At 32.4% G+C, this 57,671-nt stretch carries 55 protein-coding genes and 3 tRNA genes (2 of these 58 cut by a window edge); 25 read left to right on the forward strand and 33 right to left on the reverse strand.

The window, feature by feature from the left end; genetic code table 11:
• On the forward strand, positions 1 to 605 hold the 3' portion of the coding sequence (locus G7034_RS05000) for a M42 family metallopeptidase (protein WP_166399868.1). The gene continues 469 nt to the left of window position 1, outside the view; the window shows 605 of its 1,074 coding nt (coding positions 470-1,074); its start codon lies off the left edge, out of view; its stop codon occupies positions 603 to 605.
• Positions 606 to 795: 190 nt separating this feature from the next.
• Here G7034_RS05000 and G7034_RS05005 read toward each other — a convergent pair whose 3' ends face one another.
• The 9 genes from G7034_RS05005 to G7034_RS05045 all read right to left on the reverse strand — a co-directional run bounded on the left by G7034_RS05005 (position 796) and on the right by G7034_RS05045 (position 10,099).
• Positions 796 to 2,322, reverse strand: coding sequence for a SulP family inorganic anion transporter (locus tag G7034_RS05005; protein WP_166399869.1), 1,527 nt, complete (start codon positions 2,320 to 2,322; stop codon positions 796 to 798).
• A gap of 210 nt (positions 2,323 to 2,532) precedes the next feature.
• Positions 2,533 to 3,201, reverse strand: coding sequence for an alpha/beta hydrolase (locus tag G7034_RS05010; RefSeq protein WP_166399870.1), 669 nt, complete (start codon positions 3,199 to 3,201; stop codon positions 2,533 to 2,535).
• Entirely contained in the window at positions 3,182 to 3,559 is a 378-nt protein-coding gene (locus G7034_RS05015) for a hypothetical protein (protein ID WP_166399871.1), read from the reverse strand. Before G7034_RS05015 ends, G7034_RS05010 begins: the two co-directional genes overlap by 20 nt.
• Positions 3,559 to 4,791, reverse strand: coding sequence for a dihydroorotase (locus G7034_RS05020; protein ID WP_166399872.1), 1,233 nt, complete (start codon positions 4,789 to 4,791; stop codon positions 3,559 to 3,561). Before G7034_RS05020 ends, G7034_RS05015 begins: the two co-directional genes overlap by 1 nt.
• A gap of 3 nt (positions 4,792 to 4,794) precedes the next feature.
• Positions 4,795 to 6,726: a BatA domain-containing protein gene (locus G7034_RS05025; RefSeq protein WP_166399873.1), complete on the reverse strand. Its 1,932-nt coding sequence runs from the start codon at positions 6,724 to 6,726 to the stop codon at positions 4,795 to 4,797.
• 15 nt (positions 6,727 to 6,741) lie between these two features.
• The gene (locus tag G7034_RS05030; protein ID WP_166399874.1) at positions 6,742 to 7,950 is read right to left on the reverse strand and encodes a sensor histidine kinase; all 1,209 of its coding nucleotides are present in this window, start codon (positions 7,948 to 7,950) and stop codon (positions 6,742 to 6,744) included.
• A 194-nt stretch (positions 7,951 to 8,144) separates the two neighbouring features.
• Entirely contained in the window at positions 8,145 to 8,909 is a 765-nt protein-coding gene (locus tag G7034_RS05035) for a TIGR02757 family protein (protein WP_166399875.1), read from the reverse strand.
• Positions 8,910 to 9,572, reverse strand: a complete 663-nt coding sequence (locus tag G7034_RS05040) for an ABC transporter ATP-binding protein (RefSeq protein WP_166399876.1) — start codon at positions 9,570 to 9,572, stop codon at positions 8,910 to 8,912.
• A 134-nt stretch (positions 9,573 to 9,706) separates the two neighbouring features.
• Positions 9,707 to 10,099 carry an arsenate reductase family protein gene (locus G7034_RS05045; protein WP_166399877.1) on the reverse strand — a complete coding sequence of 131 codons (393 nt, stop codon included), beginning with the start codon at positions 10,097 to 10,099 and terminating at the stop codon, positions 9,707 to 9,709.
• Between the two features lie 190 nt (positions 10,100 to 10,289).
• On the opposite strand from G7034_RS05045, the gene G7034_RS05050 reads away from it, so the two are divergent.
• A complete protein-coding gene (locus G7034_RS05050; RefSeq protein ID WP_166399878.1) occupies positions 10,290 to 11,540 on the forward strand; it encodes an NAD(P)/FAD-dependent oxidoreductase in 1,251 nt (416 codons plus the stop codon).
• A gap of 64 nt (positions 11,541 to 11,604) precedes the next feature.
• Here the strand turns inward: G7034_RS05050 and G7034_RS05055 are convergent, their stop codons facing one another.
• On the reverse strand, positions 11,605 to 12,237 hold the full coding sequence (locus tag G7034_RS05055; protein WP_166399879.1) for an NAD(P)H-dependent oxidoreductase: 633 nt from the start codon (positions 12,235 to 12,237) through the stop codon (positions 11,605 to 11,607).
• A gap of 158 nt (positions 12,238 to 12,395) precedes the next feature.
• Between G7034_RS05055 and G7034_RS05060 the strand changes: the two genes are divergently transcribed.
• Both G7034_RS05060 and G7034_RS05065 read left to right on the forward strand, forming a co-directional pair.
• Complete coding sequence (locus G7034_RS05060; protein ID WP_166399880.1) at positions 12,396 to 12,950, forward strand: hypothetical protein; 555 nt, start codon at positions 12,396 to 12,398, stop codon at positions 12,948 to 12,950.
• 184 nt (positions 12,951 to 13,134) lie between these two features.
• Complete coding sequence (locus tag G7034_RS05065) at positions 13,135 to 13,764, forward strand: response regulator transcription factor (protein ID WP_166399881.1); 630 nt, start codon at positions 13,135 to 13,137, stop codon at positions 13,762 to 13,764.
• Between the two features lie 5 nt (positions 13,765 to 13,769).
• Here G7034_RS05065 and G7034_RS05070 read toward each other — a convergent pair whose 3' ends face one another.
• On the reverse strand, positions 13,770 to 16,730 hold the full coding sequence (locus G7034_RS05070; RefSeq protein ID WP_166399882.1) for a sensor histidine kinase: 2,961 nt from the start codon (positions 16,728 to 16,730) through the stop codon (positions 13,770 to 13,772).
• Between the two features lie 5 nt (positions 16,731 to 16,735).
• Positions 16,736 to 18,139, reverse strand: coding sequence for a S41 family peptidase (locus G7034_RS05075; protein WP_166399883.1), 1,404 nt, complete (start codon positions 18,137 to 18,139; stop codon positions 16,736 to 16,738).
• Positions 18,140 to 18,241: 102 nt separating this feature from the next.
• On the opposite strand from G7034_RS05075, the gene G7034_RS05080 reads away from it, so the two are divergent.
• From G7034_RS05080 to G7034_RS05095, 4 genes are read left to right on the forward strand one after another with little or no spacing between them, the layout of a single operon-like run.
• The gene (locus G7034_RS05080; RefSeq protein WP_166399884.1) at positions 18,242 to 18,772 is read left to right on the forward strand and encodes an RNA polymerase sigma factor; all 531 of its coding nucleotides are present in this window, start codon (positions 18,242 to 18,244) and stop codon (positions 18,770 to 18,772) included.
• Positions 18,753 to 19,238: a hypothetical protein gene (locus tag G7034_RS05085; protein ID WP_166399885.1), complete on the forward strand. Its 486-nt coding sequence runs from the start codon at positions 18,753 to 18,755 to the stop codon at positions 19,236 to 19,238. Before G7034_RS05080 ends, G7034_RS05085 begins: the two co-directional genes overlap by 20 nt.
• A 1-nt stretch (position 19,239) precedes the next feature.
• Positions 19,240 to 19,758, forward strand: a complete 519-nt coding sequence (locus G7034_RS05090; RefSeq protein WP_166399886.1) for a DUF4252 domain-containing protein — start codon at positions 19,240 to 19,242, stop codon at positions 19,756 to 19,758.
• 6 nt (positions 19,759 to 19,764) lie between these two features.
• Positions 19,765 to 20,292, forward strand: a complete 528-nt coding sequence (locus G7034_RS05095; protein WP_166399887.1) for a DUF4252 domain-containing protein — start codon at positions 19,765 to 19,767, stop codon at positions 20,290 to 20,292.
• A gap of 542 nt (positions 20,293 to 20,834) precedes the next feature.
• On the opposite strand, the gene G7034_RS05100 is transcribed toward G7034_RS05095, so the two are convergent.
• On the reverse strand, positions 20,835 to 22,352 hold the full coding sequence (locus tag G7034_RS05100; RefSeq protein ID WP_187349863.1) for a DEAD/DEAH box helicase: 1,518 nt from the start codon (positions 22,350 to 22,352) through the stop codon (positions 20,835 to 20,837).
• Positions 22,353 to 22,532: 180 nt separating this feature from the next.
• On the opposite strand from G7034_RS05100, the gene G7034_RS05105 reads away from it, so the two are divergent.
• Entirely contained in the window at positions 22,533 to 22,895 is a 363-nt protein-coding gene (locus tag G7034_RS05105) for a hypothetical protein (RefSeq protein ID WP_166399888.1), read from the forward strand.
• 9 nt (positions 22,896 to 22,904) lie between these two features.
• Positions 22,905 to 23,630, forward strand: coding sequence for a YebC/PmpR family DNA-binding transcriptional regulator (locus tag G7034_RS05110; RefSeq protein WP_166399889.1), 726 nt, complete (start codon positions 22,905 to 22,907; stop codon positions 23,628 to 23,630).
• Positions 23,631 to 23,697: 67 nt separating this feature from the next.
• Here the strand turns inward: G7034_RS05110 and G7034_RS05115 are convergent, their stop codons facing one another.
• Together G7034_RS05115 and G7034_RS05120 are read right to left on the reverse strand one after the other, a co-directional pair.
• The gene (locus G7034_RS05115; RefSeq protein ID WP_166399890.1) at positions 23,698 to 24,183 is read right to left on the reverse strand and encodes an Lrp/AsnC family transcriptional regulator; all 486 of its coding nucleotides are present in this window, start codon (positions 24,181 to 24,183) and stop codon (positions 23,698 to 23,700) included.
• Between the two features lie 75 nt (positions 24,184 to 24,258).
• Complete coding sequence (locus G7034_RS05120) at positions 24,259 to 25,410, reverse strand: M14 family zinc carboxypeptidase (RefSeq protein ID WP_166399891.1); 1,152 nt, start codon at positions 25,408 to 25,410, stop codon at positions 24,259 to 24,261.
• Between the two features lie 302 nt (positions 25,411 to 25,712).
• Between G7034_RS05120 and G7034_RS05125 the strand changes: the two genes are divergently transcribed.
• The 4 genes from G7034_RS05125 (at position 25,713) to uvrB (ending at position 31,028) form a co-directional block, all read left to right on the forward strand.
• The gene (locus G7034_RS05125; protein ID WP_166399892.1) at positions 25,713 to 26,153 is read left to right on the forward strand and encodes a helix-turn-helix transcriptional regulator; all 441 of its coding nucleotides are present in this window, start codon (positions 25,713 to 25,715) and stop codon (positions 26,151 to 26,153) included.
• A 75-nt stretch (positions 26,154 to 26,228) separates the two neighbouring features.
• Positions 26,229 to 26,603 carry a DNA topoisomerase IV gene (locus G7034_RS05130; protein ID WP_166399893.1) on the forward strand — a complete coding sequence of 125 codons (375 nt, stop codon included), beginning with the start codon at positions 26,229 to 26,231 and terminating at the stop codon, positions 26,601 to 26,603.
• Between the two features lie 96 nt (positions 26,604 to 26,699).
• Entirely contained in the window at positions 26,700 to 29,015 is a 2,316-nt protein-coding gene (locus G7034_RS05135) for a T9SS type B sorting domain-containing protein (protein ID WP_166399894.1), read from the forward strand.
• A 3-nt stretch (positions 29,016 to 29,018) separates the two neighbouring features.
• A complete protein-coding gene (uvrB, locus tag G7034_RS05140; RefSeq protein WP_166399895.1) occupies positions 29,019 to 31,028 on the forward strand; it encodes an excinuclease ABC subunit UvrB in 2,010 nt (669 codons plus the stop codon).
• A gap of 69 nt (positions 31,029 to 31,097) precedes the next feature.
• On the opposite strand, the gene rdgB is transcribed toward uvrB, so the two are convergent.
• Entirely contained in the window at positions 31,098 to 31,688 is a 591-nt protein-coding gene (gene rdgB / locus G7034_RS05145; RefSeq protein ID WP_166399896.1) for an RdgB/HAM1 family non-canonical purine NTP pyrophosphatase, read from the reverse strand.
• Positions 31,689 to 32,002: 314 nt separating this feature from the next.
• On the opposite strand from rdgB, the gene G7034_RS05150 reads away from it, so the two are divergent.
• Positions 32,003 to 32,086 (forward strand) — tRNA-Ser (locus G7034_RS05150).
• Positions 32,087 to 32,124: 38 nt separating this feature from the next.
• Positions 32,125 to 32,199 (forward strand) — tRNA-Pro (locus G7034_RS05155).
• A gap of 348 nt (positions 32,200 to 32,547) precedes the next feature.
• On the opposite strand, the gene G7034_RS05160 is transcribed toward G7034_RS05155, so the two are convergent.
• On the reverse strand, positions 32,548 to 33,363 hold the full coding sequence (locus G7034_RS05160; protein ID WP_166399897.1) for an ABC transporter permease: 816 nt from the start codon (positions 33,361 to 33,363) through the stop codon (positions 32,548 to 32,550).
• The gene (locus G7034_RS05165) at positions 33,356 to 34,264 is read right to left on the reverse strand and encodes an ABC transporter ATP-binding protein (protein WP_166399898.1); all 909 of its coding nucleotides are present in this window, start codon (positions 34,262 to 34,264) and stop codon (positions 33,356 to 33,358) included. The genes G7034_RS05160 and G7034_RS05165 overlap by 8 nt, the downstream gene beginning before the upstream one ends.
• Positions 34,265 to 34,404: 140 nt before the next feature.
• On the opposite strand from G7034_RS05165, the gene G7034_RS05170 reads away from it, so the two are divergent.
• Genes G7034_RS05170 through hemL form a run of 3 tightly spaced genes read left to right on the forward strand, consistent with a single transcriptional unit; the run spans position 34,405 to position 37,496 of the window.
• Positions 34,405 to 35,340, forward strand: coding sequence for a 1-aminocyclopropane-1-carboxylate deaminase/D-cysteine desulfhydrase (locus G7034_RS05170; RefSeq protein ID WP_246166751.1), 936 nt, complete (start codon positions 34,405 to 34,407; stop codon positions 35,338 to 35,340).
• A 6-nt stretch (positions 35,341 to 35,346) separates the two neighbouring features.
• The gene (locus tag G7034_RS05175) at positions 35,347 to 36,198 is read left to right on the forward strand and encodes a glucosaminidase domain-containing protein (RefSeq protein ID WP_166399899.1); all 852 of its coding nucleotides are present in this window, start codon (positions 35,347 to 35,349) and stop codon (positions 36,196 to 36,198) included.
• Between the two features lie 5 nt (positions 36,199 to 36,203).
• Positions 36,204 to 37,496: a glutamate-1-semialdehyde 2,1-aminomutase gene (hemL, locus tag G7034_RS05180; protein ID WP_166399900.1), complete on the forward strand. Its 1,293-nt coding sequence runs from the start codon at positions 36,204 to 36,206 to the stop codon at positions 37,494 to 37,496.
• 300 nt (positions 37,497 to 37,796) lie between these two features.
• Here hemL and G7034_RS05185 read toward each other — a convergent pair whose 3' ends face one another.
• The 3 genes from G7034_RS05185 to G7034_RS05195 form a co-directional block, all read right to left on the reverse strand.
• Positions 37,797 to 38,048: a GIY-YIG nuclease family protein gene (locus G7034_RS05185; protein WP_166399901.1), complete on the reverse strand. Its 252-nt coding sequence runs from the start codon at positions 38,046 to 38,048 to the stop codon at positions 37,797 to 37,799.
• Positions 38,049 to 38,085: 37 nt separating this feature from the next.
• Positions 38,086 to 38,159, reverse strand: a tRNA-Arg gene (locus G7034_RS05190).
• Between the two features lie 215 nt (positions 38,160 to 38,374).
• A complete protein-coding gene (locus tag G7034_RS05195; RefSeq protein WP_166399902.1) occupies positions 38,375 to 39,220 on the reverse strand; it encodes an OmpA/MotB family protein in 846 nt (281 codons plus the stop codon).
• A 338-nt stretch (positions 39,221 to 39,558) separates the two neighbouring features.
• On the opposite strand from G7034_RS05195, the gene katG reads away from it, so the two are divergent.
• Positions 39,559 to 41,841 carry a catalase/peroxidase HPI gene (gene katG / locus G7034_RS05200; RefSeq protein ID WP_166399903.1) on the forward strand — a complete coding sequence of 761 codons (2,283 nt, stop codon included), beginning with the start codon at positions 39,559 to 39,561 and terminating at the stop codon, positions 41,839 to 41,841.
• Between the two features lie 50 nt (positions 41,842 to 41,891).
• On the opposite strand, the gene otsB is transcribed toward katG, so the two are convergent.
• A complete protein-coding gene (otsB, locus tag G7034_RS05205; RefSeq protein ID WP_317163738.1) occupies positions 41,892 to 42,407 on the reverse strand; it encodes a trehalose-phosphatase in 516 nt (171 codons plus the stop codon).
• 246 nt (positions 42,408 to 42,653) lie between these two features.
• Here otsB and G7034_RS05210 point away from each other — a divergent pair, with 246 nt between their 5' ends.
• On the forward strand, positions 42,654 to 43,760 hold the full coding sequence (locus G7034_RS05210; RefSeq protein ID WP_166399905.1) for a DUF2891 domain-containing protein: 1,107 nt from the start codon (positions 42,654 to 42,656) through the stop codon (positions 43,758 to 43,760).
• Positions 43,761 to 43,806: 46 nt separating this feature from the next.
• Here the strand turns inward: G7034_RS05210 and G7034_RS05215 are convergent, their stop codons facing one another.
• The 5 genes from G7034_RS05215 to G7034_RS05235 form a co-directional block, all read right to left on the reverse strand.
• Entirely contained in the window at positions 43,807 to 44,973 is a 1,167-nt protein-coding gene (locus tag G7034_RS05215; protein WP_166399906.1) for a GlmU family protein, read from the reverse strand.
• Positions 44,974 to 45,057: 84 nt separating this feature from the next.
• On the reverse strand, positions 45,058 to 46,521 hold the full coding sequence (locus G7034_RS05220) for an oligosaccharide flippase family protein (RefSeq protein WP_166399907.1): 1,464 nt from the start codon (positions 46,519 to 46,521) through the stop codon (positions 45,058 to 45,060).
• Positions 46,522 to 46,622: 101 nt separating this feature from the next.
• Positions 46,623 to 47,231 (reverse strand): uridine kinase, encoded by a 609-nt coding sequence (gene udk, locus G7034_RS05225; protein ID WP_166399908.1) that lies wholly within the window; start codon positions 47,229 to 47,231, stop codon positions 46,623 to 46,625.
• Positions 47,232 to 47,680: 449 nt separating this feature from the next.
• Positions 47,681 to 48,229 carry a Smr/MutS family protein gene (locus tag G7034_RS05230; RefSeq protein WP_166399909.1) on the reverse strand — a complete coding sequence of 183 codons (549 nt, stop codon included), beginning with the start codon at positions 48,227 to 48,229 and terminating at the stop codon, positions 47,681 to 47,683.
• A 17-nt stretch (positions 48,230 to 48,246) separates the two neighbouring features.
• Positions 48,247 to 48,501: a hypothetical protein gene (locus G7034_RS05235; protein WP_166399758.1), complete on the reverse strand. Its 255-nt coding sequence runs from the start codon at positions 48,499 to 48,501 to the stop codon at positions 48,247 to 48,249.
• Positions 48,502 to 48,708: 207 nt separating this feature from the next.
• Here G7034_RS05235 and G7034_RS05240 point away from each other — a divergent pair, with 207 nt between their 5' ends.
• Genes G7034_RS05240 through G7034_RS05255 form a run of 4 tightly spaced genes read left to right on the forward strand, consistent with a single transcriptional unit; the run spans position 48,709 to position 50,812 of the window.
• Entirely contained in the window at positions 48,709 to 49,050 is a 342-nt protein-coding gene (locus tag G7034_RS05240) for a TM2 domain-containing protein (protein ID WP_166399910.1), read from the forward strand.
• Positions 49,050 to 49,490, forward strand: a complete 441-nt coding sequence (locus G7034_RS05245) for a hypothetical protein (RefSeq protein WP_166399911.1) — start codon at positions 49,050 to 49,052, stop codon at positions 49,488 to 49,490. The genes G7034_RS05240 and G7034_RS05245 overlap by 1 nt, the downstream gene beginning before the upstream one ends.
• Entirely contained in the window at positions 49,474 to 49,839 is a 366-nt protein-coding gene (locus G7034_RS12075; protein WP_166399912.1) for a DUF2752 domain-containing protein, read from the forward strand. Before G7034_RS05245 ends, G7034_RS12075 begins: the two co-directional genes overlap by 17 nt.
• 40 nt (positions 49,840 to 49,879) lie before the next feature.
• Entirely contained in the window at positions 49,880 to 50,812 is a 933-nt protein-coding gene (locus tag G7034_RS05255) for a peptidylprolyl isomerase (RefSeq protein WP_166399913.1), read from the forward strand.
• Positions 50,813 to 50,960: 148 nt separating this feature from the next.
• Here the strand turns inward: G7034_RS05255 and G7034_RS05260 are convergent, their stop codons facing one another.
• The 6 genes from G7034_RS05260 to uvrA form a co-directional block, all read right to left on the reverse strand.
• Positions 50,961 to 51,911 (reverse strand): T9SS type A sorting domain-containing protein, encoded by a 951-nt coding sequence (locus tag G7034_RS05260; RefSeq protein WP_166399914.1) that lies wholly within the window; start codon positions 51,909 to 51,911, stop codon positions 50,961 to 50,963.
• A 626-nt stretch (positions 51,912 to 52,537) separates the two neighbouring features.
• Positions 52,538 to 53,293 carry a LytR/AlgR family response regulator transcription factor gene (locus G7034_RS05265; RefSeq protein WP_166399915.1) on the reverse strand — a complete coding sequence of 252 codons (756 nt, stop codon included), beginning with the start codon at positions 53,291 to 53,293 and terminating at the stop codon, positions 52,538 to 52,540.
• Positions 53,286 to 54,314, reverse strand: coding sequence for a sensor histidine kinase (locus G7034_RS05270; RefSeq protein ID WP_166399916.1), 1,029 nt, complete (start codon positions 54,312 to 54,314; stop codon positions 53,286 to 53,288). Before G7034_RS05270 ends, G7034_RS05265 begins: the two co-directional genes overlap by 8 nt.
• A 153-nt stretch (positions 54,315 to 54,467) precedes the next feature.
• A complete protein-coding gene (locus tag G7034_RS05275) occupies positions 54,468 to 55,337 on the reverse strand; it encodes an OmpA/MotB family protein (RefSeq protein WP_166399917.1) in 870 nt (289 codons plus the stop codon).
• 23 nt (positions 55,338 to 55,360) lie between these two features.
• Positions 55,361 to 56,011: a uracil phosphoribosyltransferase gene (upp, locus tag G7034_RS05280; RefSeq protein ID WP_166399918.1), complete on the reverse strand. Its 651-nt coding sequence runs from the start codon at positions 56,009 to 56,011 to the stop codon at positions 55,361 to 55,363.
• Positions 56,012 to 56,113: 102 nt separating this feature from the next.
• A protein-coding gene (gene uvrA, locus G7034_RS05285) for an excinuclease ABC subunit UvrA (RefSeq protein ID WP_166399919.1) crosses the window boundary here: on the reverse strand, positions 56,114 to 57,671 show its 3' portion. Its footprint extends 1,235 nt past the window's final position; the window shows 1,558 of its 2,793 coding nt (coding positions 1,236-2,793); the start codon falls outside the window, past its right edge — the gene reads right to left on this strand; it ends in the stop codon at positions 56,114 to 56,116.

A 57,671-nucleotide genomic window follows, 5' to 3' on the forward strand; every position in this document is an offset into this window, starting at 1 on the left:
TAATTACTTATCCTGACGAATTTTTTATTTTAAATAAAGATAAATTTGTTTGCCGTGGTTTAGATAACCGAATGGGGGGTTTTATGATTGCTGAAGTTGCTCGTCTTCTTAAGGAAAATAATGCAAATTTACCTTTTGGTCTATACATTACCAACTCGGTACAAGAGGAAATTGGTTTGCGAGGTGCTGAAATGATTACCCAACGTATTCAACCTAATGTGGCTATAGTAACAGATGTTTGTCACGATACAACTACGCCCATGATTGATCAGAAAAAAGAAGGCTTAACTAAAATAGGTGCAGGCCCTGTAATTTCGTACGCTCCAGCTGTTCAAAATAGATTACGCGATCAAATTATAGCTACCGCAGAAACCAATAAAATTCCTTTTCAGCGATTGGCTGCAAGTAGAATGACGGGAACCGATACAGATGCTTTTGCATACAGCAATGGAGGAGTAGCTTCAGCATTAATTTCATTACCTTTACGATACATGCATACAACTGTTGAAATGGTTCATCAAAACGATGTTGAAAATGTAATTAAATTGATTTACAATTCCTTGTTAAGTATAAAAGAAGGTGATACTTTTAGTTATTTTGAATAGATTGTCATTTGGAATTAGCGCAATACAATGCCTTTTCCCTTTTTAGTTTACAAAATCAAAAAACCTTGTAAAACATTATTTACAAGGTTTTTTAAATCTTGAATATTCAATTTTAAAAGACCATTTAAAAGTGTTTAGCCTAGAGAATAATCAAACTCAGTATTCATGGTATTGATTATTTCATACCAATTTAGTGGTCCATGGCCACTTTATAAGTGGGGTCTTCCATGACATTTACATCTATAATTTCTTCAGCGTTTTTAAGTAAACGCTTACAATCTTCACTTAAATATCTCAATTTAATTTTCTTTCCTTCGTTGTGGTATTTTTCTGTGATTTTATTGAGTGCTTCAATAGCCGACATATCTACTACACGACTTTCTTTAAAATCGATAATCACTTCATCAGGATCATTAGCTACATCAAATTTATCAAGAAAAACAGAAGTAGAACCAAAGAATAGTGGTCCGTAGATTTGATAGTTTTTTATTCCTTCCTCATCAATAATTTTTCTAGCTCTAATTCGAATGGCGTTATCCCAAGCAAATACCAAGGCAGCTATAATAACACCAACCAAAACCGCTAAAGCTAGGTTGTGAAGAAAGATTGTTACTAAAGTTACTAAAACCATAACTAAAATATCAGATTTAGGCATTCTTTTTACAGTTTTAAAACTAGCCCATTCAAAAGTTCCAATGGCTACCATAATCATAAGTCCTGTTAGTGCAGCCATGGGCATTAATTCAATAATGGGAGCACCATACATGACAAATGCTAGTAATCCTAAAGAAGCAATAATTCCAGATAGTCGTGCTTTTGCTCCGTTTGATACATTGATTAAACTTTGACCTAACATAGCACAGCCACCCATTCCAGAGAAAAAACCTGAAAGAAGGTTTGCAGCACCTTGAGCAACAGCTTCTTTGTTTCCATTTCCTCTTGAATTGGTTATTTCGTCAACAATATTTAAGGTAAGTAAACTTTCTATTAAACCAACTCCTGCCATAATTCCTGCATAGGGAAGAATTATCATAAAAGTTTCCCAGTTAATAGGGATTTCAGGAATATGAAAAGGAGGAAAGCCACCTTGAACTGAAGCAACATCTCCAATTGTTTTGGTATCTATTCCAAAGAAAAAAGCAACTGCAAATACTACTAAAATAGCTACTAATGAAGCAGGAACCGCACGTGTAAGCTTAGGCAACAACCAAATAATTAAAATAGTTACTATCACTAATCCTAAGAAAATATAAAGCATTGAACCCGTTAACCAATTTCCTGCATCATCTTTAAATTGGTCTAATTGCGACATAAATATAATGATGGCTAAACCGTTAACAAAGCCAAATATTGCCGGGTGAGGGACCAATCGCATGAGTTTTCCTAGTTTTAAAAACCCTGCTAACATTTGGATTACACCCGATAAAACTACAGCGGCAAAGACGTATTCAACGCCAAAATCTTTGGCTAAAGAAACAATAACCACTGCAATAGCTCCTGTTGCTCCAGAAATCATACCTGGTCGCCCACCAAAAATGGAAGTTACAAAAGCCATTACAAAAGCAGCATAAAGACCAGTTAAGGGACTTAACCCAGCAATCATTGCAAAAGCAATAGCTTCAGGTACAAGTGCAATCGCAACCGTTAAACCAGATAAAATTTCGGTTTTGTAATCTACTTTTTGTTTAAAATCAAAGAGTTTGATGTATTTTTTCATCAATAAAAAATTTATAGAAATTAATTAAAATAAGCTTAGGGAGTTTTGAAGCTAAGTGCTAGAAACAAAATAGTAAAGTTCAAAGCAATTGCTTACTTGTGAGGTAAATTGAACTAAAAAACTATGGCGGGGTTAATTTGAACATTAACTTGTTTTTAAGCCTGCAAAACTAAACATTAAATTAAATACAGCAATCTTTAAGAGTGATTTTTAAAAAGAGTTTTCTCTTTTTATGAGCCAATTTTTAAAAGAATGGAAGTTTTGGGGACTAACGCCATGTCCTACAGGAAATTCTTCGTAAAGAAAATCAATGTTCAGGTCTTTGAGTATAGTTTGATTTTTTCTAGCCCAATCAACGGGAATGACTTGGTCTGCACTTCCATGAGAATTATACACGCCTAAATGATTAAATTTTCTAGATGGATAGTCGCCTTCAACTAAACTTAAGTCGATGTAGCCACTTAAACCTATCACATTTTTAAATTTTTGAGGTTCAGACAAAGCTAAAGCAAAACTCAAAATACAACCTTGTGAAAATCCGAGTAGGTTAATGTTTTGTTCGTCTATAGGATAATGAGCTACAGCTTCATCAATAAATTGACTGATTTTGTTTCTTGAGTCAATGCCTTCTTCAGTGTTACTAAATTTATCTCCCGCAGCATTAAAATCAATAGAATACCATGCATTGCCACCAAAACCTAAAGATAGAGGAGCTTCAGCAGAAATAACAATGTATTCTTTAGGGAGCTCACTGGCAAAAGAAAATAAATCTTCTTTGTTGCTTCCATATCCGTGAAGCATTAAAATTAAAGGTGATGTTACAGCATCAGTTTGTGCAGGTCTTATTAAATGGTCTAAGCTAAGGTTTTTTGTTGTCATTAGTGAAAGCTAATTTTTGAAAAAATTTTTGAAAAAAGTTACCGACAAGAGGAATTAAAGTTTTTTTACCACTCACAGCACCAATAAACGCGTAAATCCAAAGTATGAAATAACACAAATAAAAAGCTGAACCTACCATAAAATTCATGCTATCAGAGAAGTATTCTCCAAATCCATTGACTAAAATTCCAAAAAGAATAAGCGTTAAATTAATTCCTAGGGCTTGTCTTATGTGAAAATTAGCAAATTTGCTCTTGGTTTCAGAATTTAGAAACATGGCTAAAATAGTTCCAAAAATGGTTAAGTAAGCAACAATTGCTGGTGTTTTACCAGCTTTTTCGGGTTCGGGCATTTTCATTAATAAAAGTTTTGAATTACTTTACCAAGTAAATTTTCATTTAAGAAAATTGAATTTTTTGATTTCGAGGTAATTTCGTTTTTAGTAAAACACCACTCTAGCTTTGGATTAATAAGGTTCATGGCTATTTCATTTCCTTCCTTAATTACAGGTTTATTCAAATTATAAACATCTCTAGAACGCTGAATAATTTCAAGTGATTTTTCGGTTCCAAATAAAGTATTCATGGCTCCAAAATAACTTTCTAAACCAATGCTTCCGCTAGTAGCATGTTCAAATTCAAGAAATTTGTGCTCAATGTTAATCGGTCTGTGGTGTGAAGTTACAAAATCAATAGTACCATCTAAAACTCCAGAAATTAGGGCTTCTTGATCAACTTTTTCGCGCAATGGCGGAAAAAGTTTGAAGTTGGTATCAAATTCGTTCAAGCGTTCATCGGTAAAAAATAATTGATTAATAGATACACTACACGAAACATTTAGCCCATCTTCTTTAGCATTGTTGATTAATTTTACAGCTTCTTTTGTTGAAATCAATGGAATATGTAATCTTCCTCCGGTATATTTCAAGATGGCTAAATCTCTTGAAATTTGAAGTGTTTCAGCTAAGCTTGGAGCAGCCTTTAAGCCTAATAGAGTAGATGTAGGACTTTCATGAACTTGGGCTTTACCTAGAATGTTTTTTTCAGCAGGAAAAGAATGTACCAACCCATTAAACGATTGAGTGTATTGTAATGCCAGTTTCATTAAGTTGGCATTTTGAATAGGGGAATCATCATCGCTAAAACCAATTGCCCCATAGTTATGCATTTCGAATAATTCAGCTAAATCTTCACCTTTTAAACCTTGGGTTAATGCTGAAACAAGATGAATTTTTACTTTTGAATTCCTAGTTTTTTGTTGCAGATTTTCAATTAAATAAGCTTGGTCTATAACAGGTTGCGTAGAAGCTACAAGTGCAATTTCAGAAAATCCTGATTCAGCAGCTACTTTTAAACCATTAGTAATTGTTTCGCGTTCTTCAAAACCTGGTTCTCCAAAATGTACATTAGGATCAAAAAAAGCGGGGCTTAAAACTAAATCATTAGCTTCATAAATTTCATAGGTTTCTTTCTTAGAAAGGTCTTTATCAATTTTTAAAATCTTGTTGCCTTCTAGTAATACATCCCTAATTTGCTTATGGAATGGACTTGAAACATCAAGAATTTGAACAGCTTTTAGTAGCGTTTTCATCAATTAAGGTTTAAAATAATTTAAAAGTAATACTTCTACTAGTAAAAATATAAGCGCAAAAATAAGAAACCAATGCCAAAAACTTTTTGTTTCTTGTTGCTTTCTTAATTCTTCAAACAATCCTTCTATAGATTCGAAAACAGAAGCTTCATTTGAAAATGAATAATAATTTAGTTGACTTTGATTTCTTTCGTAATTAAAACTTAAGTACTGAAGCGTATCTTGTTGAGCAACAACCGCATAATTACCGGCTATTTCAGGTACTTCGGAAGTACTTATTTCTACGTACTTTAAATATTTTTGCTGTTGTGGAATTACACGTGTTTTATTGGTGTGTACTAATTCCAAAACTTCGTCAGTTTTAGATGCCCAATCAATTTTAATGGAATTGGGTTGTTTCACCGTAAATTGCAATTCGTTTGCTGAACGATTGAGGTTTGCTAAGTTGTAAAAAGTGGGCACAATTAAGGGCGAATTTTGAAAATTTGAATTGTTTAAGTTTAAAGCTGCCGTAAAAAGGCTAATCTTGTTTTTACTAATTAGCGCAGGCATTTGATTTGAAAAACTTAAGGCCGAAGCTGTAGAAAGATTTAATTGGAAGGTTTTTTTGAAATTGGGATAATCAAAATTTGAAATCTCATCAATAAAGGTATTTTTATAAATAGGATGTTGAAAATTTATTTTCGTTAACTGAATTTCATCATCAATTGTTTTTTCCAACTTTGGTAGGTTGTATTTAAGCAAAAACTGATTCAGCGAAGCATTGGTTTCTGTTGAAGGAATAACAATTAAATTTCCGCCTTCATCAAGAAATTTTGAAAGTGCGTTAGTGAAATTATTTGAATAAGTTTTTAGCTCATTCAAAATAACTACATCCGATTGATTGATTGAAGAATAGGGTAGGTTACTTAAACTATAAGATGAATAGTTGAAATTAGTTTTATTGTAAATACGTTTTAAAAAATCGTCCTCTGTTTGATTAATGCTAAGTACATTTAGCTTTGAAGGTTGATTGATACTAAAGTAGTAAGTATCATCATAAGTTAAGCCAGCAGATTTTATTTCAATTTTTGATTTTGGATAGGCTTTCTTACTAATTTTAAAATTTGTAGTAAGCTTGTTTTGGTCTTCAAATTCAACCTGTTTTCTAGCAATAAGTTGGTCTTCATCATAATAAATAGAAATGTCTATGGGGTTTGAATTAGAGCCTTCAGCAGAAAGCTCTACGTCTAATTCAATTTGGTTTTCTTCCTCTTGATAAAGTGCCTTTTCAATACTAATATTTTTAGGTTGTTCAGGTTTTAGTTGAACAAATTCAAGATGTTGGTTCCTGGACAAGTACTCATCAAAGTTCAGCTTTTCAATAGATTGACTTTGAAAATCTGAAATTAGTAATAGTTTTTTATTTAGGTCATCGGTTTTTGAGAATAAAGTGTTGGATTTTAAAAGCACCTGTTCTAAACTAAGATGCTCGGGAGCTAGTTTTAAAGAAAGTAATTCGTTAGCTAAGTTTTGATTATTTTTAAGTGTTTCATTATTTGTGAATACGCTTACTTTGGAATCCTCTGGAAGGTATTTTACCAGTTCTTGCTGAGCATGTTCAAAAATTGTTTTTGTACCTAATTTTTGTTCCATACTAAAAGAATTATCAAGATAAATTACGTATTCCGTTTCTTGATTTTCTTCTGTATTTTGATTTGGAAGATAAGGTTGTGCAAAGGCAAAAACTAAAGCGGTTATTGCCAATAGTCTTGACAAGAGAACTAAATATTTTTTAACAATAGAACTCTTTCTACTCTGAATACTAATTTTTTGGAGCAGAGCAACATTAGTAAATTCAGTTTTTTTAAATTTTCTAAGTTGAAATAAATGAATTAAAATAGGAATAATCAGTAAAAATAATGCGTAAAGAAACTGAGGGTACTGAAAAGCCATATAGATTAATTTATGCTAAGGTCTTTCAACTTGAAATTTAAATTTGGTATAATCTCCCAACTTTGATTCTAATTCGATGTGACCACCTAAATTATGAATAATCTTTTTTACCGTAGATAAACCAATACCATTTCCTTTGTTCCCTTTTCTATCGGCTTCTGTTATTGTGGTAAAAAGATTAAAAACTTCATTTTGTTTATTTTCAGGAATGCCTATACCATTGTCTTTTACATAAAAATGATAGTAAAAATCGTCAAAACTGCAACCGATATCAATTTTTATTTTTTCTTTGTCGTTATACTTAATGGAGTTACCAATTAGATTTAAGAAAATTTGTTCTAAAGCTACACGATTAGATTCAATTTGGAGATTTTTCTTTGGTAAATTAATTTCACAATCTTCATTTATATCTAACATCTCAACAATGTCTTCAAGCAATTCATTTAAATCAAATTCTTCAAGAGCATTTTCTTCAGTAATAGAATCTGATTCGTAATGGGTAAGTATGTTTGAAATATAATCGCTTAATTTAAAAGCAGATTGCTTAAGATTATTGATGTAATTAAGTCCAGATTCATCAAAATGCTTACTGTATTTTGCTTTAATAATGTCTATGGTAACAATCATATTAGCAAGTGGCATTTTCATATCGTGAGAAACAACTCCGGCAAAATTTTTAAGTTGAGTGTTTTTTTCTTTGAGTAATTTTTGCGATTCTCGTAAGGTGTTATTTTTAATCCTAATTTCAAATAAATTAATCACTTGATTCGCTAGATATAAAAGCGATTTTCTTTGTTTTTCAGTTAAACTTCTTGCTTCATGGTCAATCACACAAAGAGAGCCTAAAGTTAATCCTTCTTTATTTCTAAGCGGTACACCCGCATAGAAAACCACAGGATCATCACCAAATGTAAAGGCTTTATTTCTAAAGCGTTCATCGGTTCTAGCATCATTTACTTCAAATAAATTACCCTCATGTTTAATTGCATATTGGCAAAAAGTAAAATTATTTTCTGCTTCGCAATTTTCTACTCCAACACAAGCTTTCATCCATTGTTTATCGTTATCTAGAATAGAAATTAAACCAATAGGTGTTTCACAAATATATGACGCAAGTTCAGCTATTTCATCATACTGCTTTTCTGGTTGAGTATCAATAATATCAAGCTTCCTTAAGGCTACTAATCGGTTTTTTTCATCTTTAGTAAGTGTAGCTTTTTTCATACAAATATATCTGTTTGCAAGGTAAGGAAATTTATTTTGATAGGTAATTAAAAATAGATTAGTTTTTGTGAAATAATTCACATGTAAATAGGTATAAATTGATCTGTTTATCTAAAACAGTTTATGATTTCATGTGAAAGTAAATTCTTAAAAAAATCTGTCTTAAGATTTATAAAATAACCGATAATTGGCTTTTAAAAGCCTTCAAAAACACCAAGGCCAAAAAGTGCAAAATCGTATTTTACAGGATCATTGGGGTCTAATTTTCTTAGGTTTTTGTCTAATTCTTGAAGTGCTTTTAGATCGTTTTGCTTTCTTTTGAGGAGCTTAAGCTTTCTAGCTACTCTGCCCGAATGAACATCAAGCGGACAAGAGAGTAGGCTGGGTGAGATACTTTTCCAAAGTCCAAAATCAACTCCGTTTTTATCATTTCTTACCATCCAACGCAAGTACATATTAAGTCGTTTACAAGCTGAGTTTTTTGCTGGATTACTCACGTGTTTTTCTGTTCTTTTTTGGTGTGGAAGTTCAAAAAAGATTTCATTAAGTATTTCTATAGAAGGCAAAAGATTGATGGAATTATGATTTGAAGCAAAAATTGCCTCAAGTCCTTGATGGTTTTTATAAATGTTCTTTAATGATTGAATAAAATAGATTAAATCGTTTCCATTAAATGTTCTGTGAACAAACTTTTGAAGAGTTTTTAAATCGCTTGCTTTATGGTTGAGCACAAAATCATAAGGTTGGTGTTCTAAAAGCTTCATCAGTAGGTTTCCGTTATTCAGAATACTCTTTCTGTTTCCCCAGGCAAAAGTGGCGACAAGAAATCCTGCAATTTCAATATCTTCCTTTTGTGTAAAAAGATGCGGAATAGAAATAGGGTCTGAAGAAATAAACGACTTTTGGTTATAGTCTATTACTTTTTGGTCTAGAAATGTTTTTAATTCAGATTTTTTCAATTAACTCAAAATATTTCCGTCTTGCATTTGTAATTTTCTATCGGCCATATTTGCAAGCTCTTTGTTGTGTGTAACAATAACAAAGGTTTGGTCAAATTCATCGCGAAGTTTAAAAAAAAGCTGATGTAGATTTTCAGCTGAAAACGAATCTAAATTCCCTGAGGGTTCATCTGCAAAAACAACAGACGGATTGTTCATCAAAGCTCTAGCTACCGCTACACGTTGTTGTTCGCCACCGCTTAACTGACTTGGTTTGTGATGCATTCTATCTTTTAAACCTAAAAAATCTAATAATTCTTCGGCTTTCTTGTTCGCATCATTAGTACTTAATTGTTTTATCCAAGCAGGAATACAAACATTTTCTAAGGCTGAAAATTCGGGTAATAATTGATGAAATTGAAAAATAAAACCTATATTTTTATTTCTAAATTCAGCTAATTGACGCGTATTTAATTGAGTTACATCGGTAGCATTAATTTCAATTGAAGAATTTTGGTTAGAATCTGCATGTTCTAATGTACCTAATATTTGAAGTAAAGTGGTTTTTCCAGCACCAGATTTACCCACAATTGATACAATTTCCTTTTTGTTTATTTGTAAATCAACACCGTTCAAGACTTTTAAGTCGCCATAGTGTTTGAAAATATTTGTAGCTTTAATCATTTTTCTAAATAATATTGCGAATTTACTATTATTTATCAGATTACAAATATTGATTTGATAGATAAATTGGCTTATTATTTCAAAAAAAAATCAGCTGATGAATAGTAGCTGATTAATTCATTCGATTTAATTTTTTAAGGGATAGGCACTTCACCCGTAGCTGAGTTGTGAAGTTTTAAAATAGCTGTTTCGCTTTTTGCTTGAATAGCTCTTTTTCCTCGAACAGCAATAGGGTAGTATAAAACTTCTGGCGAGTTTTGTAATATTTTTATCGCACCAATTTCATCAATTTGGGCATTGCTTCCATATACTTCCATGTATTTAATATGATTTGTGTTTATTAAATCACTTACTTCAATATCAAGCATTTCAGCTAACCACTTCCAGTCTGTTCCTGTTAGAATATCTTTAGCAATATCTATAATTTGAATTGAAGCTTTTGAAGCTTTAGCTACTGCTATACATTTCTCCGTGAGAAAATCTTTAGGATTACAGTAAATTTGAATTAATTTTTTATCAGTCACCATAGAATATTTTTAAATTTTATATTAACCTGCGAGTCACTAAGTAAAGCATTTTTTAGATAAATACAGAAAGGTTTGTTTTTTTAACTGAAATTAAATTTTTTGCGAATTAATCAGATTAAGTTTTGAAATTATCAATTTTTAAAGAATTTTCTCATTTATAAATTTTACTTTTGGATATCAAATTTAAAGGATGAGTAAGGATACTAAAATTGCAATAATTGGCGCTGGTGTGAGCGGTTTAGTTGCAGCTATGAACCTAGAAAAGCATGGGTATAAGCCATCTATTTATGAAGCCTCAGATCGTGTAGGAGGTAGGGTAAAAACCGATTATATTGATGGCTTAGCTTACGATCATGGATTTCAAGTATTACTGACTGAATACCCAGCAGCTAAAAAATACTTAGATTTAGAATTGTTAGACTTAGTATATTTTAGACCTGGTTCTGTAATTTTTTATAAAAACGCTAAAGCGATTATTGGCGACCCCTTACGTGACAAAAGCTTACTTTTTTCTACAATTTTTTCAAAAATAGGAACGCTATCTGATAAAATTAAAATTCTAAAATTAAGAAATGAAATAAAAAAGAAAAGTTTAGATGATATTTTTAGAGCTGAAGAAAAAACAACACTTCAGTATTTGAAAGATTTTGGCTTTTCAGACCAAGTGATTGAGAATTTTTTTCAACCTTTTTTTACTGGAATTTTTCTTGAAAATCAATTGGTAACTTCCAGCAGAAAATTTGAATTTGTGTATCAATTATTTTCCACGGGCAGTGCAGCTATTCCTTCAAAAGGAATTCAAGCAATTCCCAATCAGCTTTCTGCAAAATTAAAACAAACCCAATTTCATTTTAATACTCCGGTGAAGCAAGTAAACAATACTAGCTTAAGTCTTTTAAACGGCGATGAAGCAAAATTTGATTACGTAATAATTGCAGCCGAAGCCGCTAAAATAATTCCTAACCTTCCCGATTTACAAGAGTGGAAATCGGTTGAAAATTTATACTTTGAAGTAGAAAACAAAGTTATAGATTCAACTATTATAGGATTAATGAGCAATCAACTTAAAAGTTTAGTCAATAACATACATTATTCAAATTCTTTAATAAACAACCATTATTTATTATCAGTGAGCGTTGTTAAAGCGCATGAGTTAAGTGATCAGGAATTGATTAATCAAGTAATTAAAGAACTAGAGCATATAGCTAAAATTAGAGTCGTTGAATTCAAAAAGCTATATCGCATAAAAAATGCGCTTCCTAAAATGCAAAGTGTATCTTATATGTTACCAAAATCCGAAACTCAGTTGAAGGAAAAAATTTTTTTAGCAGGTGATCATTTAGCTAATGGTTCGCTTAATGCTGCCATGCTAAACGGCGAATCGGCCGCGTTAGCAGTAATTGAAAAAATTGAAAAAGGAAGATTAGATATAGGAAGTTAACAATCAAATAGTCAAATTTAATGCTTAAATGGCTGGTATGCTGAAACGCTTTTTTTAAAAGTTTTTAATCAATCTCAATAATGGTTTCTTCTAAAGGTCTTCTTACCTTTTTCATTGAAGAAAACTCATCATTATGGGCTCTGTATCCAAGAGGAAGAACCAAGACAGGGGTTAAATTATGTTTTTCAAGCTGAAGAATTTCGCTGTATTTTTCAGGAACAAAACCTTCCATAGGGCAAGCATCAATTTCCTCTAGCGCACAAATAGTTAATACATTTCCCATAGCCAGGTAAGCTTGATTGGTAGCCCATTTCTTTATTTCACCTTGAGATAATTTAGAAAAATGATCTACCAAAAAGTTTCTGAATGGAGCAAGAATATCTTCGGGAGTATTTCGTACCGATTTAATTAAGTCGAAATTATTTAATACAAAGTTTTTGTCGATGATATCTTCAATGCAAAAAACTAAAAGATGAGAAGCATCTACTACTTGATTCTGATTGTAGGAGTGAGGTAAGAGCCTTTGTTTTATGACTTGATTTCTTACCACAATTAATTTTATAGGTTGCAAACCATAAGAAGTTGGGGTTAGATTAAAAGCTTCCGTTATTCGTTTAATTTTCTTGTCTTCCACTTTTTTAGTAGCATCAAATTTCTTTGTTGCATATCTCCACTCTAAAGCTTTAAGGGTTTCCATAAAAGTAATTTTTTGCGCAAATTTAATTTAAAAAGCCAGTATCTTGTTTAATTAAAACACAAAAAAATTGAATAAATGTTAATGAAATACGTGAATTTTATTTAGCCATATTTACAATTCATAGTGTATTTTTACGTTTTTAAAATTAAATAAATTTCATGAAAAATTATAGATGGATACTTTTGTTATTTGTGTTTCAGTTTAGTTTTGCTCAACAATGGCTAGACCAACAATGTAAAGTTGAGACTCAAGTTTATGCTGATGATATAGAAAAGACTTCAGAAAGAAATCGTTTAGTGATTATTATAAACCAAGAAGCTAAATTGATGGTTAACGATGAAGATTTTAGCTTATTAAAAGGAAAGAAGTTTAAAGATTATTTGTATGCTTTTATTGAAAATCCAGATGAAGCTAAGCAGTGGGCAAAAACACCAAAAAAAGCTATGATTAGCTTAACTCATTACAATCAACCCGATCAATTTGAAGTTGTACAACAACAGATTAGAGAAGTTTATTATTTTTTATGGAACAACTATGCCCAAAGTAAATACAATGAAGATTATGTAAATTTAAATTGCAAACAGAGAGCTAAAGTACAAAAACAGTACCCCTACAACGTGTTTACCCCAAAAAAAGGGGATGCAAAAGATGATTCTACTCAACCAAAATTTTCTGGACCACCACCATTTGAAGGCAATGTAAAAGACAATTAATGTTTTTTTTTGAAAATCAACCTTATTTGTATATATTTATTAGGTAAGAAATCTTCTGATTTTAGCATGGAAAGATTTTTTTTATGACTACACTTATTAAATTTTCAATTGATTTTTTAAAATCTTTAATAAAAATTATTACTTTTGGTTTTTTAATTAGTCATTCAATTACAGAAATTAAATAATGAAAAACTTACTAATTGTAGATGATCACAGCATTGTTAGGCTAGGAGTAGCTAATGTGATAAAAAATTCTTTTCCAAAAGTAACTATAGAGCATGCAACCAATATTCCTGACGCCATTGAAAAATTTAATTCAACTAACTTTCAGCTAGCTATAATCGATATAAAATTACCTGGTGGTAGCACTTTAGATTTAGTGAAACAATTTAGTAAAAAGAATTCAAGCTGTAAAATTCTAATGTTTTCTGGTTTAAATGAAGCGCAATACGGTGAACGATATATAAAACTTAATGTAAATGGTTTTTTAAGTAAACATAAACCAGCAGATGAAATTATTACAGCTATTGAAAAAGTTTTAGAAGGCCACATTTATATGAGTGATGAACTTAAATCTAAAGTAGAATCAAAAAAGTTAAGAAAATATAAAAACCCTGTAGAAAAATTATCAACTAGAGAGCTTGAGGTTTTATACTTTATTTTGGATGGTTACGGAAATTTGGAAATTGCAGATAAACTTAAGCTAAAAAATTCAACGGTAAGTACTTACAAAAAACGATTAATGGAAAAGTTTGACGTTGCCAATGTACTAGATTTAGTTGATAAGTATAAGTTTTTTACCAAAGAAATTTAGCTTTTTTATTGCTTGATTACTAAATAAAACTGAGTTCCTTTATTTTTTTCACTTTCAATTTCAACGTTTCCCTTTATAAGTTCAGCCGCTTCTGCCACCATAAAAAGCCCTAATCCGGCTTCAGAAACTTGCTTTATATATTTGGTGTTTTCAAAAACACTTCGGTATTTGTTTAGCGTTTCTTTGTTCATTCCATTTCCTGTATCTTCAATTTTAAAAATTATTTTTTGTGCAATTTTTTTAGCTGAAAGCTTAACACTTCCACGAGAGGTGTTTTTTAATGCATTATCTAGAATATTGTGAATAATAATTGCTAAAAGATTTTTATTTGAATTGATATAAAAATCTTTAGTAATATCAATTTCTAAATGGTTTTTTTGCAAATTAACTACTTGTTCAAAAAGTTCGGCCTTTTCTTTGACTAAATCATAAAGATTAAAAGTTTCAGACTTGTTTCTATCTTCACTAAGCATGGCCTTAGAATAAGTTAAAATGTGGTCTGTAAAGGCTTGTAATTTTGTTACTGCTTCATTTAGAGAAGAAATATTCTTTTCTACCTTTGGCCCCAAGTTTTTACTTGCTAATTCAGATTCTAAATATTCTGTACTTAATTTAATATATTGCAATGGACTTCTAATATCATGTGAAATTAGCGCTATTGTTTTCTTTTGGCTTGTTATTTTGTTTTCTAAGTAGTTAGTTATCTCAGTTAGGTTAGTAATAGCATCCTTAAGAAGTGAAGTTTTTTCCTTGACAAGATTATTTAGGTATTTTCTTCTTTTTTGTTCTGCTGCTATTTTTAAAACAGCAATAAAGTAAACCAAAACCGCTATTAAAAAAAGTACCAACAATATAAATTGAAAAGTTTGGTAAAACTTCGGACTTATTGAAAAATTAATTTTGCTTTTATCAGGATAATCAGGTAAAAAAAGCCTCAACGTATAATCTTCAGGAGCTAAATTATTTAATGTAATTTCATTATTAGTGATTTCAGAAACGATTCCATCATTTAAACGATACTTAAAATCAAAGACAGAATTACTTTTAACATAGTCAAATTCAAATTTTATTTTCTGCGTATTTTTAGGAAAAAATAAGTTTCCAGACAAATCTTCTGACTCAAATTTCTGGTCATTAATAAACACCATAGATGTAATGTTTTCAACATGATCATCTAAGTAGAGGAAATCACTTGGATTTAATTTTACAATTCCGTTAAGGCTAGGAAATAATATTTCACCGCTTTCAAGTTTAGTTGCACAGGGTTTACAACCTCCGTTAAATTCACTAGTAAGTAATCCATCATCCGTTCCAAAATTATTAAAAAAATGAGCCTCATCACTCGAAGTATTCAGTAATCGTTTGACCTTCCCTCTTAAAAGACCGTTATTGGTTGATATCCATAAGTAACCATAATCGTCTTCTATAGCATGATGCACCGACTTAGAAACCTTTTCTGTAATTACAGGAAATTCATAAAACCGGTTACCTTTTTTTAGGATTAAGCCTTTGTTATAAGTACTTATCCAGGCATAATTATGTTGAAAATTAATAGCTCTTACATTATATTTAGACGTTCCTTCTATTAATCTTAATTCATTCTTACTTAAGTTGAGAATATAAGCTCCGTTTTCTGTACCTAAGTACAACTGATTTTCATCATACTGGTCTATAATATTTACATTGTGCTTGGTAGTAGCAATTTTTTTTATCGCTTGGGTTTTAAAATTGTAGGTGTAAAGACAAGTATTTATTTTTGAATTAAACTTTTTAGTACTAAAGTATATTAGGTTGTTTTTTTTTGAATAATGTAAAACCCCTAAATCATCCTTAAATTTAAAAATTTTTTGAGGTTCATTTTTAGTTGTATAATCAATGATTACTATACTTTTATGAAGAATTTGTGCATACCTGTAATCGTCAATTTTTTCCATCGACAATGAATTAAGGCTATTTACATAGTTTAGGTTTTTAACTTGTTTAGTATTGATGTCAAAAAGTAAGCCTCTAGAAGTAATAATCTTATCCTTATTTATTACATCAAAAGCATAAATCAAGTTTTGAACGTAATAAGGAGTCTCTGCTTTATAAATGCTAAATAAATTAGGACGTGATACTAAAAAACCTTTGTACCCACTTCCAAAATAACTAGTTTTTCTTGATGCGTCATAGTAGGCTGTGATAATATTTTTTTCTTTAAAGTTTAATTGATTATGAATAATTGTTAACTCATCTTTTTTTATACAGTAATGATAAACTTCTTTATTTAGATTAAGGTAAATAGACTTTTGGTTAAAATCGAATATATAATTAATTTTCTTGTCTTTTTTCAACTCTTTGTCCTCTGTATTTAAAGGATTTAATAAATCAATTTTTATTAACTTGGCTTCATTAAGATTGATTTTAAAAAAATTCCTCTCGGTAATAACATATATTTGGTCTTTAAAGTTGATTACCGAAGAAATTTTATTCTTAAAGCTGAAGCTACGTTCTAATTCGTTGTGCTTTAAAAAAAGCTGTTTTTCAGACTTTGGTAAAATATAGCTAGTTGTTTGGTTCAATTCTAAAACATGACCAATTTTTTTGCTGATTAATTCATGTTTAATTGGGAGTTCTTTTTTTGAAAATTTTCGCCTTTTAGTTTTTTGGATTTGGTTATTGGTAATTAGTACATCTTCTTGATATATAGTACGTGCGTAGAGCGAATCATTTCTATTATAAAAAAAATTGAATCTATTTGTACTTAAATTTTTTAATTCGCCAAAAATCTTAAAATCCTTTCCGTCAAACCTAGCTAAACCACTTTCAGTAGCTAACCATACAAATCCCAAGGAATCTTTGGCTATCGATTTTACTGAATTTTGAGGGAGGTTTTTTTCATTGAACCAAGTATTTATAAAATCTTGTGCGAAAACACCTTGCGTGAAACTTATAACAAAGAAAAAGAAAGATAGCTTTTTACTCATTTAAATCAATTGTTTTCAAAAAACCAATACATTTTTTGGAAATCAATACTTGTGCTTCCATCTTCCTCAATAATTTCTCTTGTTTTTGGATAGTTTTGAATTTTGTTTTCTCTTTCCGAAATTACTCCTATTTCAATTAATGCTTGGTTAAGCAAAGTTTCTGAGGTATCTCCAAATTGTTTTAGGTTTTCAAATTCTTCTTGAATTTCAATTTGAGGAACTAAACCTTCACTATTTCCTCCATTATTATTTGCATTTGTTAGCTTAAAAATAATTGGTTGTAAGGCATAGTTATGATGAATACTTGCCTCTTGTCTTCTAAAATCAGGAGCGTCATATAGGGTAGTGGAGGCTTCAAATTTTCCTACGGTGGTTGTTCCAATTTGAATTACATCAATATACGGGGCTAAACCTAGAATAACTACTTCACTAGCTGAAGCTGTAGAAGAAGTGGTTAAAACGTATAAACGATCTAAATTAAGCGAATTTAAGTTTACATCATTTCGGTTTTTCTCTGTAAAATTTGCCGATGAATTATCAAAATTGTTATTAAAAATCTGATTGACAAATAAATCGCCCGTAAACTGTCCTGTAATCATACTGGATAAATCTATGGCAGTTCTTAAATCGCCACCGCCATTGTAGCGTAAATCTAAAACAAGTTCGTTAATTCCTTCTGTTTTAAATTCACCAAAAACATCATTTAGTTGGTTATCAAAATTTCTTCTAAAATTATTCATTACTAGGTAGCCAACTTTTGTACCTTCAAAATCAAGTACTTCATGATAATGCAAAGGGTTTTCTGTAGTTTCAGATTTTATTAATTGAATTTCTTGATTAGTTGCTGTTAATTCACCATTAATAAATTCAGCAAAACCAACAGTGTAAACTTCTGGAGAAAATAATGCATTAAAATTAGTGTCTTCGTTAAGTATTTGTCCATCAATACGGTTAAAAATCATTCCTCTTTTTAAACCTATCTGATCGGCAAATGAGCCGCTAACCACATACCTAATGTAGCCATAAACTTGCGAAGTTTCGCTATCAAGCACTAAACCAAAACGCATACCATTATCTAGTCGAATACCATTTAAAGCATTTTCTAACTCTCTAAAATCAGAAACAATAATACTAAAGCGGTCTTGCTCTGCTTTTAAGTGATTAAATAAATCTTCAGGCCTGTTGAAACCTTCTAGAAATTCATTGTAATCTTCATTTGAAGAAAAACGATTATCGCCTAAATCTGGTGAATTACCCTTATACAAATAAAATATATTCATGGCATTCCAAATAAAATTGTTTAATGACTTTGTATCTGCAGGAAAAATACGGTCATCTAAATCATCTTGACAAGCACTAAAAAACAATACACTTGTTAGAATAAATACAATCGACTTTAAAAGCTTCATAAAGATATATTTAAAGCAGTAAATTTAAAGAGATTATTTGAATATTTGAAGAATGATGTTACATTATTTAAAGTAACACGTCTTCATAGTGAAATCAAAACAATGGATAAGAGAGATTTTGTAGTTGAAATTCAAAAGCATACGCCCAAAATGAAAGCTTTGGCGCTTGCTATTTTGAAAAATGAAGACTTGGTAAAAGATGGACTTCAAGAAGTAGCTATAAAATTATGGAATCAGTTAGATTATTTTGCTAAAGTAAACAACAAAGAGGCTTATTGTATGCGAATTATTAAAAATTGGTGTTTTGATCAGCTTCAGCTAAAAGCGAATAATCATTTGCGATTAGTATATAGCAAAGTGACTGAAAATCAAGAAGAAAGTGAAACAGAAAATGACGTAGATAAACGCTACAAAACAATTGAATCTTTAGTTGAAGAACTCCCTGATAAACAACGCATAATCATTGAGTTAAAAGATTTTAAAGGCTTTGATTTTGAAGAAATTGCTGAACTCCTAGAAATGGAGCAGGGGAGTGTGAGAGTAAATCTGTCTCGAGCAAGAAAACGATTGAAAAAAATGTACGAGGAAATAGAATACCACCAAAAAATGATTCATGATGAAAAACGTAACTAGTGAATTAAATAACTTATTGACAAAATTTGACGAAGGCAAAACATCTTTGAATGAAGAACAACGCCTCAAAAAATTATTGGAAGAAACAAATTTTTATTCCAACAACTTCTATAAAAACTATTTTGAAGCAATTGAAGCTAACAAAAAAACACAGGAAGCAGAAGATATAATCGATTTTTCATTTATAGATGAAGAGTTTTCAGGGAATCTGCCAAACAATGATTTTCTTCCTTGGAAAGCCGTCTTTAAAGTAGCTGCTGTTTTTGCAATTATAGCTAGCGTATTTTACTTAGGTAATTTCCAACAAAATAATACCCAAGAAGCAAAAGCAGAAATGGCTTACGAACAGACCCTACAAGCCTTGCATTTTGTTGGTTCTAAAATGAATACAGCAAAAGAAAAAGTGAATTACTTAGAAATTTATAAACAAACTACATCACCTTATATTAACATAAATAATGAATAAAATGAACACACTAATTAAATTAAGTATGGCTGCAATCGTAGCATTTTTTAGCTTAACATCAAAAGCTCAGGATTTCTCTAAGTATGATGGACAAAATGGCGTAACCTCTGTAGTGATTAATCAAACTATGTTTGAATTAATGAGCGCTATGGAATTAGACATAGACGACCCAGAGGCGAAAGAAATGATTAAAATGGTTGAAAACTTAAACAACATCCAAATTTTTACCACTAAAAAAGCAGCGCTAAAAAAATCCTTTCAACAAGATGCTAAAGCTTATGTAAAAACCAAGCAACTAGAAGAGTTAATGCGTGTTTCTGAAGAAAGTGAATTAGTTGAGATTTACATCAAATCTAATCAAGAAAACAATCTTGTAAATCAGTTATTTATGCATGTAAATAGCGGTGAAGAAGATGTGATAATTATCATCGATGGAATTATTGATTTAAAGCAAATTGGTAACTTTGCAAATAAATTTAATTTACCAGGCTCATCTAATCTTCAAAACCTTGAAAAATAAGCAGCTATGAAAAACCTATTAAAAATAGCTGGTTTAGTTTTATTGCTAACGGCTTGTTCTAAAGAAAAAAGCATTCAGAAGTATTTTGTAGATAAACACGAAGATGTTGATTTTACTGCATTAGATATATCAACTAAAACTTTATTTAGCAACTTTGAAGAGCTTACAAAAGAAGAAAAAGAGCAACTCAAAAATATTAGTAAGTTAAATGTTTTGGTGCTTAATTCGTCTAATCAAGATAAAATGAACATCGAGTACAAAGAAGTATCAGAAATTTTGAATCAATCTTCATATTCATCCTTGATTGAGGTCAATTCTGAAGATGGGTCTATGATGATGAATATTGAAGGAAATGATGTTAATAATGTCAACGAATTAGTTTTCCTAGGTAAGAATGACGAAATGGGAATGATTGTAGCTCGCGTATTAGGCAAGCATATTAATCCAACTAATTTTTACCAAACCATGAAAATGGCCGAAAAAATGGATACTGAAGTACTTGAAAATTTGACCAAGCAATTTGATTTGAATTAACCTATTTTGTTGTTGTTTCTAAAAAGCCTTTAATCTTAATTATTAAAGGCTTTTTTAATTTATACTTTTTAATCATAATATATATTATGTAAAATAGAAATAAATCAAGTCCACTTCTACAGCTTAGCACTCTTAGGAAATATGACTATAAAGCATATCGACTTAATTAAAATGATTAGTTGCTGAAAAAGTAACATCAACCATTCTTTAATTCATTTAATAAGTCTTAATGAAAATTAGTTTTGGGTAAAATCAATCTTTATTGTTATTTATATTCTTAGAAATTGGTTTAGAATAAGTAAATCCAATTATAAAACCAAAAATAAGGAGATTGACAATAAATTTAACAAAGATGAAATCATTATTTATAAGAAAGTCAATTAATGCTGTGAGTAAAGCAAATAAGGAGCCTGAAAAAATACCATACTTAATTTTTTGATAAGTTGTTTCACTAATTTTCATAGGAATAAATTTTCTATTTTAAATAAAACAATTATGAGTTGTGAGAAAACAAATTTTAAACCTTTCCTTCTTGAAAGCTTCTACATGAACATTTCGTTGATTCTAGTTCTTAGTTTTCTGTTATAATCTTCAATTAACCATTCTTTATAATTCTTCGTGTTATTGATGATACATTTTGAATACGTATTTACTCGATCAGCAATGTCTTCTTTTAGTTCTCGTGCTAGAATCCTGGCATCAAAAACATCTTCAGCATTATCAACACACATTTTGGCATGCTGTTCAATCGATTCTTCTAAGACTAACTTAGATTTTTCGCCGTTATTCACGGTTTGGTTATACCTTTTCTTGATGTCAAAGTTGATTTCTTCAGTGTTTATAAACAGCTTTCTAACTTCCTCTGGCATTTCATATTTAAACTGACTTTCAATTTCTTCATCAGTAATCATATTATCAAGGAAGTAATCTGGATTTTTGAAAATTAAGTGCCAATCTACATCGGCATCCCAAGGGCCAAAACGAGCCAGGTTATTTCCTAAATCAATTACATTAAAAGTGTCTTTATTAGGTAGCTTTCTACTCCCCCGCCCAATCATTTGAAAATATAGGGTCAAGGATTTTGTAGCTCGATTTAAGACAATGTTTTCAACTGTAGGTTCATCAAAACCTGTAGTTAAAATACTTACCGAAGTCAAAATAGCATCAGGCGAGTTCTTAAACCACTTCAAAATAGCATTTCTCTCTTTTTTGGAATGGGTATTATCTAAGTGCTTTATATTGTTGTACCCTGCATCTTTAAAAGTTTGATAAACATACCAAGAGGTATTTATTCCATTGTTAAAGATAAGTGTTTTTTTACCCTTACAGTGTTCTTCATAGGCTTGGACAAGCTTGTGTTGCATATCCATATTTGTATATAAATCTTCTGAAGATTTAACGGTATAATCGCCATTAATTCCAACTTGAAGTTGACCTAAGCCTACGTCATAAGTATATGTATTCGCCTTTGCTAAAAAGCCTTTGTTAATTAACGAAGTAATAGAATTTCCAACAATTAGTTCGTCGTAATTTTTATTCATTGGTAGTTTGATATTCGAGCTAAGTGGCGTTGCTGTAACCCCTAGCACAAAACTATCTTCTACGTACTTAAATAATTTGGTAAATGAATTATAGTGAGCTTCATCAATAATGGTTAATCCTATATTGTCAACATTCAGTTTTTCGTCACTTAAACGATTATTTAAGGTTTCGACCATAGCCACAAAACACATGTAATCGTTATTATCTGAAAGTTCTTTTACTTTAGAGTTAATAATTTTATTTCTTACGCCAAAGTTTTTCAACATATTAGAGGTTTGTTTGCAAAGCTCAATACGGTGAGTAAGGATTAAAACTTTTTTTCCTTTCTTTTCAATATATCTTCTTACAATTTCAGAAAAAACAACTGTTTTACCACCACCAGTTGGCAGTTGGTAAAGTAAATTATAGTTAGCAGGAGAGTTTTCAATACGCTCAAAAATATTTTGCAAATCATTTTCTTGGTAGCCGTAAAGTTTTTTTTCTTCAACTTTTTCTTCAGTCATTTGATTTTCTTGCATAAACCTAAGTTGTGTGCTTGTTTTAATTTTTGCAAAAATAGTTAGATTTACAGCTTTACCGAAATTTTTAAGCATTAAATAAGCTTAAATTGAAAAATAAAATTTATTCTGCTCAAAGTGAAGGTTTTTTGGTTTCAATCCATTAATTTTGCAATTCTTGAACCTAAAAACAATTTCACTTTGGAAGATAACAAAAGAGCCAACCAAGTTATAAGAAACATTGTAAACGATTTAGAACAAAACGGAATCATTTATAATACCTTGTCAGAAAACCTCAAGAAGTTAAGAGAACATGCTGTAGCAGAACAAAAGCCCGTCGTAGCTAAAGCTCTTCGTCTAGCTTTTGAACATTTAGATGAATTTGAAACTTTTGCCGCCCCTATTCCTACTGAAGATGAATATGATGAGGAAAATCCACCAGAAAAAATTACAGGTACAGAGAGTATGCTTTACTTTATCAATTTGATAAAAAAACCTGGTAACCCAATCAATAAGCAAGAACTTAGGAGTTACATTGCTTTTTTAGAAGATTTTTCAATTTAAAATTAGACTATGGGAAGAGCCTTTGAATTTAGAAAAGCCCGAAAAATGAAACGTTGGTCAACCATGGCCAAAACTTTTACTCGATTAGGAAAAGATATTGTTATGGCGGTAAAGGAAGGCGGCCCTGACCCCGATACCAATTCTAAACTAAGAGCTGTTATCCAAAACTGTAAGTCGGCTAATATGCCGAAAGACAACATTGAACGTGCCATTAAACGCGCCTCAGATAAATCGCAAGGCGAATATAAAATCACCTTATTTGAAGGCTATGCCCCTCATGGAGTTGCTATATTAGTTGAAACTGCTACCGACAACAACAACCGAACAGTGGCTAATATTCGCTCGTATTTTAATAAGTGTAATGGTAATTTAGGAACCTCTGGTTCAGTTGAATTTATGTTTGACCATACTTGCAATTTTAAATTGAAAACCGAAGAAAACATTGATGTTGAAGAATTAGAGTTAGAATTAATTGATTTTGGTGCTGAAGAAGTTTTTTTAGATGAAGAAGACCAAACTATATTGGTTTATGCCCCTTTTGAATCCTTTGGCGCCTTACAACAAAAACTTGAATCTAGGTCTTTTGAAATTATCTCCTCCGGTTTTGAACGTATTCCTCAAACCTACAAAACACTTACTAATGAAGAAAAAGAAGAGGTAAATAAGCTGCTTGAAAAAATTGAAGAAGATGATGACGTTCAAAACGTCTATCACAATATGAAAGAAGATGAGTAATTAAACTTAGTATTTAAAACAAAAAAAACCGCAAGTATGCGGTTTTTTTTGTTTATATGTAGATTTTCTAACTCGTCATTTCGTCAAAAATAGATTTCATCAATCGTTTCTTGTCGTTTAAACTTTCTTCTAAAGAAATCATGGTTTCCGTCCTGTAAACTCCATCAATATCATCTAATTGAAAAATAACATTTTTGGCATGGTCTGTATCTTTTGCTCTAATTTTACAAAATAAGTTAAATTTACCAGTAGTAACATGAGCAACCGTAACGTAAGGAATTTCGTTTATTCGGTTTAAAACAAACTGTGTTTGTGAAGTTTTTTCTAAATAAATACCCACATAAGCAATAAATGCATAGCCCAACTTTTTATAATCTAAAGATAAGCTAGATCCAGTAATAATCCCAGCTTCTTCCATCTTTTTAACACGTACATGAACAGTTCCCGCAGAAATAAGGAGTTTTTTTGCAATGTCTGTAAAAGGAGTACGCGTGTTGTCAATTAGCATATCCAATATTTTGTGATCGGTATCATCTAACTTAAATTTGGCCATAATTGTTTTTTTAAATTCGTAATATTTTTACAAAAATAGGGAATATATTTAAACATTCATAATATCAAGCAATTTTTAACCTTGCGCTAATACAATATTCTTATTTTCTACCCAAATTGTAGTCCAAATTTCATTAATTTGTGGTGTTTTATGTAATAATCCTCCATTTATCATAATATTTTTTGCTTCTAAATCAAACTCCTTATGCCCATTAAAATCATCTAATCCCCCTATTTTACTAATTCTAGGTATGAATTCAATTTTGTTATTATCAAGCTTTTCTTCAAATTGTATTGCAATATCAATAATTAGCTCATTAATTTTAGCTTTTCTTAAAATAATGTCAAAATAGTTTTTCTCATGCACAGGTATATCCAAATAAGACACCCACTCACCTAGCTTGTGTTTATTTTCCGCAAAAGCATTCAAAACAGTTATATAAGCTAACCAAATCCATTTTCTAGTGTCTTCTCTTTGATAGTCTTTGATTTGTCCTGCTTCAAATAAAATTGTAGGTACTCCGCAAGTTTGCATATAATCACCTATGCAGTTCATATTGTATTCGTCGTCATAACGACCAATTTGTCCTGGTAAATACGCCTGTAGAGAATCATTAATTGCGCTTATCAGTCGCATAGACTGCTTTCTGACTTCGGTTATTTGACGTTTCGCATCAACTGAAGGCGATAAAAAAGAAAGGCTAGAGGCTTGCTTATTCTCCTTTATTCCAAAAATACTTCGTTGACCATGTAAATTCAAACATAAATTTGGAGAAAATTCATCAAACGCTTTACGAAGTAAACGACTCTCTGGCTGCGATAAATCGACCGAGTCACGATTTAAATCAACTTGATTAGCATTCTTTCGCGTATAAGCCTGAGCTCCATCAGGATTTAGCACAGGGAAAATTTTAAAACTAAAGTTATTTAAAAATTGCTTGGCTAAGGACTCTTCAGATTGAATAAATTCAAAAAAATCAAATAAAGCCTTAGTAGTAGTTGTTTCATTTCCGTGCATTTGAGACCAACCTAAAATCCGCTTCTTACCAGTCCCGAAATTTAAACTATAAATCCTTCTCCCTTCTACTGTGCTACCTTCTTCTTTTAAACCAAAAATAGGGCTTAAGTTTTTGAGCTCTTGCTCAACTTCGATGTAAGTAAAATAACGACTGCAAAAAGACTTGTTTTTAAAGTCGGTATAGGTGTTTAAAAAATGCTGTAACTTCATTGCTTTTATTTAGTGTTACAAAAGTAAACAAAGTATTTTTTACAAATGTAAACAAGTCAAAAGCTTAATCAATTTACATTTGTAATCAATTTAATTCCTACTTGTAAACTTTAAGTTACTTAAGTTTGGAAAATATCCTAAAAACAACATTTAAATATCATAAATTGCTTTATTTTAGCTACTTATGTTGTTTTATCTAAAGTGAAAATTTAATATCAAGCATTCGCTTTTTAAAAGATTTGTCCCCTTTAAATATTTTGTTTACATTTGGAAAATTAAAGTTTAACCTAAATCAGTTTACAATGGTAAACAGTAAGGAGTTTTCTAAACGTTTACAAAAGGTATTCGACTATTATGAGTTAAATGCTTCATCTTTTGCTGAAAAAGTTGGTGTTGGTCGTGCTTCAATATCTCATATTCTTTCAGGTAGAAATAAACCAAGTTTAGATTTTGTAATGAAAATTATAAATGAGTTTCCAGAAGTTGAGTTATATTGGTTATTAAACGGTAAAGGAAATTTCCCGAAATCAGAAGTCATTCCCTCCTCTCCTATTTCTACAAAGAGTTTTCCTCCTCAAGAAAAGGCTTCAATTGAAAATCCGAATACTAAAAATTCACTTTCAACTACAAATCCCATAAACACAACCCACAAATCAGGCGCAACTGCTCAGCAAAAAACCATAGAACGGGTGATTATTTTTTATAACGACGGAAGTTTTGATTCATTCACCCCTAATGAATAGTTAATTTTATTAGCCTCTTGATTAATTTTTAGGTGTTTCTAGATAGAATATCTTAATTTTGCTGAAAAATCAAAAATGAAATCAGTTTTGCTTGGCTTGTTATCGTGTTTATGTTTTTCGTGTTACGATTACGAGAGAGATTGTGAGCGTTTTCAAACAGGTGTATTTGAGTTTGAAACGGTCTTAGGTTCTGAAGTTGTAAAGACTACCTTTGAGCGAAGAGAATCATTTGAAATAGAAACTTATCAAGGAAAAACAGATACTTCAAGTATTCGATGGGTAAGTGATTGCGAATATATTTTAAAATCAATTAACCCCAAAAGCATGAAAGATCAAAAATGGATGCAGTTTAAGATTTTAGAGACCGATGCTAACACCTATAAATTTGAATATAATATTGTTGGAGATTCCAATAAACAACAAGGAATGGCTAGAAAAATAGCCGATTAATCCCTAAGTACATTTCATTGTTTAAATTTTTTAACTAGTATAGCCCCACAGGATTTGAATAAATTATTTTACTTTCATATTTTATTTTTTTGCGTTTTGCAATTAAGTTTTAGTCAAAGCTTTGTCACCGTCGAGCATCAAAGTTTTTCTTCTCAACAGCTTATTGAACAAGTCTTATTTGGTAATACCGATTGTGTAGATGATATTACTGTAACTCAAGCTATTTCAGGAAACTTTAACGATGGTATGTTGAGCTACGGTAGTTTTAATGCAAATGCTTCAGATTTTCCTTTTGAAAGCGGACTAGTTTTAAGTACGGGAAGACTAGACCATACAGAAGGTCCTAATGATATGCTTAGTGATGATGATGCGCCAGGCTGGCAAGGTGATCAGGATTTACGTGATGCGCTTGATATTCCAGATGAAGAAGTGATTACCAATGCAACCTCCATTACTTTTAACTTTGTTCCTCAAGCTAATCAACTTAGTTTTCGTTATATTTTTGCTTCCGAAGAATACCAAGAAAATAATTCAAATACTTGTATTTTTTCAGATGTATTTACTTTTTTAATTCGTCCTATTGGTGGCGAATTTGAAAATGTAGCTCTTGTCCCTGGAACAGAAACGCCAGTAAAAGTAACTACCGTGCGGCCCGATATTCCTAATGGTTGTCAAGCCTTAAATGAAGAATGGTTTGGACAATTTAATCAAGGTGAAAATGCTTCCACTTCTCCAACTAATTTTAACGGACAAACAAAGGTTTTAACGGCTACTGCTAATTTAACTCCTGGAGAAACTTATGAAGTTAAATTAGTTATCGCCGATGAAGGGAATTACCGCTATGATTCGGCGGTGTATTTAGAGGCAGGAAGTTTTGACGTTGGTGTAGATTTAGGACAAGACCGAACAGGCGATAATGCCGTTTGTGAAGGTGATGAACTTTTACTTGAAGTGTTAGGTGATAACTATAATGAAATCAGTTGGTTTTATAACGATAATCCAATTGAAAATGAAGCCACTTCATTATTGGTTTCTGAAGATGATTTAGGAGAAGGAACTTACCGCATAGAAGTTGAATTAGAAGGGGGATGTATTGCCCAAGACGAAATTGTAATTGATTATCAAAATATTGCTCCCATAGATGATTTTAGCCTTACAACTTGCGCTTCAGCAAATAGTGAGGTGTTTAATTTTAATCTCTTTGATATTCAACCTCAGGTAGTTGATGCAGAACAAAATTTGAGTATCGATAACTTCTTTATTACCGAAACTGCTGCTGAAAACAATCAAAACCCTATACAAAACCCTGAAAGCTTTAGTCCACAAGCCAATCTTAATCAGGTTTTTGTTCGGCTAGTCAATCCTGGAGACTGCGAAATAATTGTTCCTGTTACTTTAGCTACTACCACTGATTTTTTTGACCCTATTGAGGTAATTGAATGTCCCGATTTTGATGATTTAGAATTAAGTTTCAACAGTAATGCATTAAGAAACTTAGTTTTTGAAGAAATTGGTTTTGATACTGCTTCAGCTAAAATTTTCACCAGTTTAACTAATGCAGTTTTAGGGCAGAACCAAATTATAGCCGATAATTTTTCACTTCAACAAAATGAATTACCTACTACTTATTATGTGCGTTTAGATGATTTGGGAGAATGTGCTGGAATTGTTCCCATTGAATTTAGGACTCCCGGAATACCTCAATTTACAGATGAAGAAGTTTTTGCGTTATGTGCTAATCAAAGTCAAGATTTAGAAATTAATGCAGGAGTGATTAATGCTACTCAAGAAACTTCTTATGCATGGAATACTGGAGAAACTTCAGAAAGTATTTTTGTTGATGAGCCTGGTGAGTATTCCGTGATTGTTACCAATTCTATCACAACTAATAATGGAGAGGTGGTTTCTTGCGAAGATTTTAAAAGTTTTGAAGTGATTTCCTCAGGAATAGAATCAGCCAGCGTCTCGCTTGTAGGTAATCCTGGAAGTTATCAGGCTGTTGTTAATGTTGTTGGGGAAGGCGAATTTCAGTATGCCTTAAATGATTATAATTTTCAGTCGTCTAATAGCTTCCAAGTTCAGCAATCTAATAATATTGCTTTTATCAGAGATTTAGGTGGATGTGGAATTGTTTCGGTTAATTTTGTTGCTATTCAATTCCCTAAATTCTTCACTCCTAATGGAGATGGACAAAATGACGGTTGGCGACCTAGGGGCTTGAATCCTAATCGAACTGATTTAGTTCGTATTGATATTTTTGATCGTTTTGGAAAACGTTTGGTGAGCCTAGCTCCTGGTAATGCTTGGGATGGAACTTACAACGGTAAACCTATGCCTTCTAACGATTATTGGTTTCAAGCTGTCTTTAACGATGGAAGCACCTACAAATCTAACCTTACTTTAAAACGATAAGTCATGGAATTTAAATTATCATCAGCATTTCAACCTACTGGAGACCAGCCAAAAGCTATTCAACAATTGGTAAAAGGAATTGAAGGTGGTGAGCAGTTTCAGACCTTATTAGGAGTGACTGGTTCTGGAAAAACTTTCACTATGGCCAACGTAGTAAAAGAAGTACAACGCCCTACTCTAGTTTTAGCGCATAACAAAACTTTGGCTGCACAACTTTATTCTGAATTCAAAGATTTTTTCCCTGAAAATGCAATTGAATATTTTGTTTCTTACTACGATTACTATCAGCCAGAAGCCTTTATTCCTAGTTCAGGAACCTATATTGAAAAAGATCTTTCAATTAACGAAGAAATAGAAAAACTACGTTTGAGCACTACCTCTTCCCTACTTTCAGGACGACGAGATGTACTGGTTGTTGCTTCGGTAAGTTGCTTATACGGTATTGGAAATCCGCAGGAGTTTCAAAAAAATGTCATTTCAGTTGAAGTTGGACAGGAAATTCCTCGCACACAATTACTTAAACGTTTAGTACAAAGTTTATATTCAAGAACCGAAGTACAATTTAATCATGGTAACTTCAGAATAAAAGGAGATACGCTTGACGTTTTCCCGGGCTATGCCGATCATGCTTATCGAATTCATTTTTTTGGTGATGAAATTGAAGAAATTGAAGCTTTTGATGTACAAAATAATGCTATTTTATCAAAATACGACAAACTCAACATCTATCCAGCCAATATTTTTGTGACCTCACCAGATGTTTTAAATCAAGCCATAGATCAAATTGCAATCGATTTAGGAAAGCAAATTGACTACTTTAAAGAAATTGGAAAACCCTTAGAAGCTAAAAGAATTGAGGAACGTACCAACTTTGATTTAGAAATGATTAAGGAACTTGGCTATTGTTCTGGAATTGAAAATTATTCACGTTATTTAGATGGCAGACAACCTGGCACACGCCCCTTCTGTCTGTTAGATTATTTTCCCGATGATTATTTAATGGTGGTGGATGAGAGTCATGTCACTATTCCTCAGGTGGGAGCCATGTATGGTGGTGATCGCTCAAGGAAAGAAAACCTTGTGGATTATGGATTTCGACTTCCTGCTGCATTAGATAATAGACCGCTTAAATTAGAGGAATTTGAACTCCTACAGAATCAAGTTGTTTACGTAAGTGCCACTCCCGCTGATTACGAATTACACAAAACAGAAGGGATTTATGTGGAACAAGTCATTCGTCCAACAGGGCTTCTAGACCCTGTGATTGAAGTTCGTCCTAGTCAAAATCAGATCGATGATTTAATTGAAGAAATTCATTTGCGAGTAGAAAAAGACCAACGTGTTTTAGTAACGACATTAACCAAGCGAATGGCCGAAGAATTAACCAAATACCTTTCACGTGTTGATATTAGAACGCGCTATATACACAGCGATATTGACACCTTAGAGCGAGTTGAGATTATGGCCGATTTACGAAAAGGAATTTTTGATGTTTTGGTGGGAGTTAATTTGCTTAGAGAAGGTTTGGATTTACCAGAAGTTTCTTTAGTTGCCATATTAGATGCCGATAAGGAAGGGTTTTTAAGAAGTAACCGAACCCTAACCCAAACTATTGGTAGAGCTGCCCGGCACCTTGAAGGAAAAGCTATTTTGTATGCCGATAAAATCACGAACAGCATGCAAAAAACCATTGACGAAACCGAATATAGAAGAAACAAACAAATAGGTTATAACAAAGCGAATAACATTACTCCCAAGGCCTTAAACAAGAAACTAGATTCAGCCTTAAGCGGAAACCGAAAAGACAACAAAGCCTATCAAATTGAAAGTAAACAATTATTAGCTGCTGAAGAAAAACTTTCTACCTTTACGAAGAAAGATGTGGATCAGCAAATGAAAAAAGTAAGAAAACTGATGGAAAATGCAGCCAAAGAACTTGACTTTATGGAAGCTGCCAAATTTCGTGACCAGTTGAAAGCTTTAGAAGATAAAAAGAAAGAATTTCAAAGCTAGTTATGACCTCCATGCTATATTTTATGTTAAAAAACACCTTTTGCACTCACATGAATGGGAAGTTCGCTCCTACTCGATTGTTTTGATAACTGATATAAATTGCAAGAATTCCTTAAAAGCCAAAGCTCGGTGACTTATCGTATTTTTAACTGAAGTATTCATTTCTGCAAAACTTGTAGAGTAATTTTCTGGCTGAAAAATGGGATCGTAGCCAAATCCTTTTCCGCCTCTTTTCTCCTCTAAAATTTCTCCTTTACAAATGCCTATAAAAGATTTAGAAACCGTTGAATTCTTAAAATGAATTACAGTCTTAAAATGAGCTTTTCTAGATGTTTTATTGCTTAATTCTTTCAACAGTTTATTCATATTCGCTGAAGCACTTTTCGCTTCACCAGCATACCTTGCGGTTCTTACTCCTGGTTCTCCGTTTAAAGCTTCAACTTCCAAACCTGTATCATCGGCAAAACAAGCCAAGCCATAGGTGTTAAAAACATAATCTGCCTTGATTTTTGCGTTTCCCTCAATGCTTGGCGCATTTTCAATTATTTCTTCGTTGCATCCAATATCGGTTAAGCTTTTGATTTTTATATGAGTAGGCATCATTTGCTGAACTTCTTTCAGCTTATTCATATTATGTGTAGCAAAAACAATTTCTTTCATCTATTTATTTTATTTGTTTATAAGTGGTCAGATACGACACGTATAATCATCTTTCAGTGTGAAGAAGCTTTACACATGGGTCTTTTATCAATTTTTTTATGCAAAATAAGTTTATTTCAAATAGATGTGCAAAGATTTCAAAATCATAATGTTTTTTTATCATTAACCTGAGTTGAGTTATTAGTTTTCTGATTCACAAATAACTACTTAAAAAAAGAAAAATTAATTCAAAAAAAGTCGATATTAGTTTTGCAAGAATGATTTGGGGTTGTATATTTGCACCCGCAAAGAAAGAAGTTCTTTTTTACAATATTGGAGAGGTGGCAGAGTGGTAATGCAGCAGATTGCTAATCTGTAGACGCGAAAGTGTCTCCAGGGTTCGAGTCCCTGTCTCTCCGCAAGATTTTTTTAAGGAAATCTTGTTCAATACACTATTCGGGGTGTAGCGTAGCCCGGTCATCGCGCCTGCTTTGGGAGCAGGAGGTCGCAGGTTCGAATCCTGCCACCCCGACTTAATTAAGCCATACAAAAATGTGTGGCTTTTTTGCTTTTCAAAAAGTTCTGGTCATCGCGTCCTGTTTTAGACGGGAAGGTTGAACTGAACCATTCAATTCAGCAAAAAACCTTATAAAAAATCAACAACTGGGGATATCTTTTTTTTAGATGTATTTTTTATAATGAAACATAAAGTAAAAAAGGAAAATTTAAATTTGATACAGACAAACTCTTGTGGCTAGAACATTTATTTATATGTTAAGGTACTAAAACATATTAACTATGCGCTAAATGGCTTCTATTTATAATTGAACGTCTTTCGTTTTTGTTGGCGAAACGGTATTTTTTCAAGAATTAAAAAAACTTACAAATCTCTATTTTTAAGCACCTTTAATGAACCAAAAATAAATACAAATGTCCAACCTACAGGAATTAAATATTCATACCAATAGGTTTTTACATCTCTTGAAAAATCTGTACCCATTGCTGTAGAAGCCGATTTAACCACATTAAATCGAGTAAATGGCTCCTTAATTAGATTAGCCATAGATTCTAAAGGAAAAAAATTACTGAGCCATGGAATTTCATTTCTTAAACTAATCATTGCAATAGCTTCAATAATTAAAAGTAAAAACAAGAAGCCAAGTGCAAAAGCTGATTTCCTAATCAGAATACCTAAAAACATACACAAACTAAAAAAAGCGGTAAGTTTTATAAAGTAAGCTAACAGAAAATGTAAATCGCTAAAAATTATACCTGCTTCGTTGTAGTCTGAGTAGATTAAACCAAGTACTAAGCTAACAATAAAAACCAATAAGGTGGAAACCAGAGCAAAAACTAAGATGGTATAAAATTTAGAGAGAACAAATTCTTTTTTTGACAAGCCATCTATAAAGTTTTGTTTTAAAGTACGGTTGGTATATTCGCTAGAAACCATAGAAACAATAACTACCGCTAAAAATATTTTGATGAGTGCCACCATGTAGGTGTTAAAATGCCAAATATAAGGGAAATTGAAAATGCCCTGTTCGGCAAGTTGAAACTCAAAATCACCAAACTTAAACTTAATCATAGAGAAAATGGCCGTAGTAAAAAATAGTAAAAAGTAAATAATACTCAGTACTTTAGCAGATTTGCTGAATTTTAATTTAAATAATTCGATGGATAATAATCTACGCATGATTTTCTGATTTGGTTAAGGCTAAAAAGTTGTCTTCAAGGGTGTCTTTTTTCCACTGTAAATGAGTCAGCACTATTCCTTTTTCAAAGCATAATTGATTAATTTCAGCAGGTTTTAATTCACTTTTAAGTATGGCTTTCACAAATTTATATTCAGTTTGATTAATATCTTTTACTTCTGGTAAGTTTTGTAAGAGTTGAACTAACTGTTCTTGATTTTCGCTTGCTAACTCAATAAACCCATAGCTAGCTTTCATTTCATCTACCTTGCCATTATAGATCATTTTTCCTTTCTGAAGCACAATTACATGTGTACAAATTTTCTCAACTTCATCCAATAAATGCGAAGCCAATAAAATGGTAGTTCCAGATTGTGCTATTTGCAAAATTATATCCCTAATTTGTCGTATTCCCTTAGGGTCTAATCCGTTAGTAGGTTCATCAAGAATTAAAATGGCAGGCTTGTTTAGTAGTGCCGAAGCAATGGCAAGACGTTGTTTCATTCCTAAAGAAAAATTCTTAAAAGCTTCGTCTTTTCTGTCCCAAAGCTCTACAAGTCTCAGAGTAGCTTCGTAGTCGGGCTGTTGAATTTCTTTTATTTTGGCAACTAACTTTAAATTGTCTAAAGCCGTCATAGAAGGGTAAAAATTTGGACTTTCAATAATAGCTCCAATTTTTTTTAAGGCTTCTTGAGTAGCACATTTATTTTCAAACCATTGAAAACTCCCTGAGGTTGGATTAACCACATTTAAGAGCATTCCTAAGGTAGTCGATTTCCCGCTTCCATTGGGACCTAAAAGTCCATAAACATGACCTTTTTCAATACTGAAACTAAGTTGGTCAACGGCATTTAATTGTCTAAATTTTTTAGTAAGTTGATGAACGTTAAGTATTTTTTCCAAAATAAATATTTATTGGTAAGACGATTTACTTAACAAAACGTTACATTTTTCAAGTAATAATTTGAATTTAGGATAAATAGTCTTTGGTTACTTCGCGTAAATTGAATTTAAAAAGTTAATTTTGAATCCAAAATTTTAAATTGAATTTTGAAAAAAGTATATTTAATAATAAACTGCCTATAAAAAATGATTTTGTATGGTATTTCCCTAAAAAAAATATAGAAGTCTATCTAAAACGCGAAGATTTAATTCATCCTTTTGTTTCAGGGAATAAATTCAGAAAATTAAAATACAATCTAAAATTTGCGCTTGAAAAAGGTTTCAAGGAAGTAATCACCTTTGGAGGAGCATTTTCTAATCACGTTTCAGCAACGGCTTATGCTTGTAAATTACTGAATTTAAATTGTCTAGGAATTATTCGAGGTGAAGAACTAAGATCTTTGGGAAAAGAAAATTTTGCCTCCAACCCTACTCTTCAGTTTGCGCATCAATGCGGAATGAAATTCAAATTTGTTAGTCGAAAAGCATATAGAGATAAAGAAAAGCTTCAGCTGGAATGGGCTTCAAAATTTCCTCATTCGTATTTTGTTCCTGAAGGTGGGACTAATCAATGGGCAGTAAAAGGTTGTCAAGAAATGCTTTCAGAAGAGGATAAAAAATTCAACTACATAGCGGTTTCTTGTGGAACGGGAGGAACTTTAGCGGGACTTATAGAAGCTTCAGAAAATACTCAAAAAATCTTAGGTTTCTCTGCATTGAAAGGCGATTTTCTTCAGCATGAAATACAGCAATTAAGCGCTAAAAGAAATTGGGAATTGATCACCGATTATCATTTTGGAGGATATGCTAAAGTGAGTGATGAGTTAGTGATTTGGATGAACAACTTTTACCATGAAACGAAAATTAGATTAGACCCTATTTATACAGCAAAAATGATGTTTGGGTTAGAAGACCTTATAAAAAGGGACTATTTTTCGAAAAATACTCGTATTTTAGCCATTCATACAGGAGGTCTTCAAGGGGTTAAAGGAATGAATGAAGTACGCTCTGCAAAAGGTTTAAAATTAATTGATTAGCATACAATGAAAAAAATATTCGGATTACTTATACTAGTTGCTTTAATGGTTTCCTGTGGAAGTAAAAAGCGGGTTTTTGAATCGCAACCAACTTCAACTCAAAAAACTACTTCTGATAGAGCTTTAAACGTTGATAAAGATAAATCGGCTTTAGTGAAAAAAAGCTCTTCGAAATCAGCTATCAAAAGCAGCAATGAAAAACCTACTTTTACTAGTCCCGTAGAAGCTTATATTTGGGAATATGCTGGCGTAGCTCAAGAAGAAATGAAACTCTATGGAATTCCTGCAAGTATTAAAATGGCACAAGGAATCTTGGAATCGGGATCGGCTAACGGCAATTTAGCATCGCGCTCTAACAATCACTTTGGAATTAAGTGTTCAGATTGGGAAGGGGAACGCGTTTATCATGATGATGATGAGTTACAAGAATGTTTCAGAAAATACGTTGATCCAAAGTATTCCTATAGAGATCACTCACTTTTCCTCTATGAACGTTCTAGGTATGCCTTTTTATTTGATTACGAGATTACGGATTACAAAGCTTGGGCAAGAGGTTTACGAAGAGCCGGTTATGCTACCGATAAAAAATATCCGGATAAATTAATTAGCTTAATTGAACGTTATAAATTGTATGAATTAGACCAAGAAGTGGTGGATGGCACTCCCCCAACATATTTTCCTAAACCTGACAATCGTGTGAATTACGAAAGTCAAACTTATGTTGTTCAAAAAGGAGATACCTTGTATAAAGTTGCTACAAAATACAATTTAACGGTTGAAGAATTAAAAAAAATAAATGGACTGCGTTCCGACAATTTAAGTATTGGACAAGAATTGATATTGAAAATTAAGAATTAGATTTTATGATTTATAAAAGAAGTAGTGCACTTTTTAAGGAAGCACAAAAATACATACCCGGCGGAGTAAATTCGCCGGTAAGAGCTTTTAATGCCGTTGGTGGCGAACCCATCTATGTAAAAGAAGCCAAAGGCGCTTATTTATACGACGAAGATGGTAACAAATTAATTGATTACATTGCTTCTTGGGGACCCATGATTTTAGGCCATGCCTATCAACCCGTTGTAGATGCTGTTATTGAAAAAACAAAAAAAGGAACTTCCTATGGAATTCCTACTGAAATAGAAACACAAATTGCCAAGTTAGCCGTTGAAATGGTGCCTGGAATTGATAAAATTAGGTTTGTAAATAGCGGAACGGAAGCTTGTATGAGTGCTGTACGCTTAGCGCGTGGCTTTACAGGAAAAGATAAAATTATCAAATTTGCAGGGTGTTACCACGGGCACTCCGACTCCTTTTTAATTCAAGCGGGAAGTGGTGCAGTAACTTTTGGCGCTCCAAATAGTCCAGGCGTAACAAAAGGAACAGCAAAAGATACTCTATTAGCAAATTACAACGACTTAGCTGGGGTAAAAAAACTAATCGAAGCTAATCAAGGTGAAATAGCTTGTATTATTATTGAGCCTGTTCCAGGAAACATGGGATGTATTATTCCTAAGGAAGGATTTTTAGAAGGTTTAAGAGAACTTTGTCATCAACATTCTATCTTATTGATTTTTGACGAAGTAATGACCGGCTTTCGACTAGCCAAAGGAGGGGTTCAGGAATTACTAGACGTACAAGCTGATATAGTTACTTTTGGAAAAGTAGTTGGTGGTGGTTTACCTGTGGGGGCTTTTGCAGCTAGAGAAGAAATTATGAATCATTTAGCTCCTGAAGGCCCCGTTTACCAAGCCGGTACCTTAAGCGGAAACCCCTTGGCTATGGCGGCAGGTTTAGCTATGCTTCAATCCTTAAACGAAAACAACGAAGTTTTTAAAAGTTTAGCCGATAAAACAAAATACTTACATGAAGGAATAGCTAAAGTTCTAACGGCACATGAAATACCGCATAGCATCAATCGACTAGGTTCAATGGTTTCTGTGCATTTTAACGAAGACCCTGTAGTTGATTTTGATTCGGCTGCTAAAGCTAATAATGAAACATTTAAAAAATATTTTCACGGTATGTTAAAGCGTGGTGTTTACCTCCCTCCTAGTGCTTTTGAAAGCTATTTCTTAAACGATGCATTAAGCTATGCGGATTTAGATTTCACGATTCAAGCTTTAAACGATTTAGCACCTGAATTAAAGAATTAAGTCCGTCTTAAAATTGAAAGAATATTAAAACCCACTAATATTTAAGAGCGAGTTTTTTTTTAATCTCCACTTAGTGATTTTAGATAATTTAATAGCTTCAACGCTTTCTCTGATAAAAAATACAAGAACACTGCTTTAGCAAAACTGATTTTTTGTTTTTAATCCTGCACTTACAAATGCTTAATGCATTTGACGTTTAAATAAAAATAAAACCACACTTTTTCAAGTGTGGTTTTGTGTTTGTGGGGTTGGGATAGAATTCGGACCTGTGACCGTCCCGACTTGAAAAGTCGGGATGCTCTATCCAGTTTTTTCAATTAAACGCTTTACTTTATTCTTACTCTTCCAGTTCTTAATTTCTCTTTCCCGTGCATAGGCTTCTGATTTACTTCCAAAATCTTCAGAATAAACTAGCATCCAATCTTTTGATTTGGCAGTAAATCCTTTGTGATCAGATAAGTGTTTTCTGATTCTTTCTTTTATCTCCTCACAGGTATGACCAATATAAAACTTATCTAAACTTTTGGAATGTAAAATGTATAACTTGCACATATAAAACAAAAGCCACATCATTATTGATGTGGCTTTGTGATCGCGACAGGATTCGAACCTGTGACCGTCTGCTTAGAAGGCAGATGCTCTATCCAACTGAGCTACGCGACCTTTTATTATTTCAACTAACTCAGAACCTGTGACCGTCCCGACATTAGAGTCGGGATGCTCTATCTAACTGAGCTACGCGACCTTTTAGCGATCGCAAAGATAATGTTTCCTTTTATTTTACCAAGTGTTTATAGAAATAAAAAGTATATTTTTTCAAAAAAAATGTCCCGAAACTCGGGACATTTTGATTTTCAATAAGTTCAATAAAAAACTGCTTATTTCATGTTTTTCATTCCATCTTCTATCATACCGAAGAACTGGTCTAACTTTGGAAGTACAACTATTCTTGTTCTTCTGTTTTTGGCTTTACCATCTCTCGAATCGTTTGAAGCGATTGGCATATACTCACCTCTACCTGCTGCAGTCATACGCTTTGGATCAACATCAAACTCATTTTGTAAAATTCGAACAACAGAAGTCGCTCTTTTTACACTTAAATCCCAATTATCAGTAATCACTTCTCTAGCTATTGGATCTGTATCAGTATGGCCTTCAACCATAAATTCAAATTCTTTTTTATCATTTACTACTTGCGCAACTTTTTCCAATACTTTTCTAGCTTGTTGAGTAACTTCGTACTTTCCACTACCAAATAAAAGCTTATCGGAAATCGATACAAAAACAACTCCTTTCTCAACGCTAATTTCAATATCTTCATCATTTACATTATCAAGGGCACCTTTGAGGCTAGTTACAAGTGCAAGTGTTACACTATCCTTTTTAGTAATAGCGTCCTGCATAGTCTTTATTTGCAAATCTTTTTCTTGCATACTTTCTAATGACTTCTCAAGGTTTTGAGCTCCAGTTTTAGAAATAGTAACAATTTCAGCTTGCGTGTTTAATAAAGCAGCATTGGTGTTTTCCAAGGTTTTAACTTGCTTTTCATACCCTTCCTTCAGGTTTTTCTTCTCTTCTTCACAAATATTTAATTGCATGTTAGCAGCTTTTAAATCGTTTTGTGTAGTTTCATAATCGTCATTTAAGTCATTGAATTTCTTTTTAGAAACACAAGATGATGACAAAATAGCTAAAATTCCTAATAAAGCGAATCCTTTTTTCATTGTCTTATTTTAATTTGTTATTTAATAACTGCAAAAATATATTGTTTATTGCAGATAACAATCATTTAACAACAATTTATATTCAATAAGTTTAAGTGATAATTAATAATGAATACAATAAGACTATTTACCCTTATTCTTCTGCATAAAGGTTTTTTAATAGCAATTCATGTGTTGTATGTATATCATTCTTTTATCATAAAACATCAATTAACCTTATAATTATTTTTTTTAAAATAATTTTTTCTTATGGCATGATAATGTTTTAAGATAAATTTGAAAATTTAGTTGTTTATTTTATAACGTATATTTGTATTTGAATTTAAAAAACAAAGACAATGAAAAAAATAATTTTATCATTAAGCTTATTAGCCGGTTTCACGATGGCCGCACAGCCTTCTGGTGATATAAGTTCTTGTCCTTATTTATCAGGTGAAAGCGCCAAAGAGGACAAAGCTGATAATCGGGATGGGAAAAAGAGAAAATTAGGCGATAAAGATTGGTGGCCTAATCAATTAGATTTAGATATTTTAAGACAGCATTCTGAAAAATCGAATCCTATGGGAGAAGATTTTAATTATGCTGAAGCTTTTCTACAACTAGATTTAGAAGCTTTAAAAGCTGATTTAAGAGAATTAATGACTGATTCTCAGGACTGGTGGCCAGCAGACTTTGGTCATTATGGAGGACTATTTATTAGAATGGCATGGCACAGTGCAGGAACTTACCGAACCGGTGATGGTCGTGGTGGTTCGCGTGCAGGTCAACAACGTTTTGCTCCCTTAAATTCGTGGCCAGACAATGCTAATTTAGATAAAGCTAGACGTTTATTGTGGCCAATAAAACAAAAGTATGGAGAGCAAATTTCTTGGGCCGACTTAATGATTCTTGCTGGTAATGTAGCTTATGAAGATATGGGCTTTGAAACCATTGGCTTTGCTGGTGGTCGTGAGGATGTTTGGCAACCTGAAGTAGATGTATATTGGGGGCCAGAATCTGAAATGCTTGAAGATGAGCGTTACTCGGAAGGAAGAGACCTTGAAGATCCACTAGCTGCTGTTCAAATGGGTTTAATTTATGTAAACCCTGAAGGACCAAATGGCGAACCAGATCCAGTTGCTGCTGCTCATGATATCCGTGAAACATTTGCAAGAATGGGGATGAATGATGAAGAAACTGTAGCTTTAATTGCAGGTGGACATACCTTAGGAAAAACACATGGGGCTGCAGAAGACAAACATTTAGGGCCCGAGCCAGAAGCCGCCGGAATTGAAGAAATGGGATTAGGTTGGATGAGTTCTTACAAATCAGGAAAAGGCGCAGATGCTATTACTTCTCCTGTTGAGGTAACTTGGACTTCTACGCCAACTGAATGGAGTCATGATTACTTAACATTTTTATATGAATACGAATGGGAATTAATGAAAAGTCCAGCTGGTGGTCATCAATGGGTAGCTAAAGATGCTGATAAAATTATTCCACACGCTTTTCATGATGGTGAGTACCAAAAACCTTACATGCTAACTACAGACTTATCCTTAAGAATGGATCCTATTTATGATAAAATCTCTAGAAGATTTTTAGAAAACCCTGATGAGTTTAAAAGAGTTTTTGCTGAAGCTTGGTTTAAATTGTTACATAGAGATATGGGACCTTCTTCTTCTTATCTAGGAGCTGATGTTCCTAAGGAAGAATTTATTTGGCAAGACCCTATCCCTAAAGTAAATCATACCTTGGTGACTGAGGCCGATGTTGAAAAATTGAAGAAACAAGTTTCAAAATCTAACCTGAGTGTTAGCGAAATGGTTTCTACTGCTTGGGCTTCTGCTTCAACTTATAGAGATTCAGACCGAAGAGGTGGTGCTAATGGAGCTCGAATCTTGTTAGAACCACAAAGAAATTGGGAGGTTAATAATCCTGAACAATTAAATAAGGTGGTTGCTGAGTTAGAAAAAATTCAACAAAAATTCAACAAAAAGGCAAAAGGAGATAAGCAAATTTCAATGGCTGACTTAATCGTGCTTGCTGGAAACGTAGGAATTGAAAAAGCTGCAAAGCAAGCTGGAGTTGATATTGAAGTTCCATTTAATCCAGGACGAATGGATGCTACTGCTGAAATGACCGACGAGTCTTCTTTTGATGTTTTAGAACCAATTGCCGATGGTTTTAGAAATTACAAGAAGAAAAAATATTCTTATTCTACTGAAGAATTATTGATTGATAAGGCGCATTTATTAACGCTAACTCCACCAGAAATGACCGTTTTAGTTGGGGGGATGAGAGTTTTAGAAACTAATTATGACGGCGCTAAACACGGAGTTCTAACCGATAATGCTGGCGCTTTAACTAACGATTACTTTGTTAATTTATTAAGTATGGATAACAAAGCCGTCGCTATTGATAAGGATAAGGAAGTTTTTGAAATCAAAGACAGAAATACAGATGAAACTAAATGGACAGCTACTCGAGCAGATTTAATTTTTGGTTCTAACTCAGAATTGAGAGCTTTAGCCGAAGTTTATGCAGCCCAAACTGCTAAAGAAAAATTTGTAAAGGATTTTGTAAATGCTTGGAATAAAGTGATGAACTTAGACAGATTTGATTTAAAATACAATAATTAATCTAATCTAAATTCCTAGAAAATCCCAAATTGAAAAGTTTGGGATTTTTTTTATAATAAATATTGTAATATGCGTCTAACTCGCAAGGCGAATGAACATTGTGCTTTGCGCTTGTTTTTTTTAAAACCTACTCTGATGCTATGAATTTTTTCAGGTAAGTCTTCAAACATAAATTCATCCGTCCAATCGTCACCAAAGCACAAAATCTCATCAAAGTTTACTTGCTTTTGAATTTGTGTACTTGCCCTCCCCTTACTTACTTTAGTACTTTTAACTTCAAGAACTTTGTTTCCGTCTAGCATCGTTAAATCGGTATTTGCTATAAAACTATTCAAAACAGTCTTAATTTCTGTTAGACTTTTTCGAGCTAGCTCTTTATCAACTATAGGGTGATACCACGCCAAATAAAATTTCTTTTTTTCAATACTACTTCCTGGTGTTCGGTCAACAAATTTTTCAAAAACAGAAAGTACACTTGGTATCCATTCGGTTTTCAAGTTTTCTGTCATTTTCCACTTGCCCAGCTTGGGTTTATAATACACACCGTGGTCTGAAACTAAATCAATAAGAAGTTTTCCTAACCAAGATTCTAGCGTTTTTTAATCACGTCCACTAATTACAACTACAGGCGTTTTTTCTTATTGGTCAGTTGAGTAATCAAATTAATTCGGCATTTATTCGATCTGATAATTGATATTCTGGCACTATTAAGGCATTAATTACAAAATAGTTTATTTTAGACTAGATCAGCTTAAATTATAGGAATAAATGAGATGTGTTTAAAATCATATTTTATATTTTTATGCAAAAAAATGAAACTGTTTAAATTCATCTTATCATTTTTAGTTATTAGTTCTTTTTCTGCTTGCTTAAACGAGTCAAATGAAAAACAAAATACCCCCCAACCAAGTCTAGAATTTAAAGAAATTGACTTGAAGGAAGCTAGTTTATTAGTTGATAACCCACTAAAGTGTATTGACCAAAAGTATCCTTATAAAACTTCTGTTGTTTACAATGCTGATGAAGATGTTGTTCCTCCTAATGAAATTCACCCTAGCTTTTATGGTTGTTTTGATTGGCATTCAGCAGTACACGGTCATTGGTCTTTAGTAGTTTTATTAAAAAAATTTCCAGACCTTCCTGAAGCCGAAGAAATTAAAACAAAGCTCATTAAAAATTTGAGCCGGTCAAATATTGAAAAAGAAGTTGAATTTTTTACTTCTGAAAATAATACAAGTTTTGAACGAACATACGGTTGGGCTTGGTTGTTTCAATTAGCTACTGAATTGAAAACTTGGAAAAACCCACTAGCTAAAGACTTGCTTAATAATTTAAAGCCTTTGTTAGAGTTACTTGAAAAGCAAAGCCTAGAATTTCTTCCTAAACTAACACAGCCAATTCGCGTTGGTGAACACAGCAATACGGCTTTTGCTCTTAATCTGATGCTAGATTATGCGCAAGTAGTTCAACATAAAGAATTGGAAGAATTAATCAAAAAATCAGCTTTAAATTTTTACCAAAACGACAAGAATTGTCCTATAAGTTGGGAACCTAGCGGCTTCGATTTCCTGTCGCCATGCCTTGAAGAGGCAAGATTAATGAGTAAAGTACTTGAGAAAAAGGATTTTATGGTATGGATTAATGATTTTCTTCCTCAACTTGCCGATGACGATTTCTACCTTGACTACGCGAAGGTAAGTGATAGAAAAGACGGTAAATTGGTTCACTTAGATGGTTTAAACTTTTCAAGAGCTTGGAACTTTTACGAGTTAAGTCAAAATTTTGAAGAACTTAAGCACCTTAGTGATTTAGGTGACTTTCACTTTATTAAAACCTATCCAAATTTGTTTGGCGATAGCTACGAAGGTTCACATTGGTTAGGAAGTTTTGCTTTATATGCCTTAGAAATTAGAAAGTAAAAAAAAATCAATAGCTAGTTTAAATACCAATGAAGTTTAAATTTAATTAACGCCTGAATTTTTGACTCATATCAAATACCTGCAATAAAATTTGTTCATCGTCTTTAGAAAATTCAATTTTTCTTCTTGCCATCACTAGTTTAGCTACTTCAAAGGCTTTGTTAGTTTTGTAAGTGGTTGTACCTGCACTTCCACCCCAGGAAAAACTTGGAATAAAATTTCTAGGAAAACCTGCTCCAAAAATATTAGCGCTTACCCCAATTACAGTTCCTGTATTAAACATGGTATTGATTCCACATTTTGAATGGTCTCCTATCATTAAGCCACAAAACTGCAAACCTGTATCAGCAAATCGTTCTTCTGCATAATTCCATAAACGCACTGGTGCATAATTATTTTTAAGATTAGAAGTGTTAGTATCGGCACCAATATTCACCCATTCACCTAAAACCGAATTTCCTAAAAAGCCATCGTGTCCTTTGTTTGAATAGCCAAAAATAACCGAATTACTTACCTCACCTCCTACTTTTGAATGGGGACCAACAGTGGTTCCTGTATAAATTTTTGCTCCCATTTTTAAGGTGGAAGAGTCACATAATGCAAACGGACCTCTAACGGAACAATTTTCCATGATTTCTGCGTTTTTCCCAATGTAAATCGGCCCTTCTGAAGCATTTAAACTTCCGTTGTAAAGTTTTGCGCCTTCCTCAATAAAAATATTTTCTGAATTAACAGTAAAAACACTTTGTGGAATAGCTTGCGATTTTCTTCCTTTTGTGAGCATATCAAAGTCGGCTTTAATACACTCATGATTTTTACTAAAAATATCCCAGGTGTATTTGATGCTAATCACTTCAGCCGAAAGTTCTATTTTTTCTAAAGCACTAAAATCTTCAATTTTTTGATATGCTTTGTAAGCCACCACTTCATCTTTATCGGTTAGATAAGTTGAAGTTTTTAAAGCTTTAATTTCTGCTATAAATGCTTCATTGGGCAAATAAGAAGCGTTGACATAAACATGTTCTCCTTCAGCTTTCAAACTAGGGTATTTCGCTTGTAAGTAGTCTTCAGTTAAAAATCCAACTTCGCAATGAAACAGCTTTTCCCATTTTTCTGAAATACTTAGAATTCCTACTCTAATTTCAGCAACAGGGCGCGTAAAAGTGAAAGGGAGTAAACTTGTTCTATGTTGATCGAATAAAATAATTTGCATGAATATTGATTTTAGGCTAAAATATTAAATTGATGGCTAATTTTTGATTTTTAAGTGAAAAAGCTTCAGTAAAAAATTGAATTTTTATTTTTTGAAGTATTTTGTCATTTGAAAAGCAAAGTTGGAAATGTCTTCAGAAAGATTTAAGCGAATTACAATATATAAGTAAGCTAAACCAAGAAGAAGAGACTTTAAAGCGATGTTCAACAAAGGATGAAATGGGAATTCCCAGAAGTAAAAACCAAAGCAAAAAACAAATAATATACTGAAAATCCAACCCGTAGATGAACTAAAGGGGTGCATTTTAAACTTGAAGTAAACAAATACTAATTTCACCGTATTGTATAAAAAATAAGCGATAAATGTAGCATAAGCAGCTCCGTAAATGCCGTAAGCAGGGATCATTATTAAATTCAAAATAACAGCTAAAACAACTATTAGTACGCCTAATATTAAGACAAATCGGTAATAATCCGAATTAAACAGAATACTATTGTTGTTGGCAAGTAGATTTTGATATAATTTTTCAATTCCTAAAAGCAAAACAATACTAACACCGGCGCGGTAATTTTCATCTATAAGTAGATATAGCTGTTGAATATTTACCAAAATTAAGCAAAAAATGAGACCGCTTACTACTACTAAAGTAATGGAGCTTTTTTTATACAGATTATCTAATTCTTGTTTTTTATTTTGATTGAGTAAACTCGCAGTTATGGGATAAGTAATTTGATGCATAGCACGTTGGGGCACGCCAATTACGGCGGCAATATAAACGCCAATTCCGTAAGTGGCTACATCACTCAAAGGCAAATAACGTTCAATCATAGTTTTATCTAAATCAAACAGGAAAACAGCCACCGTACCAGCAATAAAAATGAGAAAGGAATACTTGATTAAATTGCTTCGGTTGGTTGGAAAGCTGAAATTAAATATTGGCTGGTAAGTGTTTAAGGCATAAATCATTACAATTAAAGTACGAATAATATACAAACCTACTAAGGCATAGATAAAAGCGTCTAAGTTAATCCACTTAAAGTAAAGACCGAGGAGCAATACTACAATACAAACACGATGAAAAACTTCCTTCATTAAGTTTCCAAAGGTACTTTTCATAAAAACTTTACACCAAGCGTAAAATATTTCAAAATAAGCTATGGAAATAGCAATAACTATAATTAACCAAGCGTGTTTTTTAACAAGTTCATTACTTCCTTCAAAATAGTTAGCAATGTAGTCAAAACCTAAAAATCCAATAATACCTAATCCTCCGCCAAAAATTAAAGGAACAATTAAACTTAAACTTAGAAGCTGGTCTTGACTCTTTTTTTCTGTATATGCGCTAAAGAATTTAACTAAGGTATTTTGCGCACCAAAAGCCATAAAGGGCCAAATTAAGTTGGATGTTGAAAGCAAAAAAGTTACCAAACCGTAATAGTCCGGTGTAAGAAATTTTGGATATAAAAAAAGCACATTTACAGCTCCAAAAATGAAACCAAAATAAGTTGAAAACAAATTAGTAATGGATTGCTTAGCTACAACACCCATGTAAGTTTAATTTTGGGTAAAGATAGTTAGTTTGCCTTAAAATTTTAAGCTTAGCAGTATTTTCTTTAAACTATAGTTTTAGCAAAAAAAGACAAATTCTTTTATACTAAACGTTCCTTAATTACCGATTGCACTATATCTACCGCCACATTATTGTATTTATTGTTTGGAATAATTAAATCGGCATATTCTTTTGTTGGTTCAATAAACTGTTGGTGCATGGGTTTGAGGGTGGTTTGGTAACGCTGAAGAACTTCATCTAAGTCTCTGCCTCGCTCTTGAATGTCTCGCTTTAATCTTCTTATTAAACGCTCATCACTATCGGCATGCACAAACAGTTTAATGTCAAATAAATCGCGTAAGTCTTGGTGGGCTAAAACTAAAATTCCTTCTACAATCATTACTTTTTTGGGCAAAGTTGTTACGGTTTCTCCGGTGCGATTGTGTTCTTTAAATGAATATACGGGCTGTTCTACGGGAACACCTGCTTTTAAGGAAAGTAAATGCTCGTGAAGTAATTCAAAGTCAATGGATTTAGGGTGATCAAAGTTGATTTTTTTTCGTTCTTCAAAGCTTAAGTGAGTGGTGTCCATGTAATAGGAATCTTGGTAAATCACATCTACTTCATCGTGTTGTAATTCGTTGATGATATGGTTAACCACAGTGGTTTTTCCGCTTCCTGTACCTCCAGCTATTCCTATTATTAGCATAGTTTTAATTTTCGCGCAAAAGTAAACAAATTTTGGAATTAATTTTTACCCTCTCCTCCAAGCTTTCTTCTTTATTTCACGCAGAGCACACAGAGCTTAAAACGCAAAGTGCACAGAGAAATTTATTTAAAATTTATAGACTCTCGCAAAGGCGCAATGCCGCAAAGCTTCCAAACTCTTCGTTTTAATCACCGCAAAGACGCAAAGAACGCAGAGAAATTTATTTAAAATTCATAATTTATAGACTCTCGCTAAGGAGCAAAGGCGCAAAGCATTGTAATTTATAATTTACTAAATCTTAATTCTTTGTACTTACTACTTAATTCTTTTTTCACGCTTAAATCACTACAAAGACACAAAGAACACAAAGAAATTTATTTAAAATTCATAATTTAAAATTTATTTACTATCATTTTCAAATGACGAAAGACCTCTAAAAACAATCCAAATTAGTGTTCAAAAAAATAAACTTCGGTAGCTCCTTTTCCGTATTCGTAAAAGTCGGCTTCATAAAAATCCAAATGTTCAAAACGCCTTAATAAAGTATCTATTTCGTTTTTTAATACCCCTTCTCCTACTCCATGAATTAAAACCACACGTTTTATTCGTCTCTTAAAGGCGAATTCAATTTTGTGTTTAGCGGTATCGAGTTGCAGATTTAGGATTTCAAAATTCGACATATTTTGCCAATGATCAGTGAGTTTTTCAATGTGTAAATCGACCTCCATAGGTGGAGGAAGTTTATCTTTTGGTCTTTTCTTTGAACGCTTCTTTTGTTCCTTTTGCAAATCGATGGCACGTTGCACATTCAATTCAGTATAATCAATTGTAATGCTTTCCTTTGGTGTATGAATCAACTGTTTGGGAGTTGCTTTTACCAAGAAACCTTCGGTCGTTTCCACCTCAATTCCCTCAGAAGAAATCTTGACAATTTGCCCCTTGATTACATCATCAATCCATTCAACAAAATCACCTACAAGAAATTTATTTTTCGCCATTTGTTAGAAAGTAAATATTAGCTTTTTTCTTCGTGATTTTCAACAGTTACATCTTCTTTATGGTCTTTATTTGATTTGGGTTGATCTTCAGAAGCATCAGATTTATTGTCGGAAACCCATTGTTGCGTTGATTTGTACAATCCATACATTAAAACAACAAGTCCTGCAATCTGGAAATAAGCCTCTTCTTGTTCATAAACTAAGCTATAAATCAATAAAGCTGCTCCAATAACAATAAGAAAAGTATTAATAGTTTGACTCTTAGTATTCATTACAATCACAATTTCTACAAAGGTATTTAAAAAAGTTATCAAGTTTTGCACAAAAACTGAATATTCAAGAAGTATGTTCGAAACAATTTTTATATTGCGTTAAATTTATTAACAAAATGCTTAAGAAATTATTTCCTACTCATTGGGATATAAATAAGTATTGAACCTATCGAACGCTAAGTGGTTCGACTTTAAAAATAAAAATAAATGAAAGATTCTACTAAATTAGACCAATTTTTAATTAGCAATTCCAAATACTTTGAAGCACGTGATTTGAATATATTGTCCCCAAGTATTGAACGTGCAATTGACACTAAGTGGCCAATTTTAAGAAGTATAACTTTTAAAGACCCAACACTGATGCTTGTTGTCTCAATATTTGCTGGTAGCTTAGGAATTGATCGTTTTTTGTTAGGGCAAACACTTAATGGTGTTTTAAAATTAATCACTCTTGGCGGATGTGGTATTTGGACCATTGTAGATTGGTTTTTAATTATGGGCTTAACTAAAGAAAAAAACAAACAAGACTTAATAGCGGTTATCAACTAATGCAAATTGAACAACTTTCTCGGCAACTAGATGCTACTGAAAAGCAAAAAGCTAGTCTAGCTTATGTCATTTCTTTGATTATTGTTATAGCTAGTTTACCTCTACCTATTGCTGGATTTTTAGCTACTCTAGGCTATGCTAAAGTACAGCAAAAGTATTCAAATTTTGTACGGTTTCATTGTTGGCAGGCTGTACTCTCTCAACTTATTTTGTTGGCTTTTACCAGTGTTTTCTGGGGGTGGTCTATTCAAATTTTGATGAGCAGTCAAGAAATCACGAATAAGTATTTATACTTTGCTGCTTTTTTAATCATATTTGTTATAATTGAAAGTGTTTTTGCCATTGTTTCAGCCTATCAAATAGAACAAGGCAAGCATCCCAAATGGTGGATAATAGGAAGTTACTTAGACCAAAGAATAGGAGATGTTGAGAAATATTAAAAATGTACATCTCAGGGTTCTACTAATTTTTGCCGGCTTTCTCCTAGTTGGCTATTATTTTTTCTTTGGTCATTCGTCAGTTTTTTATTTGCCTTGTATATTCCACAGCTTTACCGGTTACCAATGTCCGGGCTGTGGTGGACAACGTGCCTTTCACGAATTACTACACGGAAATTTCATTCAAGCCTTTCAGCTCAATCCACTTATTTTTGTTGTTCTATTTGTGGTTTTGCTTAAAATCCTCAGCAGGAAATATCCAATTATTAAAACTTCGCTCAACAATAAATGGGTATTTGGTAGTTTGCTATTTTTAGTCCTTCTGTTCACTATTTTCAGAAATTTGAATTAAAACATATCAATTTGCTTATTTTTGCTGAAAATTTTAAACAATGCAAGACGGTTTATACGCACATTTCAAAACTTCAAAAGGAAGTATAAAAGTAGAATTAACTTATCAAAAAACTCCCGGTACAGTGGGGAATTTTGTTGGCTTAGCCGAAGGAAAAATCAAAAATTCAGCAAAGGCTGATGGTGAAGCCTACTACGATGGACTTAAGTTTCATCGAGTAATTGAGAGTTTTATGATTCAAGGTGGAGACCCCAAAGGAACTGGAACTGGAGGTCCTGGATATAAGTTTGAAGACGAATTTCACCCTGACTTAAAACACAATCGAGCAGGCGTTTTATCTATGGCCAACGCAGGCCCAGGAACCAATGGAAGTCAGTTTTTTATCACCCACAACGAAACTCCGTGGTTAGACAATAAGCACACGGTTTTTGGTTTTGTAGCCGAAGGACAAGAAGTAGTTGACAGCATTCAGCAGGGCGACAAAATTGAGGAGTTAGTCATTGAACGCATTGGTGAAAAAGCTGAAAATTTTGATGCTGTTGAAGCTTTTGAACACTTCAAAAAAGCAAAAGAAGAAAGAGAGGCTCAAGCAAAAGCTGAAGCTGAAAAGAAATTGGAAGAGGTTAGCCAAGGTTTTCAGAAAACAGATGAAGGTTTGCGTTACCAAATCATACAAGAAGGTACAGGAAAACAAGCTGAGAAAGGAAAGATTGTTAGCGTTCATTACAAAGGAAGTTTGCTTAACGGACAAGAGTTTGACAACTCCTACAAACGTGGAAAACCCATTGATTTTCCTCTAGGTGTTGGTCAAGTAATTGAAGGATGGGACAAAGGAATTGCTTTGTTGAAAGAAGGTAGCAAAGCTAGATTTGTTATTCCTCCTCACATGGCCTACGGCGATCGAGCTGTTGGTGGCGTCATTCCTGCTAACTCTCCACTACTTTTTGATGTGGAGTTGATCGAAGTGAAGTAATTAGGTAATTGTTATACTATTGAGTGAGCTTCATTTATTGAAGCTCACTTTTATTTTATATCAATTGAATTTTAAAATGAGATTAAATTGAAGCACAACTTGTAATAGGATTTAATAACTTTTATTATCCAAAGCATTGTTTAAAACCCTACTCTTTAATCAATTTCTTCCGCCAAATCTCTCCTTCTCTACTAGTGAGTTCTACAAAATAGACTCCCGATGAAAAATTAGTGACATCAAGACTTTCTTGTTGATAGCTTGGCTTTTGAAGGATTAATTTTCCTTGTAAATTAAAAATTTTTAACTCACTTGTTCCAATTTCTGAAGGGTAATTAACTTGAAAATAAGTAATTGCGGGATTGGGATACAAACTTGTGTTGGTAAATTCTTCGTTAGGTGATGAAAAAGTATCGGTTTCACATAAATCGGCTAAAGGTTGATAAATACTCTCGTGAATTAGATCATCTTTTTCTATACAAGTCAACAGTGCATATTGATATAGATGAAAATAACCATAAGTAGAGCCTAAACCCTCAACAAACATCAAGCTTTGTGTTTCCCAGCCTTCTAAGCCTTGACCAAAACTTGGGTCAAATTCTCTGTCAAATACAATATGTTTTTTATCATTTTCAGAATACACATCTACTACAGTTATTGTTTCTGTGAGACTTTGATCTTCCACAGGGTCGCGAAAGTAAGTAAATTCATCACCAATTTCTAAACTCATGTCAACCACTAATACTTCATCCTCTTTTGATGTGGGTGGTGTGTTTAATGATGCTGGTGGTAATAACCAAACTTTTCCGTTCTCCAAATCTTCTCTCAAGTAATAAACCAAAGCCATCTCAGTCCATTCATCATTATTGATTTTTGTAAACCATACAAATTCATGATAGATTGTATCTTCAACCATGATAGTATTATTAGAATAAAAACCATCAAAACTCGTGGTAAATTCTACTGGCATATTATCTATAATCAACAATTGCATTCTTGTTGATTCTTCCCCAAAAATAGATTCATATTGGGCGTTAGTATGATTAGATAAAATAAGATTAATTAATAGAAATAGTGTTATTATATTGAATTGATTTTTCATGACTTTATAATTTTTGTATGATTTTATTATCTACTTGCTCTCCATCACAAACTAAAACTATTACGTAGTAGCCAACAGGAAAATTAGATATATTAATTGATGTTGTATCTTGGCTTGGATCAATTTGGAAGTTAGTATCACAATTTAAAAAGTTTGAGGATTCATCAAAAATTAATGGGGGGGGGGTAAATATTTTTCATGATTTGTAAATTTTCGTTAAATATAACAGAAAAAAAAATAAAAAGTAATCTTTCTGTCAAAAAACTTCTTGCTAAGCAGTAAGTAAAGAATGCTGAAAAATAAACCTAAAAACCTGAGTTCGATTATTCTCACTTTGTCAAAACTGTTTTAAATAGTAAGTTACGAACTTTTTTAAGACGTAATATCTGGATATTGGGGAGTAAAAAAGTAAAGTAGATTGCTGTTTAAAACTGAATCATCTATTTCGTTCAATAAGAACATCCATTTACTGCGTTAATTTTTATCACGATAGCTAATGCTATCCTTCAAAAAATTGCCTTGTAACTGAATATCCTTATTGATTTTGACTTTGTGATTATAATCGAACTCAGGTTAAAAAACGTGCACCTTGTATAATAAACAAATTAAAATTTGGAATAAATAACTTATTCCTCTAGCCAAACTTTAAATTCTTTGGTTCGTTCTCTACTTACAATCATGTTTTGAAAATCAGATTTTTGCATCTTTACTTTACACCTAGAATTTGTATGCGCATAAATCTCCTGAATATGATTTTTATGGATGATGTATTTTCTTGAAATTCTAAAAAAAACAATCGGATTAAGTTTGTTTTCTAATTGATCTAACGAAGAATCAAGATCGTATGTCCTTCCAGAACTTGTTAACAAAAAAGTGGACTTATTTTCGCTATAAAACACAATTATGTCTTTTGCTTCAACAACAATAATCTTATGTCCTACTTGTACAGTAAACCGATTTTTATAAGAAGATTTCTTAATCTGAAAACCCAAAAAATTTCGTAACTCATCTACATTGAAAGCATCTTGCTTTATTCTTTCCCACTTATATAAAGCTTGCATTAATTTATCCTCTTCCACTGGTTTTAAGAGATAGTCAATGCTATTGAGCTGAAAAGCTTGAATAGCAAACTCATCATAAGCTGTGGTAAAGATGATTGGACAATTCACCTCAACATCTGTAAAAATTTCAAACGAAAGCCCGTCACTCAACTGCACATCCAAAAAAATTAAATCGGGAGTATTTTTATTTAAATATTCTATAGAAGATTGAATATCATGCAATAGAAAAGCTTCGGGATAATTATTTTTCTGAAGCATTCTGTTCAATCTTCGCGCAGCTGGTTTTTCATCTTCAATAATGACTAAATTTAACTTATTCATTTTTAGTAGGTATTAGCGGTAAAGATACTTGAAAGTAATTATTATCATTAAAGATTTGAATAGCTGAGGTAGTAAAGTTAGCATATCTACTTTTGATATTGGCCAGTCCAATACCTGTATTTTCAGAAGAAAAATGCGATTTCAACTGAAGCGTATTTTTTATTATCAAATAATCACTTTCTTGTTCTATACTTACTTTTAGTGGTTGTTTTACACTTATTTTATTATGTTTTGTTGCATTTTCAACCAGCAATTGTAGGGCTAAAGGAGGCATTAATAATTCTTGATTAATAGAGTCTGATAGCTGCAACTCAAAGGCATCCTCAAATCGCATAGAAATTAATTTTGCATAAATTTTTATAAAATCAATTTCTTCTTTTACTTTCACTAAATCTTTATTTCGCTGTTCTAAAACATAACGATATACGTGTGATAGTGAAGTAGTAAACTGAGAGGCTTTTTCTTGATCTTCTTCAATTAAAGAGGTCAATACATTTAAGCTATTAAATAAAAAATGAGGATCTAATTGAGATTTTAATGCTTCAAATTTAGCTGTATTTTGTTCTGCTATTATTTGTTGATTTTTAAGCTTGGCTTCTTGAAGTGCTTTCCCAAAATAAAATAAATGAAAACACAAGGTAACCACAAAAGCAATGAGCATAGCAAAAAGATAATTACCATAAGTTTCGATTTCTAAAAATTGAGAAAAAGTATAATTTTCTATAGCCACAAAGTGAGTCATACGAGCTACAAAAAAAGCTAATGTGGATAGAAATACAGAACCAAAAACACCTATAAAAAGCATTTTTTTAGGTGATTTCTCCCAAGAAAAAAGTCTGTTTAAGTAGCTAAAAAATAAAATATTGGTTAAACCAATACAGGCGGCATAAACAAAGTTTATCAAGGGGGTTTTCCAATTCCATAGAAAGTCTTGATCAAAGCCTAAGGCAGCATAATTGATAAAGTGAATTAAGAAAGAGATAAATACAGACAGCAGTAAAATTGTTTTTAAAGTTTTCATTTTTTTAATTTTCAACAAAAATGCAAGCAAAGTTAAGCTTAAAAAACTATTTAATGATGAACTGTAGAAAGCAAAGAGTGAATTGTATAAGCCATAAAAAAACCACTTCTATACAGCTTAGAAGTGGTTTGTGTTTTTACTATTTAAATGCTTTTACTTCATCATTTCCATAAACTTCTCCATATTAGGCATTAGGGTTATGGTTGTTCTTCTATTTTTTGCTCTTCCTTCTGAAGTCTCGTTTTCTGCAACGGGTTTGTGTTCTCCTCTAGAAGAAGCGGCTAGTTGTTCACCTAATACATCAAACTTACCTTCTAGCAAACGAACTACAGCTATAGCTCGTTTAGAAGCCATCATCCAATTATCTCCTAAATAAGAACCTTCAACAACAGGTGTAGCATCTGCGTGACCTTCTACTAAAACCTCCATATTAGGCTCTGATTTAATCAAATTAGCTAATTTTTCAATGAGTGGGTGAGAGTTTTTATTAACCCATGCACTTCCACTTTTAAATAATATACTATTATTGATTGTAATTTTTACCACAGGTTGAGCTACGCTTACTTCTAAGCCTTCTTTTTTTATAGGATTTCCGTTGGCATCAAGTTCAAGTCCGTCAGCTCCAAATGAATCATTTAAACTTTGTTGTATATTGTAGGCAACAGCTAAGTTTATGGAGTCATTTAATGTTTTTGCTCCAGCCACTTTATCAGGGTTCATTTTTTGGAGGACTCTACGCATATTTTGCTTTGAAGTTTCAGACATCACACTTCCGTCTTTCCCAATTTCAACTCGGTTTTGGTTGTCCTTTTGTAAGGCGTAAATCTTTTGATTGTAATTCTCTACCGTAGCTTCAAGGGCTTCTTTTTCTTCTTTATGTGTTCTTTTCTCAGCTGTTTCTTTGCTTAGTCTAGACTCTACTTGCATCAACTTGTTTTCTGCTTGTGTAAGTTTCTTTTTCGAAACACATGAGCCAAAGCTCAAGGCGATACAAAGTCCTACTAATCCAATTTTTTTCTTCATTACTTAAATTATATTTCTTCTTGTTATACTTTTTCTCCGTAGGCTAAATCGCCTGCATCACCTAAACCGGGAATGATATAGGAATGCTTATTTAATTTTTCATCAATTACTCCTACCCACAATTCAACTTCTTCGTTAATGTGCTCTTTCAAATAGGCAATTCCCTCAGGAGCAGCAAAAATGCAAATTAGATGTATTTTTTTTGTTTTTGCTTTTGCAGTTAAGCTCTTATATGCGTTATACATAGATTTTCCAGAAGCTAACATGGGATCAGCTAAAATAAGCGTTTTACCAGTTAAATCTGGACTTGCCGCATATTCAATAGCTATTTTAAACTTGGTTTCACTTTCGTATTTTCGATAGGCAGAAATAAATGCACTTTCTGCTTGATCTAAGTAGTTTAAAAGACCTTGATGCAAGGGAATTCCTGCCCTCAAAATGGAAGCAATAACCAATTGATAATTGGGTAATTTAATCAGCGTTTCAGCAAGTGGGGTTTGAATATTTTCAGCTGAATAATCAAAGCGACTACTAATTTCATAGGCAAATATTTCACCAATTCGCTCAATATTTCGCCTGAAGCGCATACTATCTTTTTGTATAGTCTTGTCTCTTAATTCAGCTATAAACTGATTTAAAATAGTATTATTCTTGCTTAAGTTGTGAACTAACATTGAGTTTGCATTTCCTGTAAACAAAGCTATAAAAATTTATTCATTGAGCAAGAGATTATTTTTTGTAAACAAGGTTCTTTTTATAAATACGATGACCTCTGGTTATGATTTTAATTTTTCGGCCAAATATTTATGGGTATAACCTTTGGCTTGTTTAACAATTTCTTCAGGTGTGCCTTTGGCTACCAAATTTCCTCCTTGCTCACCACCTTCAGGACCAATATCTATGATTTGATCTGCACACTTAATTAAATCGATATTATGTTCAATAACCACAATTGAATGGCCATTTTCAAGCAAAGCATCAAAGGATTTTAATAGTTTTTTAATATCGTGAAAATGCAAGCCTGTTGTAGGTTCATCAAAAATAAACAAGGTGTTTTCTGCCCTGCTTCCTTTGCTTAGAAAAGAAGCGAGTTTAATCCGTTGAGCTTCTCCTCCTGAAAGTGTGGAAGAACTTTGCCCTAAACTTACATAACCCAAACCAACATCTTGGAGCGGTTGTAAGCGTTTGGTGATTTTATTTTGTTGATGATGCTCAAAAAAATCAATGGCATTATCTACCGTCATTGATAAAACATCATGAATAGATTGGCTTTCAAACTTCACTTCTAATACATTGTCTTGAAAACGTTTACCATGACAAGCGTCACACACCAAATGCACATCAGCCATAAATTGCATTTCAATAGTAATTTCACCTTCGCCTTCGCATTTTTCACATCTTCCTCCTGTCACATTAAAACTGAAGTGCTTCGGTTGAAATCGATTAAGCTTAGCTAATTTTTGCTCTGAAAATAGCTTTCTAATTTCATCGTAAGCCTTCACATAAGTTACCGGATTAGACCGTGAAGATTTACCAATAGGATTTTGGTCAATGTATTCAACGGCCTCTAAGTGGTTAAATTTTCCTTCATGACCGTCATGCTGCCCAGCTTTAATCCCATAGTTCCCACAAGCTTTCATTGCAATTGGATAAAGTAGATTTTTAACCAAGGTACTTTTTCCACTTCCCGAAACTCCTGTTATACAAGTTAATACTCCTAGAGGTACTTTTACATCAATGTCTTTAAGGTTGTTTTCTCTTGCGCCATTAATTTGGATATAGCGTGTAGATTTTCTTCTTTTTTTCGGAACTTCAATAGCTAAACTTTCATTTAGGTATTTTGCAGTAAGTGAATTTTGCCTTAAAATTTCATTGTAATTGCCTTCTGCAACAACTTCGCCACCAAAGGTTCCTGCTTCAGGACCAATATCAATAATTTGGTCGGCAGCTTTCATTAATTCTTCATCATGTTCTACAACAATTACTGTATTTCCTAAATCACGAAGCTTTTTTAAAACATAAATGAGTCGTTCGTTATCTTTTGCATGTAAACCAATAGAGGGTTCATCAAGAATATACATCGACCCAACCAAGCTACTTCCAAGCGATGTGGCTAAGTTAATTCGCTGCGATTCTCCACCAGAAAGACTGTTAGATTTTCTGTTTAAACTTAAGTAAGATAAGCCCACATCCATCAAAAATTGAAGTCGATTTTTGATTTCTAACAGCAAACGTTTAGCTATTTTGTAATCGTTCTCACTCAACTCTAATTGACTAAAAAACGAAGCCAGTTGGTCGATAGGCAAATCCACTAAACCAGATATACTCTTGCCT

Source organism: Psychroflexus maritimus (assembly GCF_011089875.1).
Lineage (GTDB): Bacteria > Bacteroidota > Bacteroidia > Flavobacteriales > Flavobacteriaceae > Psychroflexus > Psychroflexus maritimus.

Bases quoted from the DNA above. Each gene is read 5' to 3' on its own strand.
- G7034_RS05160 (WP_166399897.1), bottom strand. From the start codon at position 33,363: ATGCGTAGATTATTATCCATCGAATTATTTAAATTAAAATTCAGCAAA.
- G7034_RS05120 (WP_166399891.1), bottom strand. From the start codon at position 25,410: ATGAAGTTACAGCATTTTTTAAACACCTATACCGACTTTAAAAACAAG.
- G7034_RS05185 (WP_166399901.1), bottom strand. From the start codon at position 38,048: ATGTGCAAGTTATACATTTTACATTCCAAAAGTTTAGATAAGTTTTAT.
- uvrB (WP_166399895.1), top strand. From the start codon at position 29,019: ATGGAATTTAAATTATCATCAGCATTTCAACCTACTGGAGACCAGCCA.
- G7034_RS05050 (WP_166399878.1), top strand. From the start codon at position 10,290: ATGAGTAAGGATACTAAAATTGCAATAATTGGCGCTGGTGTGAGCGGT.
- G7034_RS05125 (WP_166399892.1), top strand. From the start codon at position 25,713: ATGGTAAACAGTAAGGAGTTTTCTAAACGTTTACAAAAGGTATTCGAC.
- G7034_RS05015 (WP_166399871.1), bottom strand. From the start codon at position 3,559: ATGAAAATGCCCGAACCCGAAAAAGCTGGTAAAACACCAGCAATTGTT.
- G7034_RS05275 (WP_166399917.1), bottom strand. From the start codon at position 55,337: ATGAAGAAAAAAATTGGATTAGTAGGACTTTGTATCGCCTTGAGCTTT.
- G7034_RS05010 (WP_166399870.1), bottom strand. From the start codon at position 3,201: ATGACAACAAAAAACCTTAGCTTAGACCATTTAATAAGACCTGCACAA.
- G7034_RS05220 (WP_166399907.1), bottom strand. From the start codon at position 46,521: ATGGGTGTTGTAGCTAAGCAATCCATTACTAATTTGTTTTCAACTTAT.
- G7034_RS05195 (WP_166399902.1), bottom strand. From the start codon at position 39,220: ATGAAAAAAGGATTCGCTTTATTAGGAATTTTAGCTATTTTGTCATCA.
- G7034_RS05025 (WP_166399873.1), bottom strand. From the start codon at position 6,726: ATGGCTTTTCAGTACCCTCAGTTTCTTTACGCATTATTTTTACTGATT.
- udk (WP_166399908.1), bottom strand. From the start codon at position 47,231: ATGCTAATAATAGGAATAGCTGGAGGTACAGGAAGCGGAAAAACCACT.
- G7034_RS05080 (WP_166399884.1), top strand. From the start codon at position 18,242: ATGGATAAGAGAGATTTTGTAGTTGAAATTCAAAAGCATACGCCCAAA.
- G7034_RS05255 (WP_166399913.1), top strand. From the start codon at position 49,880: ATGCAAGACGGTTTATACGCACATTTCAAAACTTCAAAAGGAAGTATA.
- G7034_RS05090 (WP_166399886.1), top strand. From the start codon at position 19,240: ATGAACACACTAATTAAATTAAGTATGGCTGCAATCGTAGCATTTTTT.
- G7034_RS05115 (WP_166399890.1), bottom strand. From the start codon at position 24,183: ATGGCCAAATTTAAGTTAGATGATACCGATCACAAAATATTGGATATG.
- G7034_RS05045 (WP_166399877.1), bottom strand. From the start codon at position 10,099: ATGGTGACTGATAAAAAATTAATTCAAATTTACTGTAATCCTAAAGAT.
- G7034_RS05270 (WP_166399916.1), bottom strand. From the start codon at position 54,314: ATGAAAACTTTAAAAACAATTTTACTGCTGTCTGTATTTATCTCTTTC.
- G7034_RS05095 (WP_166399887.1), top strand. From the start codon at position 19,765: ATGAAAAACCTATTAAAAATAGCTGGTTTAGTTTTATTGCTAACGGCT.
- G7034_RS12075 (WP_166399912.1), top strand. From the start codon at position 49,474: ATGTTGAGAAATATTAAAAATGTACATCTCAGGGTTCTACTAATTTTT.
- upp (WP_166399918.1), bottom strand. From the start codon at position 56,011: ATGTTAGTTCACAACTTAAGCAAGAATAATACTATTTTAAATCAGTTT.
- G7034_RS05100 (WP_187349863.1), bottom strand. From the start codon at position 22,352: ATGCAAGAAAATCAAATGACTGAAGAAAAAGTTGAAGAAAAAAAACTT.
- G7034_RS05245 (WP_166399911.1), top strand. From the start codon at position 49,050: ATGCAAATTGAACAACTTTCTCGGCAACTAGATGCTACTGAAAAGCAA.
- G7034_RS05065 (WP_166399881.1), top strand. From the start codon at position 13,135: ATGAAAAACTTACTAATTGTAGATGATCACAGCATTGTTAGGCTAGGA.
- G7034_RS05110 (WP_166399889.1), top strand. From the start codon at position 22,905: ATGGGAAGAGCCTTTGAATTTAGAAAAGCCCGAAAAATGAAACGTTGG.
- hemL (WP_166399900.1), top strand. From the start codon at position 36,204: ATGATTTATAAAAGAAGTAGTGCACTTTTTAAGGAAGCACAAAAATAC.
- G7034_RS05020 (WP_166399872.1), bottom strand. From the start codon at position 4,791: ATGAAAACGCTACTAAAAGCTGTTCAAATTCTTGATGTTTCAAGTCCA.
- G7034_RS05230 (WP_166399909.1), bottom strand. From the start codon at position 48,229: ATGGCGAAAAATAAATTTCTTGTAGGTGATTTTGTTGAATGGATTGAT.
- G7034_RS05260 (WP_166399914.1), bottom strand. From the start codon at position 51,911: ATGAAAAATCAATTCAATATAATAACACTATTTCTATTAATTAATCTT.
- G7034_RS05040 (WP_166399876.1), bottom strand. From the start codon at position 9,572: ATGATTAAAGCTACAAATATTTTCAAACACTATGGCGACTTAAAAGTC.
- G7034_RS05070 (WP_166399882.1), bottom strand. From the start codon at position 16,730: ATGAGTAAAAAGCTATCTTTCTTTTTCTTTGTTATAAGTTTCACGCAA.
- rdgB (WP_166399896.1), bottom strand. From the start codon at position 31,688: ATGAAAGAAATTGTTTTTGCTACACATAATATGAATAAGCTGAAAGAA.
- G7034_RS05030 (WP_166399874.1), bottom strand. From the start codon at position 7,950: ATGAAAAAAGCTACACTTACTAAAGATGAAAAAAACCGATTAGTAGCC.
- G7034_RS05075 (WP_166399883.1), bottom strand. From the start codon at position 18,139: ATGAAGCTTTTAAAGTCGATTGTATTTATTCTAACAAGTGTATTGTTT.
- G7034_RS05130 (WP_166399893.1), top strand. From the start codon at position 26,229: ATGAAATCAGTTTTGCTTGGCTTGTTATCGTGTTTATGTTTTTCGTGT.
- G7034_RS05210 (WP_166399905.1), top strand. From the start codon at position 42,654: ATGAAACTGTTTAAATTCATCTTATCATTTTTAGTTATTAGTTCTTTT.
- G7034_RS05235 (WP_166399758.1), bottom strand. From the start codon at position 48,501: ATGAATACTAAGAGTCAAACTATTAATACTTTTCTTATTGTTATTGGA.
- G7034_RS05060 (WP_166399880.1), top strand. From the start codon at position 12,396: ATGAAAAATTATAGATGGATACTTTTGTTATTTGTGTTTCAGTTTAGT.
- G7034_RS05215 (WP_166399906.1), bottom strand. From the start codon at position 44,973: ATGCAAATTATTTTATTCGATCAACATAGAACAAGTTTACTCCCTTTC.
- G7034_RS05175 (WP_166399899.1), top strand. From the start codon at position 35,347: ATGAAAAAAATATTCGGATTACTTATACTAGTTGCTTTAATGGTTTCC.
- katG (WP_166399903.1), top strand. From the start codon at position 39,559: ATGAAAAAAATAATTTTATCATTAAGCTTATTAGCCGGTTTCACGATG.
- G7034_RS05240 (WP_166399910.1), top strand. From the start codon at position 48,709: ATGAAAGATTCTACTAAATTAGACCAATTTTTAATTAGCAATTCCAAA.
- G7034_RS05085 (WP_166399885.1), top strand. From the start codon at position 18,753: ATGATGAAAAACGTAACTAGTGAATTAAATAACTTATTGACAAAATTT.
- G7034_RS05005 (WP_166399869.1), bottom strand. From the start codon at position 2,322: ATGAAAAAATACATCAAACTCTTTGATTTTAAACAAAAAGTAGATTAC.
- G7034_RS05055 (WP_166399879.1), bottom strand. From the start codon at position 12,237: ATGGAAACCCTTAAAGCTTTAGAGTGGAGATATGCAACAAAGAAATTT.
- G7034_RS05265 (WP_166399915.1), bottom strand. From the start codon at position 53,293: ATGAATAAGTTAAATTTAGTCATTATTGAAGATGAAAAACCAGCTGCG.